General features: G+C 72.2%; 46 protein-coding genes (2 of these 46 running past the window's edge). 18 read left to right on the top strand and 28 right to left on the bottom strand.

Annotated features, from left to right (window positions below; all coding sequences use genetic code 11):
* The 4 genes in view from ACIO3R_RS18665 to ACIO3R_RS18650 are tightly spaced (at most 37 nt apart) and all read left to right on the top strand, a layout consistent with a single transcriptional unit that may run on beyond the window.
* Positions 1-835, top strand: partial view of an FAD-binding oxidoreductase gene (locus ACIO3R_RS18665; protein WP_385036387.1) — the 3' portion only. The gene continues 719 nt to the left of window position 1, outside the view; 835 of the gene's 1,554 nt are visible here — the last part of the coding sequence; the start codon falls outside the window, past its left edge; its stop codon occupies positions 833-835.
* Positions 836-872: 37 nt separating this feature from the next.
* Positions 873-1,532 carry a glycerol-3-phosphate responsive antiterminator gene (locus ACIO3R_RS18660; protein WP_385036388.1) on the top strand — a complete coding sequence of 220 codons (660 nt, stop codon included), beginning with the start codon at positions 873-875 and terminating at the stop codon, positions 1,530-1,532.
* 4 nt (positions 1,533-1,536) lie between these two features.
* Positions 1,537-1,839 carry an antibiotic biosynthesis monooxygenase family protein gene (locus tag ACIO3R_RS18655; protein ID WP_363020902.1) on the top strand — a complete coding sequence of 101 codons (303 nt, stop codon included), beginning with the start codon at positions 1,537-1,539 and terminating at the stop codon, positions 1,837-1,839.
* Positions 1,836-2,996 carry a zinc-binding dehydrogenase gene (locus tag ACIO3R_RS18650; RefSeq protein ID WP_402106826.1) on the top strand — a complete coding sequence of 387 codons (1,161 nt, stop codon included), beginning with the start codon at positions 1,836-1,838 and terminating at the stop codon, positions 2,994-2,996. The genes ACIO3R_RS18655 and ACIO3R_RS18650 overlap by 4 nt, the downstream gene beginning before the upstream one ends.
* 9 nt (positions 2,997-3,005) lie before the next feature.
* Here the strand turns inward: ACIO3R_RS18650 and ACIO3R_RS18645 are convergent, their stop codons facing one another.
* Positions 3,006-3,173, bottom strand: coding sequence for a type I-E CRISPR-associated protein Cas6/Cse3/CasE (locus tag ACIO3R_RS18645; protein WP_402106824.1), 168 nt, complete (start codon positions 3,171-3,173; stop codon positions 3,006-3,008).
* A 125-nt stretch (positions 3,174-3,298) separates the two neighbouring features.
* Here ACIO3R_RS18645 and ACIO3R_RS18640 point away from each other — a divergent pair, with 125 nt between their 5' ends.
* Together ACIO3R_RS18640 and ACIO3R_RS18635 are read left to right on the top strand one after the other, a co-directional pair.
* Entirely contained in the window at positions 3,299-4,378 is a 1,080-nt protein-coding gene (locus ACIO3R_RS18640; protein WP_402106823.1) for a hypothetical protein, read from the top strand.
* Positions 4,379-4,510: 132 nt separating this feature from the next.
* Complete coding sequence (locus ACIO3R_RS18635) at positions 4,511-5,776, top strand: MFS transporter (RefSeq protein ID WP_402106820.1); 1,266 nt, start codon at positions 4,511-4,513, stop codon at positions 5,774-5,776.
* Here ACIO3R_RS18635 and ACIO3R_RS18630 read toward each other — a convergent pair.
* The 13 genes from ACIO3R_RS18630 to ACIO3R_RS18570 form a co-directional block, all read right to left on the bottom strand.
* Positions 5,763-6,506, bottom strand: a complete 744-nt coding sequence (locus ACIO3R_RS18630; RefSeq protein WP_385041367.1) for an SDR family NAD(P)-dependent oxidoreductase — start codon at positions 6,504-6,506, stop codon at positions 5,763-5,765. The genes ACIO3R_RS18635 and ACIO3R_RS18630 overlap by 14 nt on opposite strands.
* A gap of 90 nt (positions 6,507-6,596) precedes the next feature.
* Positions 6,597-7,313, bottom strand: a complete 717-nt coding sequence (locus ACIO3R_RS18625; RefSeq protein ID WP_385041364.1) for an urease accessory protein UreD — start codon at positions 7,311-7,313, stop codon at positions 6,597-6,599.
* Positions 7,310-7,984 (bottom strand): urease accessory protein UreG, encoded by a 675-nt coding sequence (gene ureG, locus ACIO3R_RS18620; protein WP_385041373.1) that lies wholly within the window; start codon positions 7,982-7,984, stop codon positions 7,310-7,312. The genes ACIO3R_RS18625 and ureG overlap by 4 nt, the downstream gene beginning before the upstream one ends.
* Positions 7,985-8,033: 49 nt before the next feature.
* Positions 8,034-8,699, bottom strand: coding sequence for an urease accessory UreF family protein (locus ACIO3R_RS18615; protein ID WP_363020908.1), 666 nt, complete (start codon positions 8,697-8,699; stop codon positions 8,034-8,036).
* Positions 8,699-10,402: an urease subunit alpha gene (locus ACIO3R_RS18610; protein ID WP_385041360.1), complete on the bottom strand. Its 1,704-nt coding sequence runs from the start codon at positions 10,400-10,402 to the stop codon at positions 8,699-8,701. Before ACIO3R_RS18610 ends, ACIO3R_RS18615 begins: the two co-directional genes overlap by 1 nt.
* Before the next feature lies 1 nt (position 10,403).
* Entirely contained in the window at positions 10,404-10,742 is a 339-nt protein-coding gene (locus ACIO3R_RS18605) for an urease subunit beta (protein WP_385041356.1), read from the bottom strand.
* Positions 10,739-11,041 (bottom strand): urease subunit gamma, encoded by a 303-nt coding sequence (locus ACIO3R_RS18600; protein ID WP_363020911.1) that lies wholly within the window; start codon positions 11,039-11,041, stop codon positions 10,739-10,741. Before ACIO3R_RS18600 ends, ACIO3R_RS18605 begins: the two co-directional genes overlap by 4 nt.
* 242 nt (positions 11,042-11,283) lie before the next feature.
* Entirely contained in the window at positions 11,284-15,039 is a 3,756-nt protein-coding gene (locus ACIO3R_RS18595; RefSeq protein WP_402106816.1) for a S8 family serine peptidase, read from the bottom strand.
* 107 nt (positions 15,040-15,146) lie between these two features.
* On the bottom strand, positions 15,147-16,298 hold the full coding sequence (locus tag ACIO3R_RS18590; protein WP_402106813.1) for an XdhC family protein: 1,152 nt from the start codon (positions 16,296-16,298) through the stop codon (positions 15,147-15,149).
* Positions 16,299-16,334: 36 nt separating this feature from the next.
* Positions 16,335-17,792: an NCS2 family permease gene (locus tag ACIO3R_RS18585; protein WP_385035253.1), complete on the bottom strand. Its 1,458-nt coding sequence runs from the start codon at positions 17,790-17,792 to the stop codon at positions 16,335-16,337.
* Between the two features lie 314 nt (positions 17,793-18,106).
* A complete protein-coding gene (locus tag ACIO3R_RS18580) occupies positions 18,107-20,491 on the bottom strand; it encodes a xanthine dehydrogenase family protein molybdopterin-binding subunit (protein ID WP_385035255.1) in 2,385 nt (794 codons plus the stop codon).
* Between the two features lie 3 nt (positions 20,492-20,494).
* Positions 20,495-21,088: a (2Fe-2S)-binding protein gene (locus ACIO3R_RS18575; protein WP_385035257.1), complete on the bottom strand. Its 594-nt coding sequence runs from the start codon at positions 21,086-21,088 to the stop codon at positions 20,495-20,497.
* Between the two features lie 2 nt (positions 21,089-21,090).
* A complete protein-coding gene (locus ACIO3R_RS18570; RefSeq protein WP_363020917.1) occupies positions 21,091-21,981 on the bottom strand; it encodes a xanthine dehydrogenase family protein subunit M in 891 nt (296 codons plus the stop codon).
* A gap of 260 nt (positions 21,982-22,241) precedes the next feature.
* Between ACIO3R_RS18570 and ACIO3R_RS18565 the strand changes: the two genes are divergently transcribed.
* Entirely contained in the window at positions 22,242-23,972 is a 1,731-nt protein-coding gene (locus tag ACIO3R_RS18565; RefSeq protein WP_402106810.1) for a PucR family transcriptional regulator, read from the top strand.
* Between the two features lie 320 nt (positions 23,973-24,292).
* Positions 24,293-25,078, top strand: coding sequence for a hypothetical protein (locus ACIO3R_RS18560; protein ID WP_363020919.1), 786 nt, complete (start codon positions 24,293-24,295; stop codon positions 25,076-25,078).
* A gap of 35 nt (positions 25,079-25,113) precedes the next feature.
* Here the strand turns inward: ACIO3R_RS18560 and ACIO3R_RS18555 are convergent, their stop codons facing one another.
* Positions 25,114-25,875: a GntR family transcriptional regulator gene (locus tag ACIO3R_RS18555; RefSeq protein ID WP_385035263.1), complete on the bottom strand. Its 762-nt coding sequence runs from the start codon at positions 25,873-25,875 to the stop codon at positions 25,114-25,116.
* Between the two features lie 145 nt (positions 25,876-26,020).
* On the opposite strand from ACIO3R_RS18555, the gene ACIO3R_RS18550 reads away from it, so the two are divergent.
* Both ACIO3R_RS18550 and ACIO3R_RS18545 read left to right on the top strand, forming a co-directional pair.
* Positions 26,021-26,869 (top strand): (2Fe-2S)-binding protein, encoded by an 849-nt coding sequence (locus ACIO3R_RS18550; protein ID WP_402106808.1) that lies wholly within the window; start codon positions 26,021-26,023, stop codon positions 26,867-26,869.
* A 191-nt stretch (positions 26,870-27,060) separates the two neighbouring features.
* A complete protein-coding gene (locus ACIO3R_RS18545; protein WP_385346961.1) occupies positions 27,061-28,140 on the top strand; it encodes a DUF2637 domain-containing protein in 1,080 nt (359 codons plus the stop codon).
* A gap of 69 nt (positions 28,141-28,209) precedes the next feature.
* Here the strand turns inward: ACIO3R_RS18545 and ACIO3R_RS18540 are convergent, their stop codons facing one another.
* The gene (locus ACIO3R_RS18540) at positions 28,210-28,572 is read right to left on the bottom strand and encodes an ATP-binding protein (protein ID WP_385035290.1); all 363 of its coding nucleotides are present in this window, start codon (positions 28,570-28,572) and stop codon (positions 28,210-28,212) included.
* Between the two features lie 274 nt (positions 28,573-28,846).
* On the opposite strand from ACIO3R_RS18540, the gene ACIO3R_RS18535 reads away from it, so the two are divergent.
* Together ACIO3R_RS18535 and ACIO3R_RS18530 are read left to right on the top strand one after the other, a co-directional pair.
* Positions 28,847-29,239: a ribonuclease domain-containing protein gene (locus ACIO3R_RS18535; RefSeq protein WP_385035269.1), complete on the top strand. Its 393-nt coding sequence runs from the start codon at positions 28,847-28,849 to the stop codon at positions 29,237-29,239.
* Positions 29,240-29,319: 80 nt separating this feature from the next.
* On the top strand, positions 29,320-29,709 hold the full coding sequence (locus ACIO3R_RS18530) for a barstar family protein (protein WP_402106804.1): 390 nt from the start codon (positions 29,320-29,322) through the stop codon (positions 29,707-29,709).
* A 44-nt stretch (positions 29,710-29,753) separates the two neighbouring features.
* Here the strand turns inward: ACIO3R_RS18530 and ACIO3R_RS18525 are convergent, their stop codons facing one another.
* Positions 29,754-32,141, bottom strand: coding sequence for a M9 family metallopeptidase (locus ACIO3R_RS18525; protein WP_402106802.1), 2,388 nt, complete (start codon positions 32,139-32,141; stop codon positions 29,754-29,756).
* A gap of 243 nt (positions 32,142-32,384) precedes the next feature.
* On the opposite strand from ACIO3R_RS18525, the gene ACIO3R_RS18520 reads away from it, so the two are divergent.
* A complete protein-coding gene (locus ACIO3R_RS18520; RefSeq protein ID WP_402106799.1) occupies positions 32,385-33,851 on the top strand; it encodes an aminopeptidase P family protein in 1,467 nt (488 codons plus the stop codon).
* A gap of 147 nt (positions 33,852-33,998) precedes the next feature.
* Here the strand turns inward: ACIO3R_RS18520 and ACIO3R_RS18515 are convergent, their stop codons facing one another.
* The 6 genes from ACIO3R_RS18515 to ACIO3R_RS18490 all read right to left on the bottom strand — a co-directional run bounded on the left by ACIO3R_RS18515 (position 33,999) and on the right by ACIO3R_RS18490 (position 40,039).
* Positions 33,999-34,721, bottom strand: coding sequence for a GntR family transcriptional regulator (locus ACIO3R_RS18515; protein WP_385035277.1), 723 nt, complete (start codon positions 34,719-34,721; stop codon positions 33,999-34,001).
* Between the two features lie 117 nt (positions 34,722-34,838).
* Positions 34,839-35,840, bottom strand: a complete 1,002-nt coding sequence (locus ACIO3R_RS18510; RefSeq protein WP_385035279.1) for a proline racemase family protein — start codon at positions 35,838-35,840, stop codon at positions 34,839-34,841.
* 115 nt (positions 35,841-35,955) lie between these two features.
* On the bottom strand, positions 35,956-36,864 hold the full coding sequence (locus ACIO3R_RS18505; protein ID WP_385035281.1) for a dihydrodipicolinate synthase family protein: 909 nt from the start codon (positions 36,862-36,864) through the stop codon (positions 35,956-35,958).
* A gap of 97 nt (positions 36,865-36,961) precedes the next feature.
* Positions 36,962-38,428 (bottom strand): FAD-dependent oxidoreductase, encoded by a 1,467-nt coding sequence (locus tag ACIO3R_RS18500; protein ID WP_402106795.1) that lies wholly within the window; start codon positions 38,426-38,428, stop codon positions 36,962-36,964.
* Positions 38,409-38,747, bottom strand: a complete 339-nt coding sequence (locus ACIO3R_RS18495) for a (2Fe-2S)-binding protein (RefSeq protein WP_402106793.1) — start codon at positions 38,745-38,747, stop codon at positions 38,409-38,411. The genes ACIO3R_RS18500 and ACIO3R_RS18495 overlap by 20 nt, the downstream gene beginning before the upstream one ends.
* A gap of 122 nt (positions 38,748-38,869) precedes the next feature.
* Complete coding sequence (locus ACIO3R_RS18490) at positions 38,870-40,039, bottom strand: NAD(P)/FAD-dependent oxidoreductase (protein WP_402106790.1); 1,170 nt, start codon at positions 40,037-40,039, stop codon at positions 38,870-38,872.
* Positions 40,040-40,230: 191 nt separating this feature from the next.
* On the opposite strand from ACIO3R_RS18490, the gene ACIO3R_RS18485 reads away from it, so the two are divergent.
* Together ACIO3R_RS18485 and ACIO3R_RS18480 are read left to right on the top strand one after the other, a co-directional pair.
* Positions 40,231-43,344 (top strand): alpha-mannosidase, encoded by a 3,114-nt coding sequence (locus ACIO3R_RS18485; RefSeq protein ID WP_402106787.1) that lies wholly within the window; start codon positions 40,231-40,233, stop codon positions 43,342-43,344.
* Between the two features lie 188 nt (positions 43,345-43,532).
* On the top strand, positions 43,533-44,135 hold the full coding sequence (locus ACIO3R_RS18480; RefSeq protein WP_402106784.1) for an ALF repeat-containing protein: 603 nt from the start codon (positions 43,533-43,535) through the stop codon (positions 44,133-44,135).
* A 55-nt stretch (positions 44,136-44,190) separates the two neighbouring features.
* Here ACIO3R_RS18480 and ACIO3R_RS18475 read toward each other — a convergent pair whose 3' ends face one another.
* The 3 genes from ACIO3R_RS18475 to ACIO3R_RS18465 form a co-directional block, all read right to left on the bottom strand.
* A complete protein-coding gene (locus ACIO3R_RS18475; RefSeq protein WP_385037527.1) occupies positions 44,191-45,933 on the bottom strand; it encodes a pyruvate dehydrogenase in 1,743 nt (580 codons plus the stop codon).
* Between the two features lie 113 nt (positions 45,934-46,046).
* On the bottom strand, positions 46,047-47,615 hold the full coding sequence (locus tag ACIO3R_RS18470; protein ID WP_402106781.1) for a protein phosphatase 2C domain-containing protein: 1,569 nt from the start codon (positions 47,613-47,615) through the stop codon (positions 46,047-46,049).
* Between the two features lie 141 nt (positions 47,616-47,756).
* Positions 47,757-51,521 carry a S8 family serine peptidase gene (locus ACIO3R_RS18465; protein WP_402106778.1) on the bottom strand — a complete coding sequence of 1,255 codons (3,765 nt, stop codon included), beginning with the start codon at positions 51,519-51,521 and terminating at the stop codon, positions 47,757-47,759.
* A gap of 210 nt (positions 51,522-51,731) precedes the next feature.
* Here ACIO3R_RS18465 and ACIO3R_RS18460 point away from each other — a divergent pair, with 210 nt between their 5' ends.
* From ACIO3R_RS18460 to ACIO3R_RS18450, 3 genes are all read left to right on the top strand, one after another.
* Positions 51,732-52,721: a helix-turn-helix domain-containing protein gene (locus tag ACIO3R_RS18460; RefSeq protein WP_385037519.1), complete on the top strand. Its 990-nt coding sequence runs from the start codon at positions 51,732-51,734 to the stop codon at positions 52,719-52,721.
* 110 nt (positions 52,722-52,831) lie between these two features.
* Positions 52,832-53,314, top strand: a complete 483-nt coding sequence (locus ACIO3R_RS18455; RefSeq protein ID WP_402106776.1) for a DUF456 domain-containing protein — start codon at positions 52,832-52,834, stop codon at positions 53,312-53,314.
* Between the two features lie 178 nt (positions 53,315-53,492).
* Positions 53,493-55,874, top strand: coding sequence for a glycosyl hydrolase family 95 catalytic domain-containing protein (locus ACIO3R_RS18450; RefSeq protein WP_402106773.1), 2,382 nt, complete (start codon positions 53,493-53,495; stop codon positions 55,872-55,874).
* A 6-nt stretch (positions 55,875-55,880) separates the two neighbouring features.
* Here the strand turns inward: ACIO3R_RS18450 and ACIO3R_RS18445 are convergent, their stop codons facing one another.
* Together ACIO3R_RS18445 and rsgA are read right to left on the bottom strand one after the other, a co-directional pair.
* On the bottom strand, positions 55,881-57,248 hold the full coding sequence (locus ACIO3R_RS18445) for a DNA-3-methyladenine glycosylase 2 family protein (protein WP_385347165.1): 1,368 nt from the start codon (positions 57,246-57,248) through the stop codon (positions 55,881-55,883).
* A 71-nt stretch (positions 57,249-57,319) separates the two neighbouring features.
* A protein-coding gene (gene rsgA / locus ACIO3R_RS18440; protein WP_402106770.1) for a ribosome small subunit-dependent GTPase A crosses the window boundary here: on the bottom strand, positions 57,320-57,671 show its 3' end. The gene runs 836 nt beyond the window's last position; the window shows 352 of its 1,188 coding nt (coding positions 837-1,188); its start codon lies beyond the right edge, outside the window; the stop codon is at positions 57,320-57,322.

Raw genomic sequence — 57,671 nt, 5'->3', positions numbered from 1 at the left:
CCCCGACCTGCGCCAGCTGTTCATCGGTTCCGAGGGCACCCTCGGGGTCATCGTCTCGGCCCGGCTGCGCGTCCACCCGCTGCCTACGTTCGCGAACGCCGTCGCGTTCGGCTTCAAGACCTTCGCGGAGGGCCTGGACGCCTGCCGCGAGATCATGCAGCGCGGTGCGACCCCGGCCGTGCTGCGGCTGTACGACACCCTGGAGTCGGGTACGCACTTCGGCCACCCGGAGACCAACCTCCTGCTGATCGCCGACGAGGGCGACCCGGCGATCGTGGACGCCTCGATCAAGGTGGCGGCCGAGGTCTGCTCCGCGTACGGGCCCGAGCTGGACTCCAAGGCGGTCTTCGAGCGCTGGCTGGACGAGCGGATGATCGTCGGCAAGTCCGCGGACGGCTTCACGCCGGGTCCGGGCTTCGTCGCCGACACGCTGGAGATGGCCGCTTCCTGGACCGACCTCCCGGTGATCTACGACGAGGTGGTCGCCGCGATCCAGTCGGTGCCCGGCACCCTGGCCGCCTCCGCGCACCAGTCGCACGCCTACACCGACGGCGCCTGCGTCTACTTCTCGCTCCGCGGTGACGTGGCTCCCGAGTCGCGGCGCGACTGGTACCGCTCGGTGTGGGACGCCGCCAACGCCGTCCTCATCCGCCATGCGGCGGCCCTCAGCCACCACCACGGCTGCGGACTGCTGCGCGGCCCCTACCTGGAGGAATCCCTGGGCGCGGGCTTCGCGACGTTCGTCGCGGTGAAGGCGGCCCTGGACCCGGCCGGCATTCTCAACCCTGGCAAACTGGGCCTTCCCAGCCGATTCGGTACGTCTCCGCTGAACTGACCCAGCAGTCGCGAACCCTTCCCAGTCAGGCCCTGCCATGACCCCCTCCCCGTCCCGGTCCGGCGCCCCGCTCGACCCCCGGCTCACCGCGGCGTTCGCCGAGGTGCCGGTCGTCGCGTCGGTCGTCGGCACCCAGCCGCTGCGGCAGTTCCTCACCGCGCCGGCCAAGGTGTGCATCCTCGCCTCGTTCGCGGTGGGGCAGCTGCCCCAGGTCGTACCGGCGCTGGGCCGGGCGGGGAAGACCGTGTTCGTGAACGTCGACAGCAGCCCCGGTCTGGCACAGGACCGGGGCGCGCTGGAGTTCATCAAGAACATGGGCGCGCACGGCGTGGTCAGCACCCGGCTCTCACTCATAGAGAAGGGCCGCCCGCTGGGCCTGCTGACGATGATGAAGGTCTTCGTCACCGACCGGTCCAATCTTCGCCGCTCCACCGACGCGATCTCGCGCGGGGCGCCGGACCTGGTCGAGATCATGCCCGCCCCGATCGTCGCCCGGATGACCGCGCAGGCCCAGCGCGCGATGTCCCCGTCGGTGGCCGCGGGCTTCGTGGAATCCGCCGCCGACGTGGCGCTCGCCCTGGCCCTCGGGTCCGCCGCGGCCGCCACGTCCGACCCCCGCCTCTGGCACCTGCGCCGCGACCAGCTGCCGCCGGTCCCGCCCGCCGCCCTCAAGAGGCCCGCACCACCTCAGGAGTAACCCCGTGACGTACGTAGTAGTGGCCAGGTACCGCACCAGGCCCGGCGAGCAGGACACCGTCCTCCCGCTCCTCGACACCATGGCCGCCGCCTCCCGCCGGGAGCCCGGAAACCTCGGCTACCGGGTCCACCAGGGCACCGAGGACCCGCGGGCGATCGTGCTCTACGAGGAGTACGCGACCGAGGCCGACTTCACCGCGCACTGCGCGACCCCGCACTTCCGGGAGATCGTGCTCGGCAAGGTCGTCCCGCTGCTGGAGAGCCGCGACGTGCTGCGCTGCGCGCCCCGTGACGAGGTGGGCGCGTGAAGACCCGGGCCGTGGTCCTGCGCGGGATATCGACGGCCAGGCCCTACGCGGACACCCGGCCGGCCGAGGTGGAGGAACTGGACCTCGGCGCCCCGCGCGAGGGCGAGGTGCTGGTCCGGGTCGCCGCCGCGTCCCTGTGCCACTCGGACCTGTCTGTCGTCAACGGCGACCGGGTCCGGCCGCTCCCGATGGCCCTCGGGCACGAGGCGGTGGGAGTGGTCGAGGAGACCGGCCCCGGCGTCCACCGGATCGCGCCCGGCGACCATGTCGCCCTGGTCTTCGTGCCGAGCTGCGGGTTCTGCGCCGACTGCGCGGCGGGCCGCCCGGCCCTGTGCGCGCAGGCCGCCGCCGCGAACGGCTCGGGCGCCCTGCTGCACGGCCCGTCCCTGCTGACGGACGCCTCCGGCGCCACGGTCCACCACCAGCTGGGCGTCTCCGCGTTCTCCAGTCACGCGGTGGTGGCCCAGGAGTCCGTGGTGCCGATCGACCGGGACATCCCGTTCACCGTGGCCTCGATGTTCGGCTGCGCGGTCCTGACGGGCGCCGGCGCGGTCATCAACACGGCGGCCCTGCGCCCCGGCCAGTCGGCGGTGGTCTACGGGCTGGGCGGGGTGGGCCTGTCGGCGGTGCTGGGTGCGCGGGCGGCCGGCGCGTACCCGATCGTCGCCGTGGACCCGGTGGCGGAGAAGCGCGCACTGGCGCTGCGCCTGGGCGCGACCCACACGTACGCGCCGGGCGAGGCGCTCGAAGCGATCCGCGATCTGACGTCCGGCGGCGCGGAGGTCGCGGTGGAGGCCGTGGGCAGCCCGAAGGTGATGGCCGAGTGCCTCGCCGCCGTGGCCCGGGGCGGCAAGGTCGTCTCGGTGGGCCTGCCCGCCCCCGACCGGGTGCTTGAGGTCCCGGCCCTGGCCTTCGCGGGCGAGGGCAAGTCCCTGCTGGGCTCGTACATGGGTGACGCGGTCCCCCGCCGCGACATCCCGCGCTTCCTGGGCCTGTGGCGGGCCGGGCTGATGCCGGTGGAGGAGATGCACACCGGGACCCTCCCGCTGGACGAGGTCAACCACGCGATGGAGGAGCTGGCGTCGGGCCGGGCGATCCGTCAGGTGCTGGACACCTCGGGGCTGCTGGCGGTCGCCGCCGGCCGTCCGAACGGCTGAGAGCGGTATTCACCGTACGAGCATCAGACCGCAGCTGTACGCCCGCGCGTGGCCGACTCCCTGGGTGAGTGCGGTGACGAAGGTCCTGGGATCGGTCAGGGTGAGCGTGCCCTTGATCTCCGCGCGGGCGAGGCACGAGCCGGCCGCACTCCCGGAGTCCGGCCGGCTCGTCCTCAAGGCCGCCGCCGGACTCGGCGGCACGCGGACCGGCCCCGGAGGCACCACTTGACGCACGGTGGGCACACCCCGTAGGAGTCGGGGGAGGATACGGCACCCGCCCCCGCCCCCGAGGAGTCGCGCACGTGAGAGTCGGAGCGGCACGCGCCGCCGCGGTCCGCTGGGTGGCCGCACACGCCCGCCCCGCCCCCGGCTACGGCGGGGCGTACTTCAGCGGGTCGACCGTGGGCCGGGCGGACGACGCCGAGTTGGCGCCCTCGTCCGACGTCGACGTCGTGGTCGTCACGGAGGAGGACGACCCACCCGCCAAGCCCGGCAAACTCCTTTACGAAGACGCCCTGTTGGAGATCACGTACGTCCCGTGGGCCGAGCTGCGCGACCCCGCTTCGGTACTGTCCTCCTACCACTTGGCGGGCAGCTTCCGCACGGACACGGTCATCGACGATCCCACCGGCCGGCTGCGCGCCCTGCACGCGGAGGTCTCGCCCCGCTTCGCCGAGCGGAGCTGGGTGCGCCGCCGGTGTCTGGACGCCCGGCACCGGGTCGAGAGCCGCCTCGCCGCGTTCGACGCCTCCGCGCCCTTCCACGAGCAGGTGCCGGCCTGGATGTTCCCCACCGGGGTCACCACGCATGTCCTGCTGGTCGCCGCCCTGCGCAACCCCACGGTCCGGCTGCGCTATCCGGCCGCGCGCGACGTCCTGACCGCGTACGGGCGGCCGGAGCTCTACCCGGAACTGCTGGGGCTCCTCGGCTGCGCGGACGTCTCCGAGCGGCGGGTGCGGCACCATGTGGCCGAGCTGACCCGGACGTTCGACGCCACGGTCCCGGTCGCGCGCACACCGTTCTTCTTCAGCAGCGACCTCACCGCACAGGCGCGTCCCATCGCCGTCGACGGCAGTCTGGAGCTTCTGGGCCGGGGCGACCACCGCGAGGCGGTCTTCTGGATCGTCGCGACGCTCGCCCGCTGCCACGCGGTGCTGACCGTGGACGCCCCCGCGCTGCACGCCGCACGGCTGCCCGCGTTCGAGGCGGCCGTCGCCGAGCTGACCGGGATCACCGGCACCACGGACATCCTGGCCCGCCGGGAGGAGGTCACCCGGTTCCTGCCCCGGCTGTGGGCGGCCGCCGAAGACATCATGGCGGCCGGCCCGGACACCGGCGGGAAGTCCGGCGGCCCTCTGCCGGAGCGCCGCCCGCTCTGCTAATTTGCCCGTATGACTCCTCCTCGTGCGTAGGACCCCGCACTGACCGCACCCGTCACCCCGGGTGCGGCACTCCGGTGTCCCCGCACGCCCGCGGCGCCCTGTCCCCGCGCCGCCCTCACGAGGAATGTCACCGTGCTCACCTCTTCTTCCGCGCCCTCGCGCGCGCCTTCGTACGCCACTGTCCTGCGCACCCCCCATGCCGTACGCACCTTCGGCGCCGCGCTGCTCGGGCGGCTCTCGTACGGGGTGGTCCCGCTCGCCCTGCTGCTGGCGATCAAGGACGCCACCGGTTCGTACTCCGTCGCGGGCGGCGCCATGGCCCTGTTCGGGGCCGCCAGTGTCTTCCTCTCCCCCGCCCGTGCCGCGCTGATCGACCGGTACGGGCCGCGCCGCGTCCTGCCGCCGATGGCGGGGCTGTACGCGGCGGTGCTCGGGGCACTCGCCCTGGCCACCTGGCGGCCGGGCGCCCCACCCCTCGCCCTGGGGGCGCTCGCCGTGGCGGCGGGTGTCTGCACTCCGCCGCTGGGTCCGGTCATGCGGACCCTGTGGAGCGCGCTCGTCCCGGACCGGGAGCTGTTGCAGCGCGCGTACAGCCTGGACGGTGTCGCCGAGGAACTGCTCTACGTGTCCGGCCCGTTGCTGGTGGGCCTGATCGTGCGGGCCGGCCGGCCCGCGGCCGGTGTGCTGGCCGGCGCCCTGCTGGTGTTCGTGGGGGCGCTGGCGCTGGTGTCGTCACCGGCGGTGCCCCGTGAGCACGCGAGCCCCGGACCGCCCGCCGCCGGCTCCCCCGACGCTCCCCGGCTTCGGCTGCACGGCATCCCCGCGCTGCGTCATACCGTGCTGGTGACGGCCGCCGTGGGGCTCTGCCTCGGGGCTCTCGAACTGCTGGTCGTGGCGTTCACCGAGCAGCGCGGCCAGGCGGCCGCGGTGTCCTGGGTGCTGGCCGCCCTCTCCGCCGGGAGCGCCGTCGGCGGTCTGGCGTACGGGGCGGTCCGGTGGAAGCTGTCGAGCCGGGTGCGGCTGGTGGCCGCGGCAGCGGGGATGGGTGCGGCTCTGGTGGCGGCCGGGCTCTCGCCGCGGCTGTACGTGCTGGTCGCCGTCGTCGCGGTCGCCGGGCTGTTCGTCGCCCCGGTCCTCACGACCGCGTATCTGATCGCGGACGAGTCCGTGGACGCCGCCCGGCGGACCCAGGCGGGCGCCTGGGTCAACACCGCGTTCAACGCCGGGGCCTCGGGCGGCACCGCGGCGGTCGGGCTGCTCGTCGGGCGGCTGCCGCTCGCCCTGTGCTTCGCCCTGGCGGCAGCGCCCGCGCTGCTGTGCGCGGCGGCGTTGGCGCGCCCCCGCTCCCGGCGCACGGGAGCGGGGGCGGAGGCGGAGGGCCGGGTCAGCGGAGCTTGATCGCGCCGCCGTCGGCCATCAGGGTCTGACCGGTGATGTAACGGGCGTCGTCGCTCGCCAGGAACGCGATGACGGGGGCGACGTCCGTGCGCGGGTCGCCGAAGCGGCCGAGCGGGACCTTGGCGGCGGAGAGGGCGTACTGCTCGGGGTTGGCCTCGGCCCAGGCGGCGACGCCCGCGGTCCTCGCCATCGGCGCGACGACGTTGACCCGGATCTGGTCGGCGGCCCACTCGTTGGCGACGACCCGGCTCAGTCCGCGGATGGCCTCCTTGCCCGCGGCGTACGACGCCTGGTTCGGCTGGCCGTCGATGCCCGCGCCCGAGGCGAAGTTGATCACCGCGCCCTGGCTCCTGCGGAGCTCGGGGTACGCGGCGAGCATGAAGTTGCGGGTGGCGAAGAGGCCGGTGTCCAGGGCGAGCTTCCAGTCGTCCTCGGTCTGTTCGGTGAAGGGGCGCACCCGTGAGGCGCTGGCGTTGTTCACCAGGGTGTCCAGGGCGCCGAAGCGCTCGACGGCCGTGGCCACCGCCAGGTCGGCGACCGCGCGGTCGGAGACGTCGCCGCGGATGAACACCACCGCGTCCCCGAGGTCGGCGACGAGGGCGTCCCCGGCCTCCTGCTGGAGGTCGACGACCACGACCCGCGCGCCCCGCTCGACGAAGACCCGGGTGACGGCCTCGCCGATGCCCGAGGCTCCTCCGGTGACGACGGCGACCTTGTTCTCCAGTGTCATTGCGCTGTTCCTCCCACTCGCTGTGCCCGGCACGGCGCCCCCGCCCCGTACCCTATATATGCACCATACATCTCGTATGTATAGTGCATATCAACGGGTGAGCCAGGACTCCCAGACCGCGGTCAGCTCGGCGTCCACGGCCGGTGCCACCGTGTCCAGCAGCCGTACCTGCGCCCCCGGCCCGGCCAGGTCCATGCGGTAGGGGTGCGGTGGTCCCGGCGGCGCCGCGCCGAATGCGGCGACCGAGCCGATGACGCGGTTCGGGCCCAGGATGCCGGGCAGCTCGCGCAGGTCCGGATCGGTGAGGTCGAGGTCCTCGACCAGGAGGTCCCGGCCCTCGTACGTCACCCGGGTCATGGCACGGACCCGTCCGCCGCGCTCCCCGGAGCGGCCGAGGACCAGGGTGTCGCGCCACAGCATCCGGCCCCCGGACCCGAGCCGGGCGTCCATGACGCGTTCGACGTCCGCCCCGGTGGACACCACGAACGGCAGGCCGTGCCAGGTGAGTTCGCCGCCCTCGGCGATATCGACGCGGGCCCGCCAGCGGGCCGAGCCGCCCCGGTGGTCGTAGGCGACGAGTCCGGCCGGCTCGACCAGTTCCAGATGTGCGCCCGGACCGACCGAGATCCTCAGGTTCAGCTCGTCACCGGCGAGCAGTCCGGCCCGGGTGCCGACCAGGGCGACCCGGGTCCGGCCGGGGCACGGCAGCAGCGGGCGGGGGGCGAGAAAGGCGCCGGGGCGCAGTTCGCGGACGAGATGGCGGCCCGAGCCGTCGCGCTCCGCGGCGACGACGGTCGGATCGGTCACGGGTGGGTGTGGCTGTGCGGCGCCATCGGGCCGGGGTCGGTGGGGATGTGGGTGCCCGAGCGGTGGCGCACCAGCAGGGACCGTACCCAGTCCGCGAGCGCGGCGATGGAGTCCGGGTCCTGCTTGGAGAGGGCGAGGACGGGGAGTCCGCCGCGGGCCTCCTCCGCGTCCGCGACCATCGCGGGCACGTCGACCTCCACGTAGGGGGCCAGATCGGTCTTGTTGACGATCAGGAGGTCGGCGCCGGTGATGCCGGGGCCGCCCTTGCGGGCGACGTCGCCGCCGCCCGCCACGTCGATGCAGAAGAGCTGTGCGTCGGCGAGGGCCGGGCTGAAGGTGGCGGTGAGGTTGTCGCCGCCGCTCTCGATGAGCACCAGGTCCAGCGGGCCGTACGCCTCCTCCAGGTCCTCGACGGCGTCGAGGTTGGCGCTGACGTCGTCGCGGATCGCGGTGTGCGGGCAGGCGCCGGTCTCGACCGCGCGGATGCGTTCGGTGGGCAGCACGCCCGCCGAGCGCAGGAAGCGGGCGTCCTCGTCGGTGTAGATGTCGTTGGTGACCACCGCCATGGACAGCTCGCCGGCGAGCTCACGGCACAGGGTGGCCAGGATCGAGCTCTTTCCGGTGCCGACCGGTCCCGCGACGCCCAGGCGCAGGGCCCGGGGCTGGTTCAGCGGCTCGTGGAAGTGGGGGTTGGGCTGCTGCTCGGGGGTGGTGTCGTTGTCAGGCAAGGAAGAGTCTCCGTTCGCGTCGTGCGTGTTCGAGCGCCCACTGTTCGGTGAGCGCGGCGGTACGGGCGGGCAGCCCGTCCGGGGTCCGTACGGCGAGGGCGGAGGCCACCGCCGCCGCCGCGTCGGGTTCGGCGGCGAGGATCCAGGCGACCGAGTCGAGCGGGTCGCCGGGCAGGAGTTTCAGCGCGGCGGACGCGACGGTCTGCAACTCGTCGTAGACGACGGCGTGCGCCAGCTCCTCCTCGGAGACGTTCAGTACGGCTCCCAGCGCGCCGAACGCGACGGGCCGCAGGGGCCGGGGGCGCATGGCGGCCAGCGCGGTGACGGCCGGGTGGTCCGGGGCGAGGCGCCGGGCCAGCCGGTGCACGCCCCGGCCGAGCGCCGCCGACGTCTCGCGCTGGGGTGCGGCCGGGGTCCGTGCCGCGAGGGCCTGCTGTACGGGTCCGTAGTCGACCGGGTCGCGCCCCGCGGCGCGCAGCGCGAGGACGGCCGCGGCCGCCTCCGTGAGGGCGGTGGTGTGCAGCCGGGCCTTCAGCAGGGCGGGGATCCGGTCCCGGGTGAGGCCCGCGACGACGGCCGGTTCGAGCCCGGCGCTGTAGGTGTACGCGCCGACGGGGAGCCGTCCGTCGCCGAGCAGGAGGGGTGCCAGTGCGCCCATCAGAACATGGAGTACCGCTGGGCCAGCGGCAGTTCGGTGGCGGGTGACGGTTCGACCAGCTCCCCGTCGATATGGATGGCGAAGGTCTCCGGGTCCACCTCGATGTCCGGGAGCGCGGTGTTGTTCGGCAGGTCCGCCTTGGTGAGGTGGCGGGTGGGGCGTACGGCGACGAGTTCGCGTTCGAGTCCGAGGCGTTCGGCGAGGCCGTCGGCCAGGGCGGCCGGGGCGACGAAGCTGACCGAGAGGTGCGGGGCGGCCCCGGCGGCGGCGGTGGGGCGCAGCAGGACCGGCTGGGTGGTGGGGATCGCCGCGTTGGCGTCGCCGAGGGGGGCGTAGACCACCATGCCGCCCTTGATCACGGCGGCGGGGCGGATGCCGAAGAACGCGGGGTCCCAGAGCACCAGGTCGGCGAGCTTGCCGGGTTCGACGGAGCCGATGACGTGGTCGATGCCGTGGGCGACGGCCGGGCAGATCGTGTACTTGGCGACGTAGCGGCGGGCCCGTTCGTTGTCGGCGGGCAGCTCGCTGCCCCGGTCGCCGAAGCGCTGCTTCATCACGTGGGCGACCTGCCAGGTGCGGCAGATGACCTCACCGATGCGGCCCATGGCCTGGGCGTCGGAGGAGGTGATGGAGAGGGCGCCTATGTCGTGCAGGATGTCCTCCGCCGCGATGGTGGAGGCGCGGATGCGGGACTCGGCGAAGGCGAGGTCCTCGGGGACGCGCGGGTTGAGGTGGTGGCAGACCATCAGCATGTCGAGGTGTTCGTCGACGGTGTTGACGGTGTGCGGGAGCGTCGGGTTGGTGGACGCCGGGAGGATGTTGGGGTGCGAGGCGACCGTGATGATGTCGGGCGCGTGGCCGCCGCCGGCGCCCTCGGCGTGGAAGACGTGGATGCCGCGCCCCGCGATGGCGTCGAGTGTCCCCTCGACGTAGCCGGCCTCGTTGAGGCTGTCTCCGTGCAGGGCGACCTGGAGGCCGTAGGCGTCGGCGGCCTTGAGGGCGGCGTCGATGGCCGCGGGGGTGGCGCCCCAGTCCTCATGGACCTTGTAGCCGCCCGCGCCGCCGAGCGCGGCCTCGCGCAGGGCCTCCTCGCCGACGGTGGATCCCTTGCCGAACAGCATGATGTTGAGCGGGACGCGGTCCAGGGAGCGGTGCATCATCGCGAGGTTCCAGGCGCCGGGGGTGACCGTGGTGGCCTTGGACCCCTCGGTGGCTCCGGTGCCGCCGCCGATGACGGTCGTGGTGCCGGTGGCGAGAGCCTCGTGGAGGGTCTCCGGCATCAGGAAGTGGACGTGGGTGTCGACGGCTCCGGCGGTCAGGATGCGCCCCTCGCCGGAGACCACGTCGGTGCCGGGGCCGATCACCAGCTCGGGGTGGATGCCGTCGCCGATGTCGGGGTTGCCGGAGCGGCCGAGGGCGACGATCCGGCCGGCCCGGATGCCGATGTCGGTCTTGACGATGCCCCAGTGGTCCAGGACCACGACGTTGGTGATGACGAGGTCGAGGGCGCCGTCGGCGCGTGACGTGGTGGCCTGGCCCATCGATTCGCGGATGGACTTGCCGCCGCCGAAGACCGCCTCGTCGCCGCCGAAGCAGCGGTCCTCCTCGACCTCGATCCAGAGGTCGGTGTCGGCGAGCCGGATGCGGTCGCCGGTGGTGGGGCCGTAGAACGCCGCGTAGGCGGCGCGGGTCAGCTGTGCCATGTCACACGCCCTCCGTTGCGGTGTCTTGCGCGCCCCTGGACCAGGGCGCGGTGCGGACGACGATGCCGGGCACCGTTCCGCGTCCGCCGAGCTCGACGAGGGTGGTCTCCGCGCCGACGCCGGGCTCGAAGCGCAGCGAGGTGCCGGACGGGATATCGAGCCGGAATCCCTCGGCCTGCGACCGGTCGAAGGAAAGCGCGGGATTCACGTCGAAGAAATGGAAATGCGATCCGACCTGAATGGGGCGGTCGCCGTCGTTCACCACGGTGAGCCGCAATTTACGGCGGTCGGAATTTACGTGGACCACGCCGGCCCCGGTACGGATCTCGCCGGGGATCACGGGATCGGCGAGGTGATCGTGACGAGCTTGCGCCCGTCGGGGAAGGTCGCCTCGACCTGGACGTCGTGCAGCATCTCCGGAACACCTTCGAGCACGTCAGCGCGGGTGAGCACGGACCGCCCCAGGGTCATGAGGTCGGCGACCCCGGCCCCTTCCCGGGCTCGTTCCATCGCCCAGCAGGCGAGCAGGGCAACGGCCTCCGGGTAGTTGAGGAGTACGCCCCGCTCACGCCGGTCACGGGCGACCATTCCGGCAACACTCAGCAGCAATTTCTCCGTGTCGGACGGAGTGAGAAACATGGGAAACCTCCATGGCGGCAGTTCCCGGAATTCCCGGAATCGCCTTGGCCACCTTCCTCTTATAAGCCTCCGGGCGGGGCCGTGGCAACTTGCGCCACACCGCAAAAAGTCCCTTTCTTGCATCATGACCCACTATATACGGGCAAAGCAGACAAATTTTGGTCATCGTCTGACCATGCGAGAGGCGGCCGCGCCCCCCCCGCCGAGGGTGCGCGGCCGCCTCAAGAGAGGAGCTCAGCAGGTCACTTCAGGCCGAAGGCCCGGATGATCTCCTGGTCCACGCTGAAACCGCTGCCGGCCTCGGCGTGCGCCTTGAGCGAAACCGCGGTGGCGCCCTTCTTCGGGGTCTTGAACCGGGCGGTCCAGGAACCGGCCGAGTCCTTCTTCAGCTGCACCGCGCTCCAGGTCTCGCCGTCGTCGTAGCTGACCGACAGCGAGGCCTTCGTCGCCTTGACGGCGCCGTCCAGCCACTCCTGCGTGGTGGACGAGAGACCGATCTCGGTCGTCTTCCCGGCCTTCACCTCACCGGCCAGGTCGGTCGCGATGTCGTAGTCCAGCTGGAGCAGCGGGATGTCGGCCTGGCTCGGTCCGGACGGGTCGAGCGCGCCCGAGAGGAAGTTCCACTCGGTGTGCGTGCGGACCGAGGTCTTCCAGACCCCCTCGTCGCGCGAGGCGTCGAGCGCCAGCCGGTACGGAAGCTTCTCGGGCGAGAGGTCCCAGGCGTAGCCCGCACGGCCGGCCGACTTGGTGAGCTGCTTGTCGCCCTGGAAGAAGGCGATGGTGCCGCTGTCGTACTCCTTGTCGGGCATGGAGCCGGAGTGGCCGGCGCCGGAGTCCGTCCACGGCGTGATGTTGAACTGGATGTCGTTGTACGAGGAGCGGAAGGGGCCCCAGTAGCCGGTGCCGAGCCTCGGGTGGCTGACCGGTGCGAACCACGAGTCCCGGTAGCTGCGGCCGCTCCGGTAGTCCATGGTGCCGCTGCGCTCCTCCAGCGCGGTGTCCGTGCCCTCGTCGTTGAAGACCGCGTGGTCCTCGTACCAGAACGAGTCGCCGGGCAGCGGGGTGACCCACTCCGTGCGGGTGCCGGGGAACTTCTCGTACTCCTGGAAGCCGACGCCGGGGCCGTAGTCCGGGATGTCGTAGCGGAAACCGCCGCCGACGACGTCGCGGTTGCCGTAGAAGGTGTTCTCCACCTTGGCCAGCTGACGGGTGGTCGGGGCGAAGGCCAGCGAGCGGTCCGGGACGGTGCCGTCGTGGCGGTCGACCAGGTCGTAGACGTAGCGCGCGAACCTGCGCTGTTCGACGGTCACCTTCTTGCCGCGCTGGGCGGCCTTGATCAGTCGGTCACCGGCCAGGCGCTGCACCGAGGCGACCGGGATGGCCGCCGTGGTGCCGTAGCCGGTGTACGCCTCCATCAGCACGCCGTCGCCCTGGTTGACGACGAAGAGCGCCTTGGCCCCGGCTGCTTCCGCGGCCGCGAGCCGGTCGGCAGGGGCCACCGTGGTGCTGCTGCGGATCACGACGGCCTTGCCCCTGGCGTCGATCCCCCGGTAGTCGGCGGCGGCGCCGTCGCCCGCGAAGACACTGCTGAGCTTCTTGTCGCTGTCCTCCGCGACGGGCGATCCGCCCTGCACGGCCACCGGCACATCACGGCCGTCGGCCGTCAGGTCGATCAGCTTCTCGCCCTGCCGCCAGCGGGTCAGGAAGGAGAAGCTGCCCTTGGTGACCTTCTTGGTCGGGCTCGCCCACAGCTGGTCGTACGTCAGCGGGATCTGGTACGCGTCGCGCTGGACGGTGCCGTCCGGTGCGGTGCGCGCCATGTCGTAGCGCAGCTGGCGGGTCTCGCTCTCCTTCGGCGTCTTCACGGCGATCTTGTGGGCCTTCGAGGCGTCGAGGGAGACCGTCCTCGACTTGTCGAGAATGATCTCGGGGGCCGCCAGGAAGGCGAGGGCCTGCGAGTCGGCGGTGTCGCCCTTGATGTCGGCGGCGGTCCAGGCGGTGTAGTTGCCCGGCGGCAGTCGGAGCGTGGTGTCACCCGCCACCCCGACGACGCCGATGTTCTCGTCACCGAGGGCGGCGAAGACGACCTGCCCGTCCATAGGCTTGCCCGCGCGGTCGCGCAGCTCGATCTTCAGGTCGTAGAGCTCCTGCTCCTTGTTGAGCGCGAAGCCGGTGTGCGCGACGGTGGCGCCCGTGGCGTCCTTCGCGATCACCTGTCCGGAGAAGGTGGTGTTGTTCTCGACCTTCGACGGGTCGAGCGAGAGCACGGCCTCGGCGGTCGAACCGGCGGGCACGGTGAGCTGCTTCGCCGACAGCGTGTAGGCGTCGGCGTCCGTGTCGGTCGCCAGGTCCAGCGTGACGTCCGCCTTCCCGGTGTTGCGGTAGGTGATGGTGCGCTCGGAGACCGGTTCGGAGTCGGAGTGCGGCCAGTTGTAGGACGCGACCGCGACGGAGCCGGTGGCCTCGATCGTGGTGTCGATCGCCGCCTTCACGTCGAGCCGGCCGGTGCCCTGCTCGTACGGCGTGTAGTCCGGCAGCTCCTTCGACGAGGTCATCAGCGCGTCCTTGATGCGCTGACCGGACCAGTCGGGGTGACGCTGCTTCACGATGGCGGCCGCGCCCGCGACATGCGGCGTCGCCATCGACGTACCGGACAGCGACTGGTACATGCCCTCGATGCCGGGGACCGACTGGGAGGCGGCGGCGTTGATGTCGACGCCCGGCGCGGAGAGGTCGGGCTTCAGACCGTAGCTGCGGGTCAGCGGGCCCATGGAGGAGAAGTCCGCGCGGTTGTCCTGCTTGTCGACGGCGGCGATGGTGAGCGCCTTGTCCGCCGAGCCGGGCGAGCCGATGGTGCCCGCGCCGTAGGAGTTGCCCGCCGCGATCACGAAGAGCGGACCGCCGTCGGCCGAGAGGGAGTCGACGGCCTGCGACATCGGGTCGGAACCGTCGTCCGGGATGCTGGAGCCCAGGCTCATGGAGACGACGTCGGCGCCCTCCGCCTTGGCCCACTCCATCGCCTCGATGATGCCGGAGTCCGCTCCGGAGCCCTCGTTGCTCAGCACCTTGCCGATGATCAGGTCCGCGGCGGGCGCGACGCCCTTGTTGACGCCGTCGGACGCGGCGCCGGAACCCGCGATCGTGGAGGCGACGTGCGTACCGTGGCCGTTCCTGTCGTCGACCTCCTCACCGGGCACGAAGCTCTTGGACTCCAGGACGCGGTCCTTGACGTCCGGGTGGTCGGCGTCGATACCGGTGTCCAGGACGGCGACCTTGGAGCCCTTGCCGTCGTAGCCGGCGGCCCAGGCCTGCGGGGCGTTGACCTGCGGGACGGAGTCCTTCAGCGCGGCCTCGGCCCGGCCGTCGAGCCAGAGCTTCGCGATGCCGTTGTCCAGCGATCGGGCCTTGGGCGTGGCGGCGATGTCGTCCCAGAAGGCGCGGGTGGTGGCCTTCGCCGCCTTCAGCGCCGCGCCGTGGATGCTCTCCAGCCTGCGGACCGTCTTGCTGCCCCGGGGTGCGGCGGGCAGCGAACGGGCCTTGCTCGGCGGGTAGGTGGCGATCAGCGGGATGCCGCCGGACTTCTTGTCGTCGTACCCCATCTTCGCGAGCGCGGTGACGTTGAAGAGCCGGCGGTCCAGCTTGCCGGCGGCGATCAGGCCCGCCGCCTCGTCGGGCAGGACGTAGATGTCGGCACCCGCCTGCTGGACGTGCACTCCGCCGGCCGCGCCGTCGGGGCGGTCCACGGTGACGGTGTCCTGCTTTCCGGCCCCGTCGGCGTAGTGGACGACGTCACCGGTGAGCAGGGTGATGTCGTACTGCTTGACGGGGGCGGCCTGGGGGCCGGTGGGCGGGAGTTGACCGGTGGCCGCGGAGGCGGAGCCCGCGGCGGGGAGCAGTGCGCCGCTCACCAGGGCGACCGAGGTCGCTATGAGGAGGGCCCTGCGCCCCGCGCGAGCGGGTCTCGCCCGGCCGGAGACAGTGGAGGCGGTGAATGTCATGCAGCTGATCTACCGGTAAATCAGCGGCTGCGGTGAGGTTCACCCCTGGCGTGAATGCGCCGTGGCGGCAACCCGCCGATCGGCGCGGGTCCGGGCGAGGGGCCTGTTCAGGCCACGGAGATCATGCGCCCGGCGGGCGGCACGGCGGCGCTGTGGTGGATCGGGGTGTGCGCGCCGGTCAGCGGAGCACCGCTGCCGCCGCGCCGGTCCGCGACGATCTCGGCGGCTATCGACAGGGCCGTCTCCTCGGGCGTACGGGCGCCCAGGTCGAGGCCGATCGGCGAGCGGAGCCGGGCCAGTTCGCGTTCGGAGACCCCGGCCTCGCGCAGCCGGTCGTTGCGCTGGAGATGTGTGCGGCGCGAGCCCATCGCGCCGACGTACGCGACCGGCAGCCTCAACGCGGTCTCCAGCAGCGGGACATCGAACTTGGCGTCATGGGTGAGCACGCACAGAACGGTGCGGGCGTCGACACTGGTCCCGGCCAGATAGCGGTGCGGCCAGTCGACGACCAGTTCGTCCGCGTCAGGGAACCTGGCCTTCGTGGCGAAGACCGGGCGGGCGTCGCACACCGTGACGTGGTAGCCGAGGAACTTCCCGGCCCGCACCAGCGCGGCGGCGAAGTCGATGGCCCCGAACACGATCATCCGGGGCGGCGGGACGCTGGACTCGACGAGCAGGGTGAGGGGCTGCCCGCAGAGCGAGCCCTCCGCGCCGATGGTGAGGGTGCCGGTGCGGCCCGCGTCCAGCATCGCGCGGGCCTCGGCGGCGGCGGTGCGGTCGAGCTCCGGGTGTCCCCCGAGCCCGCCCTCGTGACCGCCGTCCGGCCGGACCAGCAGGGGCCGGCCGAGGAGTTCGGCGGGCCCGTCGGTGATCCGGGCGACCGCCGCCGCCTCCCCCCGGGCGGCGACGGCGAGCGCGGCGGCGTACACCGTGCGGGCGGGGTCGTCCGCCCGGACCGGTGTCACCAGGATGTCGATGACGCCGCCGCAGGTCAGACCGACCGCGAAGGCGTCCTCGTCGCTGTAGCCGAACCGCTCCCGTACGGTGATTCCGTCATCGAGGGCCTGTTGGCACAGGGCGTACACCGCGCCCTCCACACACCCGCCGGAGACCGATCCGATCACCGTGCCGTCGCGGTCGACGGCCAGTGCGGCGCCCGGCTGCCGGGGGGCGCTTCCCCCGACGGCCACCACCGTGGCCACCGCGAATTCGCGTCCCTGCCCGACCCATCGGTCGAGCTCCTCGGCGATGTCCAGCATCTCGGTCTCCTTGACGGATGTGTGGAGGGGAGGGCGTCAGCTGACGCCCAGCCAGCTCTCCAGCGGGTGGAGCGCGAAGTAGACGACGAAGATCACCGTCAGCCCCCACATGAAGGCCCCGACCTCGCGGGCCCGGCCCTGGGCGACCTTGATCGCGACCCAGGAGATGACACCCGCCGCCACACCGGTGGTGATGGTGTACGTGAACGGCATCAGGACCACGGTGAGGAAGACCGGGATGGCGACGGCACGGTCGCTCCAGTCCACGTGGCGGGCGTTCTGCATCATCATGGCGCCGATGACGACCAGGGCGGCGGACGCCACCTCGGCCGGCACGATCGCCGTGAGCGGGGTGAAGAAGAGACAGGCCGCGAAGAAGAGGCCGGTGACGACGGAGGCGAGTCCGGTACGGGCTCCCTCACCGACCCCGGTCGCCGACTCCACGAAGACCGTCTGCCCGGAGCCGCCGGCGACGCCGCCGATCGCACCGCCGGCGCCGTCGATGAACAGTGCCTTGGACAGGCCGGGCATCCGCCCCTTGTCGTCGGCGAGCTTGGCCTCCGTACCGACACCGATGATGGTGGCCATCGCGTCGAAGAAGCCGGCCAGCACGAGGGTGAAGACGATGAAGCCGACGGTCATCGCGCCGACGTCGCCCCAGCCGCCGAACTGGACGTCCCCGAAGAGCGAGAAGTCCGGCGAGGAGACCGCGGAACCCTTGAGCTCGGGCGGGCCGCTGCTCCAGGTCTTCGGGTCGACATCGGCGAGCTTGTTGATCACGATGGCGACCACGGTGCCGACGACGATGCCGATCAGGATCGCGCCGGGGATGTTGCGGGCCTGGAGCATGAAGATGAGCAGCAGCGTCACCGCGAAGATGAGGACGGGCCAGCCGGCGAGTTCACCGGCCGGGCCGAGGGTCACCGGGGTTCCGGTGCCCTTGCCCACGAATCCGGCCTTGTAGAGGCCGATGAGCGCGATGAACAGCCCGATGCCCATGGTGATGCCGTGCTTCAGCGCGAGCGGGATCGCGTTCATGATCAGCTCACGGAGACCGGTGACCACCAGGAGGCAGATCACCAGGCCGTACATCACGCACATGCCCATGGCCTGCGGCCAGGTCATTTCGGGGGCGACCTGCGAGGACAGGACGCCGGAGACGCTGAGCCCCGCGGCGAGCGCGAGGGGAACCTTGCCGACGAACCCCATCAGCAGGGTGGTCGCCGCCGCCGCGAACGCGGTGGCGGTGATCAGGCCCGGCTGGCTGAGGAGGTTGCCGTCCACATCCTTGCCGCCGAGGATGAGTGGATTGAGCAGCAGGATGTAGGCCATGGCCATGAAGGTCGTGACACCGCCGCGCACTTCGCGTGCGACGGTCGATCCGCGCTCGGATATGTGAAAGTACCGGTCGAGCCACGATCTGCCGGCGGGGACGCGCGAGCCGGGGCCCGCTTCCTCCGCGGTGGTCGTGGGCTCCACTGACTGCTGGGTCATGATGCCTGACTCCCAAGGTTCACAGGGGCACCCGCGATGGAGAATCGAGATGCGGGATTTGGGATGACTGCGCGGGCGGCACGACCCGGGGGACGGCCCGAGGCGAACTGTTCATGCAGAGTGGATGTACGGGTACTGCTTCTTCTGTGGTTCCGGTTCTTCTGTGTTCCGGTGCTTCTGTGTCCGGTTCTTCTGTGGTTCCGGTCAAGAGCCGCGAGCGGTGCGGAGCCCGGTTTCTCCGGGCGGTGCGGGCGGAGGAAGTGTGACGTTCCCTGGAGGCGCGCGCCGCCCGGAGAGCTGTGGAGGAGCCCGGATCAGCAGCCGGTGAGGTGTTCGGGTCGCACCGGCGTCCGGTTGAGCTCCAGTCCCGTCGCGTTCCGGATCGCCGCGAGGACGGCCGGGGTGGACGAGAGGGTGGGGGCCTCGCCGATGCCGCGCAGCCCGTACGGGGCGTGGTCGTCGGCGAGTTCGAGCACGTCGACCGGGATGGTCGGCGTGTCGAGGATGGTGGGCAGGAGGTAGTCCGTGAAGGACGGGTTGCGCACCTTCGCGGTCTTCGGGTCGACGATGATCTCCTCCATGACGGCGATGCCCATGCCCTGGAGGGTGCCGCCCTGGATCTGCCCGAGGACCGACAGCGGGTTGAGCGCCTTGCCGACGTCCTGGGCGCAGGCCAGTTCGATGACCTTGACCAGGCCGAGTTCGGTGTCGACCTCGACGACCGCGCGGTGGGCGGCGAAGGAGTACTGGACGTGGCCGTTGCCCTGTCCGGTGCGCAGGTCGAAGGCCTCGGTGGGCCGGTGGCGCCACTCCAGCTCGACGTCGACCGCCTCGTCCTCCAGCACATCGGCCAGCTCGGCCAGCACCTCGCCGCCGTCGGTGACGACCTTGCCGCCCTCCAGGAGGAGTTCGGCGGTGGCCCAGGCGGGGTGGTACGTGCCGAACTTGCGGCGGCCGATCTCCAGGACCTGTTCCCGGACGGCCTCGCAGGAGTTCTTCACGGCGCCGCCGGTGACGTAGGTCTGGCGGGACGCGGAGGTGGAGCCGGCCGAACCGACCCGGGTGTCGGCCGGGTGGATGGTGACCTGCGAGACGCCCAGTTCGGTCCGGGCGATCTGGGCGTGCACGGTGACGCCGCCCTGGCCGACCTCCGCCATGGCGGTGTGCACGGTCGCGACGGGTACGCCGCCGACGACCTCCATGCGCACCCTCGCGGTGGAGTAGTCGTCGAAGCCCTCGGAGAAGCCGACGTTCTTCAGCCCGACCGCGTAGCCGATGCCGCGTACGACGCCTTCGCCGTGGGTGGTGTTGGACAGTCCGCCGGGCAGCGCCCGTACGTCCGGGTGCTCGCCGGCGCTCTCCCACTGCCGCTCGGGCGGCAGCGGCCTGGCCTTGACCCGGCGCAGCAGCTCGGCGACGGGCGCGGGCGAGTCGACCCGCTGCCCGGTGGGCAGCAGGGTGCCCTGCTCCATGGCGTTCAGCTGCCTGAACTCGACCGGGTCCATGCCGAGTTCGGCGGCGACCTTGTCCATCTGTGCCTCGTAGGCGAAGCAGGCCTGGACGGCACCGAAGCCGCGCATCGCGCCGCACGGCGGGTTGTTGGTGTAGAGGGCCAGCGCCTCGATGTCGACGTCCTCGATGACGTACGGGCCGACGGCCAGCGAGGAGGCGTTGCCGACGACGGCCGGGGAGGCGGAGGCGTAGGCGCCGCCGTCCAGCACGATGCGGCACTTCATGTGGGTGAGCTTGCCGTCACGGGTCGCGCCGTGCTCGTACCAGAGCTTGGCGGGGTGGCGGTGGACGTGTCCGAAGAAGGACTCGAAGCGGTTGTAGACGATCTTCACCGGCTTGCCGGTGCGCAGCGCCAGCAGGCAGGCGTGGATCTGCATCGACAGGTCCTCGCGGCCGCCGAAGGCGCCGCCGACACCGGAGAGCGTCATGCGGACCTTGTCCTCGGGCAGGCCGAGGACGGGGGCGATCTGGCGGAGGTCGGAGTGCAGCCACTGGGTGGCGACGTAGAGGTCGACACCGCCGTCCTCCGACGGTACGGCCAGGCCGGACTCGGGGCCGAGGAAGGCCTGGTCCTGCATGCCGAAGACGTACTCGCCGCTGACCACCACGTCGGCGCGGGCCCTGGCCGCCTCCGCGTCGCCGCGGACGATCGGCTGCCGGTGGACGATGTTGGGGTGCGGTACGTGCCCGGCGTGGTGGTCGTCGCGGCCCTCGTGGATGAGGATCGCGTCGGGGGCGGTCGCGGAGGCCTCGTCGGTGATGACCGGGAGCTCGCGGTAGTCGATCCTGATTTTCGCGGCGGCGCGGCGGGCCGTCTCGGGGTGGTCGGCGGCGACGAGCGCGACGGGTTCACCGTGGTGGCGCACCCTGCCGTGGGCGAGAACGGGGGTGTCCTGGAACTCCAGGCCGTAGTTCTTGACGTCGGTCGGCAGGTCGTCGTAGGTGAGCACGGCGTAGACGCCCGAGGTGGCGAGGGCCTCCGAGGTGTCGATGGAGACGATCTCGGCGTGCGCGACGGTGGAGCGCAGCGTGTGGCCCCAGAGCATGTCCTCGTGCCACATGTCGGAGGAGTACGCGAACTCGCCGGTGACCTTCAGGATCCCGTCGGGGCGCAGCGTGGACTCGCCGATGCCGCCCTTGGTGCGGGTGGCCTGGTTGATGCTGGAGGGGGAACCGGTAACGCCCATCGTCTAGACCGTCTCTTCCGCTCGGGCGGCCGCCAGGCGGACCGCGTCGAGGATCTTCTCGTAGCCGGTGCAGCGGCAGAGGTTGCCGGAGAGCGCCTCGCGGATGTCCGCGTCGGACGGGTCCGGGGTGCGCTCCAGGAGTTCGTCGGCCGCGACCAGCAGGCCGGGGGTGCAGAAGCCGCACTGGACGGCTCCGGCGTCGATGAACGCCTGCTGGATCGGCGAGAGTTCGCCGGTGTCGCGGGTCTCCTCGCCGGACGGCTTGGCCTCCCAGCGGCGGGCCTTGTCGACCGTGGTGCCGCAGGCGCCGGAGGCGCAGCCGGTGCCGGGGTGGGCCTCTGAGCGGTGGGCGGCGAAGTCGGCGAGGCCTTCTACGGTGACGACCTCGCGGCCCTCGACCTGGCCGGCGGCGACCAGACAGGAGCAGACGGGAACGCCGTCGAGGCGGACCGTGCAGGAACCGCACTCGCCCTGCTCGCAGGCGTTCTTGGAACCGGGCAGGCCCATCCGCTCACGCAGCACGTAGAGGAGGGACTCGCCCTCCCAGACGTCGTCGGCCTCGTGCCTGCGGCCGTTGACCGTGAAATTGACGCGCATGATCAGGCAGCTCCTTCGGTGCCGCGGCCGTTGCCGCGGTACGACTCCCAGGTCCAGCCGAGGGTCCGGCGGGCCATGATCCCGACCGCGTGCCTGCGATAGCTCGCGGTGCCGCGCACGTCGTCGATCGGGTTGCAGGCGGCCGCGGCGAGCGTGGCGAACTGCTTGGCGACGGACGGTGTGATGATCGTGCGGCTTTCCCAGAACCCGCCCTCTTCGAGGGCCGCGTTCAGGAACGCCTCGGCCTCCTTGGCCCGTACGGGTGTCGGGGCGGCGGATCCGATGCCGGTGCGGACCGTGCGGGTCTCGGGGTGCAGGGCCAGGCCGAAGGCGCAGACGGCGATGACCATCGCGTTGCGGGTGCCGACCTTGGAGTACTGCTGCGGCCCGTCGGCCTTGTTGATGTGCACGGCCCGGATCAGTTCGTCCGGTGCGAGTGCGTTGCGCTTGACGCCGGTGTAGAAGGCGTCGATGGGGATCAGCCGCGTTCCGCGGACGGACTCGGCCTCCACCTCCGCGCCCGCGGCGAGCAGCGCCGGGTGCGCGTCCCCGGCGGGCGAGGCGGTGCCCAGGTTGCCGCCGACGCCGCCGCGGTTGCGGATCTGCGGCGAGGCGACGGTGTGCGAGGCGAGCGCCAGACCGGGCAGCTCGGCCCGCAGGTGCTCCATGATGGCGCTGTACGGGACCGAGGCGCCGAGCCGTACGCTCTCCTGGCCCACCTCCCACTCGGACAGCTCGCCGATGCGGTTCAGGTCCAGGAGGTACTCGGGCCGCCGGTGATCGAAGTTGATCTCGACCATCACATCGGTGCCGCCCGCGATGGGAACAGCCGTGGGGTGCTCGGCCTTGGCGGCGAGCGCCTCCTCCCAGCTGGCGGGGCGAAGGAAGTCCATGAGTGGCTCTCTTCTTCTCAAATCGGGTCGTTCGCTGGGGCTGGGGACGGCCGGCCCGGGAAGGGTCGTTCATACGTTGTTAACGCGTTGTGTGGCCCAGTACACAAGCCCTGCTCCACCTGGTGCAGTCACCGAAACCATGAAGGAGTTGGCTGCTCTTCGGCCTCGTCTTGTAGATTCGAACGAATGACGGGTCCCTGTGACCTCACCGCAACACCCAGTTTTCACCCGCACCAACGAAAGAGATCGGCGGCGACGAGATGCGGCTGCGCGCACTGCTGGAGACCGACGCGCTGGGCCTGCGGCTGCTCGGCGGCGACGACGAGCTGGACCGGTCGGTCCGCGGCGTGATGACCACCGACCTGCGGGACCCCAGCCGCTATCTGACGGGCGGCGAGCTGGTCCTGACCGGACTGGCCTGGCGCCGGGACGAGAAGGACTCCGAACCCTTCGTACGGATCCTCGCGGGGGCCGGCGTCGCCGGCCTCGCGGCGGGCGAGGCGGAGCTCGGCGACATCCCGGCCGATCTGGTCGAGGCGTGCCACCGGCACCGGCTGCCGCTCTTCGCCGTCAACGAGACCGTCGCGTTCGCAACGATCACCGAGCATGTGGTCCGCCAGGTGTCCGGTGAGCGCGCCGGCGATCTGGCGGCGGTCGTCGACCGGCACCGCCGGCTGATGACCTCGGGGCCGGCGGGCGGCGGGCCGGAGGTGGTCCTCGATCTCCTCGGCTCCGACCTGGACCTCCAGGCCTGGGTGCTCTCGCCCACCGGCCGGCAGATCGCGGGCGCCGGTGCGGCGCTGCCCGGACCGGTCGGCGCCGAGCTGGCCGGTCTGCATCTGGCCGCGGTCCGCTCCGGCCGCCGTGCCCCGTACCGGGCGACGATCGGCGGGGTGGCGTATTCGCTCTTCCCGATCCGGAACAACGGCCGGGTCGCCGGGCCGGCCTCCCGTGATGTGCGCGAGTCGGTGCTCTCGGACTGGCTGCTCGCCGTCGAGGCCGACGCGAGCGACTGGCCGGCCGCCCGGCTCGACCTGCTCCAGGGCGTCACCCAGCTGATCGCGGTCGAACGGGACCGCCGGGACGCGGCCCGTACGGTGCGCCGCAGGCTCGCCCAGGAGGTTCTCGAACTGGTCCAGGCGGGCGCCCCGCCCGCCGAGATCGCGGCCAGGCTGCGAGTGGCCGCGCCGGTGCTGCTGCCCGGCCTCGGGACCGCGCCGCACTGGCAGGTGGTGGTGGCCCGGGTCGACTGGGACGAGCAGGGCGCGCCCGGCTCCACCGGATCCGGTGTCGCGGGCGGCCCGGCCGCCCAGGCGCTGCTGGAGGAGATCCTGGTCGACCCGGCCGTCACCGGCCCCGACTCCGCGGACCGGATCGCGGTCGCGCACTCCGGCGACGAGGCCGTCGCGCTGGTGCCGCTGCCCGCCGCCGCACCGGCCGGGGACACGGACGACGCCGCGGACCCGGACGGCGCGGACCCGTCCGGGGAGGATCCCGCGCTGCACGCCGATGTCCTGCTGGCCGCCGTGCGCGCCCCGCTCTCCGCGGGTCTGGCCGACGACGGCCGCCTGACTCTGGGCGTCAGCGCCTCCGTGCACTCGCCCGAGGGGCTGCGCGGCGCGCTGGAGGAGGCCCGGCACGCCCGCCGGGTGGCGGCGGCCCGTCCGGGGCGGGTCTGCGCGGCCGGCCATCACGAGCTGGCCTCGCACGTGCTGCTGCTGCCGTTCGTCCCGGACGATGTGCGCCGCGCGTTCACCGCACGTCTGCTCGACCCGTTGCGGGACTACGACCGGCGGCACCGCGCGGAGCTGATCCCGACCCTGGAGTCGTTCCTGGACTGCGACGGTTCATGGACCCGCTGCGCGGCCCGGCTGCATCTGCACGTCAACACGCTGCGCTACCGGATCGGGCGAATCGAGCAGTTGACGGGGCGTGATCTTTCGCGGCTGGAGGACAAGCTCGATTTCTTCCTCGCCCTGCGTATGAGCTGATTCCCGGGGGCCGCGCGGCCCCCGGCGGTTTCCGGCGATTGTGAAAACTTTCACCTGACATTGTCTCCACCCCTTGGCCCGGCGTGCCATTCCGTGCTGTGATGCGGCCAGACTCAGAGCGTCCGGCCATGGGGGTGGGTGAAGGACCGGAGCCGGGTGCGCGCAGTTGCAAGGCGGAGGAGTGAGCCATGGCGCAGCCATGGTGAGTGACGACAACGCCGCAGACGCGCGTGACCGGCCCCGCGACGCCGCCCCCGATGGCCGGACACTCTCCACAGCTCAATGGTGCGCTCGGGGAGGGCAATGTGGCGTATACCGCCATGTCTGGTTCCGGAACGACAGCAGATGACGATCCGCCGCTCCAGACAGCGGTATGGCGGTTGCGGTCACGCGCCTGTTGGACGGACGCCGCGGCACTGCTGGAACACGACGCCGCCACCGATCCGGCCGCGGCGCTCCAGCGGACGGCCCTGCTGACCGAGCGGTGCCTGTACACGGGACAGGGCTGGACCGATGCCGAGGACGCGCTGCGCACCGCGGAGGCCCTGGCCCACGACGACGCCGAGCGCGGGGCCGCCGCCTGCGAGCGCGGACATCTCGCGTACGCCTCGACGCTGCTCGGGGTGCGCGACCGGGCCGACGAGGCCCGGGTGGCGCTGAGCCGGGCCGCCGCACTGCTCGCCCCGGCCGCCGCGGGCCGGCCGCTGCTCGACTTCCGGCGCGGCCTCATCGCCCAGAACATCGCGGACTCGCCGCAGGCCGCACGCGCCGCCTACCGCAGGGCCCATGCGGGTGCCACCGCCCAGGGCGACGAACTGCTGCTCTCCTCCACCTGGCGCCATCTCGCCCTGATCGCCCTGCGCGAGGGGGAACTCGCCGAGGCCCGGCACGGTTTCGCGGAGTCCCTGCGGATAAGGGAGGAGCTGGGTTACCTGGTCGGCACGGCCCCGGCGCTCATCGCCATGGCGGACACCGAACCGGAGCCCGAGGCGGCGACCCGGCTGCGCGCGGAGGCGGGCAGGCTCTTCCGGCTGCTCGGCGGCGTACCGACCTGGCTGGCCCCGCACATCGACCCGCCGGTCCCTGGGACGGCCGAGGCGAACTGAGGCCGCGCCCGGGGGCCCTGCCGCACCTGTCGGAGTCAGCCCCCGGAGCCGGCGAAGTGCTCCCGCACGAGTGACTGCACGACCACCACGTCCTGGGCCATCAGCGCGTCCAGGAGCGCGGTGTGCTCGGAGGCGTCCGCCAGCAGGTCGGCGCGGCGGGTGACGGGGTTGGTCTCCAGGGGCCACTGGGAGCGGCGGTGCAGTTCGTCGGCCACCGCCACGAGCTGCGCGTTGCCCGAGAGCGCGAGCACCGCTCCGTGGAAGGCACGGTCGGCCTCGGCGTAACTGGCCCGGTCGCCGACGGCTGCCGCCGCCACGGTGGCGTCGGCCAGCGGGCGCAGGGCGCACCAGCCCGCCGACGGCACGGTGCGGGCGAGCCGCAGCATGACGGGGACCTCGATCAGCGCCCGCACCTCGGCCAGCTCGGCCAGCTCGCGCGGGCCGCGCTCGGCGACCCGGAAGCCGCGGTTCGGCACGACCTCGACGGCCCCCTCGACGGCCAGCTGCTGCATCGCCTCGCGCACCGGGGTGGCGGAGACCCCGAAGCGGGCGCCGAGGGCGGGGGCGGAGTAGACCTGCCCGGGGGTCAGCTCGCCGTCGACGAGGGCGGCGCGCAGGGCCTCCAGGATCTGGCCGCGCACGGAGTGCCGCTGCACCACGGCCCGGGGCGGGAACGGCTCGCTGTGGGTGTGCTCGCCGCGGACCTGTTCGGGCACCCGGACGGACGAGTGGGCGGTCACGGACGCGACGGACGCGTGCGGCGGCCGCACCTCCTCGCACGCTCTGCCCTGCTCCACGGGTCCCTCCTCGGCCGGCGCGGGCACGGCTCGCGTGCGCCGTGCCCCGTGTGCACGATAGGCGGAGGAGGCCGCAGTTCACACATCGATCAGGTCGGGTAAGGTAAGGCTTACCTCTAAACGATCGCGATACGGTGGTCCCCGCATGACCTTCCCCGCCCTGCTCCCCGCAGCGACAGCCTCGGCCGTGACCGAGGCGTACGCGCGCCTGGCCGAGGTCTTCCCCGGCCTGCGCGCCGAGGTGCTCGCGGACGACGAGTCCGCCCCGGACGGCGTCGGCTGGGTCGGCGCGCACGAGCTCGCGGCCGGCGGGGGCGCCCTGGACACCTTCCTCGCCTGGGACAACGCGCAGGTGCTCCGGGACTACGGGCAGCAGGCCCGCCCCGATGTCGTCGCCAGCTTCGGCCTGCACCGCTATGCCTGGCCGGCCTGCCTGCTCGTGACGGTGCCGTGGTTCCTGCACCGGCGGGTGCCGCGGATCCCGGTCCAGGATGTCGCGTTCCAGCGGGCACTGGGCCATCTGACCCTCCGGGTACGGGAGTTCGCCTGCCTGCCCGACGATCCCGCGGCGGCGCTGCCGGGCGCCCGGGTGGTGGCCGACGAGGCCGCGCTGCGCGCCGAGGTCCTCTCGTCCGTGGCCGAGCACCTCGGACCGGTGCTCGACGGCTTCGGACCGCGGATGCGGCGCGGCAAGCGGGCCCTGTGGGGCATGGCGACGGACGAGATCGTCGAGGGCCTCTGGTACATCGCCCACCTCCTGGGCGAGGAGCGGCGCGCGATGACCGAGCTGGAGGCGCTCCTGCCGGGCACCACGAAGCCGTACGTCGGCACGGCGGGCTTCCGCGAACTGACCGGACCCAACGGCGAGTCGCTGCCCACCCGCGACCGGGCGAGCTGCTGCCTCTTCTACACGCTGCGGCCCGAGGACACCTGTGTCACCTGCCCGCGCACCTGCGATGCCGACCGGCTGCGGAAGCTGACGCCCGCCCCCTGATCCACACCACCCGCAGGGGTGAGGTGAATCGAACACAACTGGCGCGCCACTGAGGGGCGTTCGACCAGATCGCGGAAATCAGGTGTCTCTGCCAACCCATTGGCGTTCACTTGCCCCGAAACCGTCTGGACTTGAGGGAATGTCCGCCACGATTGCGCCCGACACGCCCTACGCGACGCAAGGGACCGCGCATGAGACTGACCGACATATCGCTCGACTGGCTGCTTCCGGGCGCCGTGCTGCTCGCGGGGGTCATGGCGGCGGTGGCGGTGGTCGCACGCGGCAAGCGCGCCGCTGACACGTCCGCGGCCGACGACACCTGGGAACGCAGCGAGGACCGGCGCAGGCGCAAGGAAGCGCTCTACGCCACGGCTTCGTACGTTCTGCTGTTCTGCTGCGCGGCGGTCGCCGCCGCGCTCTCCTTCCACGGGCTCGTCGGCTTCGGCCGGCAAAACCTCAGTCTCTCCGGAGGCTGGGAGTACCTGGTGCCGTTCGGCCTCGACGGGGCGGCGATGTTCTGCTCCGTGCTCGCCGTCCGGGAGGCCAGCCACGGCGACGCGGCTCTCGGCTCCCGGCTGCTGGTGTGGACCTTCGCCGGCGCCGCCGCCTGGTTCAACTGGGTGCACGCACCGCGCGGCCTGGACCACGCGGGCGCCCCGCACTTCTTCGCGGGGATGTCGCTCTCGGCGGCCGTGCTCTTCGACCGGGCGCTGAAGCAGACCCGCGTCGCCGCGCTGCGCGAGCAGGGCCTGGTGCCCCGCCCGCTGCCGCAGATCCGGATCGTTCGGTGGCTGCGCGCGCCCCGGGAGACCTTCGGCGCCTGGTCGCTGATGCTCCTCGAAGGCGTACGCACGCTGGACGAGGCGGTCGACGAGGTACGCGAGGACCGCAGGGAGAAGGAGCAGAACCGTCTCCGCAGGAAGGACCAGGAGAAGCTGGACCGGGCGCAGATCAAGGCCCTGAACCGGCAGAACCGGGCCTGGGGCCGGGCGGGCCGGGGCGGCACCCAGGTGGATGTCCAGGCCCTCACCGCCGCGACGGGCTCCGCGCAGTCCGTCGCGGAGCCCGCCATATCCGAGCCGGGTCAGCTGCCTCTGCGACCCCGGCCATCCCTGCAAGCCGTCAACGGCTCCAGCTCCAAGAACGCCTCGGACCTGAGCACGACTGACCCGAGAGCGGTCGACCTCACTGCCGAGGACGACACCCAGGCCCTGCCCCGGCTCGACTCGCTGGAGCAGAAGCTGAAGGACCTGGAGCAGCAGTTCGGCTGACCCGTACCGGTCGGCGAGCAGGTGTGCGACACAGTTGGCGATGAACGGCTCTGACAGTCCGTCGGACGGTCAGGGCCGTTCGCCGTCCAGCTCGAACCAGACCATCTTCCCCAGCGCCTGCGGACTGATCCCCCAGGCGTCCGCGAGGCTGTCCACCAGGACCAGCCCTCTGCCGTGCGTACCGTCGTCGGCGTTCGGTACGTGCGACACGGGCATCCCGGGGACGAAATCCCTCACCTCCACCCGCAGCTTCCGCGGCGCCACGCTGACGGCGACGACCGCGCCGTCGTCCGTGTGGACCAGCGCGTTGGTCACCAGCTCGCTGAGCAGCAGCTCAGCCACCTGCGCGGGCTCCTCCTTCCAGCGATACCTCAATAATTCCCTTACCGCACACCGCACTTCGGAAATCGCGGCCAGATCCTCGCTGCCCAGTCTGCGATGCAGCCGGCCCAGTTCCTGACGCTCCATCGTCTCCCCCGCCCGCACAGTGAATCGCCCCCTTCTCGTATCGAACGTGCCTCACGCAATGCATGCCCCGCCCACGGGCTGTCACGCTTGCCGACGTGTCACGGCGTGCGGAACCACGCCATCCGGTACGGATCGGGCAGTCCGGACGTGGAGTTTTCCGCTGTTCGGGTTAACTTCCGAAAAATTCACCGGAGTTGGCGTTGACGGGAACGCATCTACGCGCGTCATCATGGTGGGTATGCGAATCCCCCCACGGATCACCACGCTCGGCGGCGTCGCCGCCCTCCTGTCCGTCCTCTTCGTCGGCGGCCCGGTCGCGACCGCAGCGACAGCCGGTACCACCTCGGTAGGCAGCATCTGCTCCTCCGCCCTCCCCTCCCAGGCTCACGACACCCTCGATCTCATCGATGCGGGCGGCCCCTTCCCGTACGACCAGGACGGCGTCGTCTTCCAGAACCGCGAAGGCGTCCTGCCCGGACAGAGCACCGGCTACTACCACGAGTACACCGTGATCACCCCTGGCGCCCCGACCCGCGGCGCGCGCCGGATCGTCACCGGTGAGGAGACCCAGGAGGACTACTACACCTCCGATCACTACGCGACGTTCGACCTCGTCGACTTCACCTGCTGAAACCTCCCCGGGAGGATCCGCGCCGCAGTCCCCCACCTGCGGCGCGGATCACCGGTGAACCGGACTTGTACGCTCCCCCCATGACCGTGACCTATGTGATCAACGGCTCCGAGGTCACCGGCCTGGAGCGCTTCTGGCAGCTGATCGGCGAGGCGGTGAACGGGCCCGGCGGCTACTTCGGCACCGGTCTCGACGCCTTCGCGGACTGTCTGAGAGGCGGGATGGGCACGCCGGACGACGGCGACTTCGTCATCGAGTGGCGGGACCACGCGCTCTCGGCACGCGCTCTGGGACACGAGGAGACCGCACGCCATCTGCGCGGCCTGCTCGGCCGCGCCCATCCGAGCAATCTGCCGCGGCTGCGGCGGGAGCTGGCGCTGGCCGAAGAGGGCCGGGGACCGACGCTCTTCGACCTGCTGCTGGAGATCATCCGGGACGAGACGGCTCCGGGCGCCCTGCGACTGCGCTGAGGGGTCACGGGTGCGGTGGGCCGCACCCGTGACCCCGGGTTGGATCAGTACTGCGTGGAGACCTTCACTCCGCCGAAGTCCTGCACGGCGTAGAGGCTGATGTAGTGGGCGCCTTCCGCCGGGTGGTCGACGGTCAGCGTGTGGGCGTTCCCGCTGCCGGTCGCCCGGGAGGTGTAGGCACCCGTGGTGGCCCAGCCGTTGGCGTTGTAGTAGAGATCGGCGTCACCCGTGCCGCCGCTCGTGGTGATCTTCAGCCGGGCGGTGCCGGCGGGCACGTAGACGTAGAGGTAGGAGTAGTTGCCCTTGGTGGCCTGCTGCCCGCTGCGGGCGCAGTTCTGGCCGAGTTCACGGCTGTCGGCGGTGGCGCACTCGTTGCCGGGCTCGGTGGGCGGATTGGTGGTGGTGCCGCAGCTGCCGGCCGCGCAGGACGTCAGCCAGGTGTTCCAGTCGGCGTCGTAGCGGCTGCCGATGGTGGAGGTGAGCAGGGTGCGGGCGCCGTTCCAGTCACCGCTGCGGTAGAGGCCCAGCAGCTTGTCCACATCGGCGCGGTGCGACTGGAGCATGTAACGGACGGCCAGGTAGCCCCAGTTGTAGATGCGGGTCTGGTCGGCGTTGTCGTACGTGGTGTCGAACAGGCTGCGCAGGGTGTAGGTGTGCGCGGCGGCCTGGGTGACGGCGTCGTCGTAGACGACGTCGCGGTAGCTGTAGGAGACGTACTCCGCGAAGCCCTCGATCCACCAGATGGTCGGCGTCGTGATGCCGGCGTCGAAGTCGCCGGCCATGTCGAACCGGCCGTCGAGGTAGTGCGTGTACTCGTGGTTGAGGTTCCAGATCTGGAACTCGGGCCGGACCCACTCGGCCTCGTAGGCGATGAACCGCGGCTGGTTGCCGGCCGCGGCCGGGTCGCCCTCCAGGTACATGCCGCCGTTGTTGGTGTCGATGCCGTAGATGGCGCCGGCGTAGGTCTGGTAGTCGGTGCTCGAATCGAAGACCACCACCTCGATGGTGCTGTTGCGGTCATTGGCGACGGGGCCGTTGTCGCGCACCACGTCGTGGAAGTAGGCGTCCTGGTTGCGCAGACTGGTGCAGGCGGTCGCGAGATCGGTCGAGGACATCTGCTGGGCCAGGATGCGAATGCTGGTGCTGCACGTGTAGTTGACCGGGAGCACGGCGCTCTTGAGGCGTGCCGAGAGGTCGCAGGTGTTGTAGGCGGAGCAGTTGGCCGCGTCGTAGTAGTCGGTCATCTCCGCGAGTCCGACCCAGAGTGGCGCGGTGGGTCCGGTCAGGGAGCTCCGGCCGAGCAGGTCGGTGACGAGCGGGCGGACCTTGGGCAGCAGCGGCGCCTCCTGGAGGAAGCGGGCCAGCTCGCGTCCCGCGTTGGACGTCAGGTACGACTGGTCCGTGCCCAGCAGGCTCAGGTGGTCACGGGCGAAGCCGGCGAGCGAGTCGAGCAGGCTCGGGTCGGCCACGACGGCGCTGACGAACTCCGGTACCTGGTGGCCGCGGAAGGTCACGGTGTAGACGTTGTTGACCGCGTTGAGCATGTACCAGGAGCTGTTGTACGAGGAGTTGTAGTCGGCGAGCAGCCGCTTGACGACGTACAGGTAGCGGGCGTTCTGCTCCGCGCTGTCGATGAGGGTGACGGCCTCGGCCAGGGTCTCGCCGTTGGCGTCCGTGACGTCGCGGGAGTGCGAGGAGGCGAAGAAGCCGTCCAGGCCGCCCTGGATGGCGGTGCGCAGCGGGGCGCCGTAGCTGCCGACGGTGCCGGGGTCGTAGTACTGCACGTAGTAGCCGGCCCGGAGGAAGAGCACCAGCTGCGGCATGCCGGTGCTGCTGTTACCCGGGTAGGCGGCGGACGCGTCGCGCATCGCGTTGGCGACGCTGACCATCTGGGCCTCGCGGAAGGCGAGGTAGCCGTCGTTGCCCTTGACGCCGAACAGGGTGTTGACACAGTCGGTCGTCGATGACTTGACCTGCTGGACCAGGGCGCTCCCGGTGCGGCTGGTGAAGTCGGCGACCGAACAGGCGGCGGCCGCGCCGGTTCCGGCCGACTTGGCGGCGGAGCGGGCCTTCGCCTTCATCGAGGGGGCGGGGTGGCTCGGCGTGGAGGCGCCCTGGTCGTCGTAGTCGCGTCGCAGCGCGTCCTTGGAAGCGGTCTGCGGCGCCCGGTCCGCGGGCTTCAGCGCCTTGTCACCTATGTGAGCGGCGTCCTGGAGGGGTGCGGTGAGGGACTGCGCGGCGGGGCCGCCCGGGTCGGGTGCGGCCGGGTCGGCGGCCTTGTGCGCGGCGGCCGTCGCGCTTGCGGCGGCCGGGGTGGAGGGACGGACCTCGGCGGCCCGGCTCGGTGCCGCGAGCATGCCGACGCCCAGGCAGGCCGCCAGGGCCACGGTGGATAGCCCGGTGAATCTCTGACGAACCGTTCGGTTCTTCACGTGCCGCCTCCCAGCGGAGTGGTGGCCGCGCGACGGTGCGCGGCCGTGGGGGATGGTGCGCGGTCGAGGCCGGACGGGGATGAATGTCTGACATGAGCACGACCTCAATCGCGACCGACTGTACAATGGCACATGTCACATGTTCTTTGGAAGGCGTTGCGCGCACATTCATCGGCGCGCCAACTCCCGCCCGCAGCAACCTGCTTGCTGGCGGTGTCGACACAGCCCGAGGAGTTCCGCCCCGTGACCGAGCCCCGACTCCCCCTGCACACCAGCGGCCACGACCTGCCGGTGTCGCCGGCCCTGGACACCTTCATGCGCGCCGCCTGGGCCGACACCCCGCTCCCGGCGGGTGACCGCGTCCCGGCCCACGACCTGACACCGGCCCGCCGTGCTCGGGTGGCCGCCCGTTTTCCGGGCGAGCGGCTGGTCATCCCGGCGGGCGCCCTCGCCGTCCGGTCCAACGACACCGACCACCGCTTCAGACCGCACACCGGTTACGCCTGGCTCACCGGTCTCACCGGGGAGGACCAGGCCGGCCATGTGCTGGTCCTGGAGCCCGACGGGGACGCCCGCCACGAGGCGGTGCTCTACCTGAGACCCCGGTCGTCGCGCAGCGGCGGCGAGTTCTACCGGGACCGCAGGTACGGGGAGTTCTGGGTCGGCCGCAGACCCGGGCTCGCGGAGGCCGCCGGGCTCACCGGCATCCGCTGCGAGCACCTGGACGCGTGGGAGAAGCTGATGACCGGTGCCCAGCCCCCGACCCGGGTCGTCGCAGGCGTCGACCCGGCGGTAGACGCCTGGCTGGCTGACGCGCGCCGGTTCCCCGCGCCACGGCCCGCCCCGGCCGGCCTCGGTACCGTCCTGAGCGAGCTGAGGCTCGTCAAGGACCCTTGGGAGCAGCGCGAGTTGCAGCGCGCTGTCGATGCGACGACCGCCGGCTTCGAGGACGTCGTACGGTCATTGCCGCAGGCCCTGGTCCATCCGCGCGGCGAACGCGTGGTCGAGGGCGTGTTCGGGCTCAGGGCCCGGCTCGACGGCAACGGTCCCGGCTACGCGACCATCGCCGCTGCCGGGGCGCACGCCTGCGTGCTGCACTGGACCCGCAACGACGGCCCCTTGGAGCGCGGGCAGTTGATGCTGCTGGACGCGGGCGTGGAGACCGATTCGCTCTACACGGCCGACCTCACCCGCACCCTCCCGCTGTCCGGCACCTTCACCCCCCTCCAGCGCACCGCGTACGACTTGGTGCTGGCCGCCCAGGACGCGGGCATCGCGGCCCTGCGTCCCGGCGCCCGGTTCCGCGACTTCCACCGGGCCGCGATGCGGGTCATCGCCGACGGCCTGCACGACTGGGGCGTGCTGCCGATGCCGGCCGACGAGGCGCTGGCCCCCGAGAACGGATTCCACCGCCGCTACACCCTGTGCAGCAGCGGCCACATGCTCGGCATGGACGTGCACGACTGCGCGCAGGCACGCGCCGGGGCTTACCTGGACGGGGTCCTGGAGCCGGGGCAGGTCCTCACCGTGGAGCCGGGCCTGTACCTCCAGCCGGACGACGAGACGCTCCCCCGGGAGCTCCGGGGCATCGGCATCCGGATCGAGGACGATCTCGTGATCACCGCGGACGGCGCCCGGCTGATGTCGTCCGCGCTGCCGAGGACGCCGGACGGCATCGAGGCCTGGATGGCGGGGCTGCTGGAGAGCTGAGCACGCCACCGCTGCGGGGCTGCCCGGCCGGGGAGGCAGGGGCAGGGGGGCAAGGGGGGGCAGGGGAGAACCCACGAGAAGCCGGACCGGGGCTGAACGGCCCGCATCGCCCCGTTCGGCTCCGCGGTGACGGCCGGTGCGGCGGTCTCAGGCCTTGGCGGCCGGTACGCCCTCGGGCTCCCCGTCCGCCCGCTCCTGGTCCGCGCGCCTGCCGTCCGCCCACAGGGACCGGACGTGGGACATATGGGCGAGCATGCAGGCCTCGGCGCCCGGGGCGTCACCGGCGACCACCAGATCCAGCAGCTGTACGTGTTCCTCGGCCGAGGCCGTCAACTGCCCTGATTCGGCGAGCCGGTTCAGCCCGTAGAGGCGGGAGCGCTTGCGCAGTTCGCCGACCTCCTCGACGAGCCGGCGGTTCCCCGCCAGCCCGAGCAGGGCGAGGTGGAAGCGGCGGTCCGCCTCCAGGTAGCCCAGGATGTCGTGCCGGCGTGCGGCCTCGACGATCTCCCGCGCGACGGGGCGCAGTTCCTCCAGCTCCCGCGTCAGGCCCATGCGCGCGATCCGGCCGACGGTGGGGACCTCGATCATGGCGCGGAGTTCGGTGAAGTCGTCGAGGTCCTGGTCGGTCAGCTCGGTGATCCGGAAGCCCTTGTTGCGGACGGCCTCGACGAGTCCCTCCCGGGCCAGATCGAGCATCGCCTCGCGGACGGGCGTCGCGGAGACGCCGAACTCCGAGGCGAGCGCGGGCGCGGAGTAGATCGTCCCCGGCCTCAGCTCCCCGGAGATCAGCGCCGCCCGCAGCGCGTGCGCCACCTGGTCGCGCAGATGTTCCTGCGCCGAGATCACGTTGAGCGACGTGAGGCGGGCCATGTCTGTCCTCCAGCACCGTGCGGAGCACCAGAATACAATGTCACGTTGTCTTGCCACCCGGCCCCGTGGTGCGGGGAGTACGGGGCCGGGGCAACGGGCGTCCGCGGGGTCACGGATTCACAGCAGGAACCCTTCGGGGAAGGGGTCGGCCGGATCGAGGAAGTACTGCGCGGTTCCGGTGATCCAGGCCCGGCCCGTGACGGTGGGGACCACGGCGGGGAGCGTTCCGACGGTGGTCTCCGCGACCAGCCGGCCGGTGAACGACGTACCGATGAAGGACTCGTTGACGAAGTCGGTGTCCAGGGGGAGTTCGCCCCGCGCGTGGAGCTGGGCCATCCGTGCGGAGGTTCCGGTGCCGCACGGTGAGCGGTCGAACCATCCGGGGTGGATGGCCATGGCGTGCCGGGAGTGGGCGGCGTCGGAGCCCGGCGCGATCAACTGGACGTGCTTGAGCCCGTGGATGTCGGGGTCGAGCGGGTGGACGGGTCGGTCGGTGTCGTTGACCGCGTCCATCAGGGCGAGCCCTGCCTCCAGCAGTTCGTCCTTGCGTGAGCGGTCGAAGGGCAGCCCGATGTCGGCCAGTTGCACCATCGCGTAGAAGTTGCCGCCGTAGGCGAGGTCGTAGGAGACGGTGCCGAGGCCGGGCACCTTCGCCGTGAGCCCCAGTCCGGCGGAGAAGGCGGGGACGTTGGTGAGCGTGACGGAGGTGGCGGCTCCGTCCTCGACGTGCACGTCGACGGAGACCAGTCCGGCGGGGGTGTCCAGCCGGACGGTGGTGACCGGTTCCGTGACCTCCACCATGCCGGTCTCCACCAGCACGGTGGCCACCCCGATGGTGCCGTGTCCGCACATCGGCAGACAGCCGGAGACCTCCATGAACAGGACCCCGAAGTCGGCGTCGGGGCGGGTCGGCGGCTGGAGCACGGCACCGCTCATGGCGGCGTGGCCGCGCGGCTCGTACATCAGCAGGGTGCGCACCGCGTCGCGGTGCGCCATGAAGTGATTGCGTCGTTCGGCCATGGTGGCGCCGGGGATGGTGCCGATCCCGCCGGTGATGACGCGGGTGGGCATGCCCTCGGTGTGCGAGTCGACGGCGTGGAATATGTGACGCGTGCGCAAGTCTCCCCCTCGGTCGTCCTGCCGGTCCGTTCGCGGTGTGCGGTGTGCCGTCCGCGGTGTGCGGTGTGCGGTGTGCGGTGTGCGTTCTTCGCTCGTTCCGGGTTCCGGGGCGCGGTCAGTCCAGCCCCTCGGCGAGCGCCTTCTCGGTGGCGGCGCGTACGGCGGCCACGGACTCGGCGTCCAGCGGCAGCCTCGGCGGCCGGGTGGGACCGCCGTGCCGCCCGACGATGTCCATCGACGCCTTGATCGCCTGGACGAACTCCGGCTTCGAGTCCCACCGCAGCAGCGGATGGAGCCGCCGGTAGAGCGGCAGGGCCGTCTCCAGGTCACCGGAGACGGCGGCGCGGTACAGCGCGACGCAGCCGGCGGGCAGCATGTTGGGGCACCCCGCGATCCAGCCGACGGCACCGGCCAGGGCGAGTTCCAGCAGGACGTCGTCGGCGCCGACCAGCAGATCGAGACCGGGAGCCTCCTCGGCGATCTCGTAGGCCCTGCGGACATCCCCGCTGAACTCCTTGACGGCCACGATGGACCCGTCCGCGTGGAGCTGTGCGAGCAGCCTCGGGGTCAGATCGACCTTGGTGTCGTACGGGTTGTTGTACGCGACGACCGGCACGCCCGCCGCCGCGACCTCGGCGTAGTGAGCGCGGACCGCGGCGTCCTCGCACGGGTAGCCGTTGGGCGGCAGCAGCAGGACGGAACCGGCACCCGCCTCCGCGGCCTGGTCGGCCCTGCGGCGCGACTGGGCGCTGTCGTAGGCGGAGACCCCGGGCATGACCCTGGCACCGTCCCCGGCCGCCTCGACCGCGACGCGCACCACCTGGTCGCGCTCCTGGTCCGTGAGGGTCTGGTACTCCCCCAGCGAACCGTTGGGCACCACCCCGTCGCAGCCGGCGTCCACGAGGTCGCGGACGTGGGCCGCGTACGCGTCGAAGTCGATCGACCGGTCCTCGCGCAGGGTGAGCGGGGTGGCGACCATGACGCCTCGCCAGGGACTGTTGCGTGCAGCGGAGTTCGTCGACATCTGGGCTCCTTCAAAGGGTGGCATGACATGAACCGGCGAGGGGGAAGAGAGGTCCTGGCCCGGGGCGGGGCCCGGGAGACGGGCCCGCCGCGGGGCTTCACCTGTCCTCGGGGCGGGCCGCGCGGGCGAGCACGGAGAGCGGGACGGGGCAGGCGAGCGGTCGGCGGTCGGGCGCTCCGGCCTCCGTGGCGCAGCCGGCCATTCCCCGGACCGCGAATCCGCACATCCGGCCCTGGCACCAGCCCATCCCGGCCCGGGTGAGGAGTTTGACCGTACGGCTGTCCCCGGCACCGAGGTCGTCGACCGCCGTGCGGATCGCGCCGGCGGTGACCTCCTCGCAGCGGCAGACCTCCGTGTCGGCGGCGAGCCACTCGGTCCAGCCGGGGCCGGGGCGGTGCACGGCGCCCATCAGATCGGCGAAGGCGCGCATCCGCCGCCGGGCCCGGCGCAGCGCCGCCATCCGGTACGCGTCCCGGCCCCGTGTCCCCTCCCGTGCGTCCCCGATCAGGGAGAGTGCGGCCAACTCACCTTCGGCCAGCGCGAGGTGGACCCCTCCGATGCCGCCGGTCTCCCCCGCGGCCCAGACGCCGGGCACGGTGGTGCGGAGGTCGTCGTCGAGCGCCAGGGCGGCCGCCCCGTCCGCACCGCACCGGGTCGCGCACCCCAGCCCGACGGCGAGGTCCAGTTGCGGTACGAGGCCGTGGCCCACGGCCAGGGTGTCGCAGTCGATGCGCCGCCCGGTCCCGGGCAGCGGACGCCAGTCGCGGTCCAGGCGGCTGACGGTGACCCCTTCCACCCGGTCGGTGCCGTGCACGGCGGTGACCGCACGGTGCGTCAGCACCCGTACCCGGTCGCGGGCCAGTGCCGCGCCGTGCCGTACCGCCTCCCGGAGCCGGCCGGGGTCGGCGGCCAGCACGCGGGGTGCGCGTCCGTACTCCACGTATCCGGCGGCCTCCACCAGTGCGGGCACTCGGGCGCCCGCCCGCGTCAGGGACACCGCGACGGCCTGCAGCAGCGGCCCGCTGCCCGCGACGACGATGCGCCGCCCCGGCAGCACCAGCCCAGACTTGAGCATGGCCTGCGCCCCGGCCGCGCCCACCACACCCGGCAGGGTCCAGCCGGGGAAGGGGAGTTGGCGCTCGTGGGAGCCGGTCGCGATGAGCAGCCGGCGGGCGCGCAGCGTGGCCGAGCCCTCGCTGTCGGGGCCGGTGACCGCGTGCAGGGTCCAGTCCGCCCCGGTTCTCTCGACGGCCCACACCTGATGCCCGGCGAGGTGGCGGATCCGCCCCGCCTCGCGGTGCCGGTCGAAGCGGGACCTCAGTGCGGCGAACCGTGCCCAGCCGTGGTGCAGTGCCTCGGGCCGGGTGGCTCCGAGCCCGGGGGCCGGGGCGCGGTAGTACTGGCCGCCGGGTGCGTCCGCCGCGTCGAGCAGGACCACGTCGAGTCCGCCGTCGGCCGCGGTGACCGCCGCTGCCAGTCCGGCCGGTCCGGCGCCCACCACCGCGAGTTCGGTGTGGGGCGGGGCGGCCGCGGAGCCGGGGGTTTCAGCGGAGGAGACCGGCATGTCCGTCTCCTTCCTGGGTCGTGACCGCGTCGCCGGGGCGGGCGGGCAGCAGGCAGGCCCGCCGGCCGGGGATGCCGTTGACGGTGACCAGGCAGTCGAAGCAGGAGCCGATCCCGCAGAAGGCACCCCGTGGCCGTCCGTTCACCCTGGTGGTGCGCCAGGTGAGGACGGAGGCCGCCCAGAGGGCTGCCGCGACGCTCTGGCCCGGCTGGGCACGGACCGGGCGGCCGTCGAAGGTGATCTCGAACCCCGGCCCGGACTCGGCACCGGCCACGCCGGCCGGGGTGCGGGCTGCGGTGCGCTTGCGGATACGTATCACCAGGGCTCCTGTCTCGGTGACCGGGCGGTCGGTCCGGCAGCGGGAGTTGACGGGACCCGCGTGGCCGTGACCGGGCCGGCAGCGGGCTTGTCGGGGGGTGTACGGGGTCACGGGTCGGCGGTTCACTGCCTGGGTCCGGGCGTCACGTCGAACCGGTCGGGCCGGAACGGCTCGGGGTCCAGGGCGGGTTCCTCTCCCCGGATCGCCGCGATGACGAGCGCCGCCGTCGCCGGGGCCAGGCCGATGCCCGCGCCCTCGTGGCCGCAGGCGTGGAAGAGGCCCGGGACCCGGCGGTCGGGTCCGATCGCCGGGAGGTGGTCGGGCAGGTACGGGCGGAACCCGTGGTAGGCGCGGAGCACGCGGGCCGTCCCCAGTACGGGGAAGAGCGCGGCCGCCGCCGCGGCCAGCCGGCTGATGACCGGAACGGACAACGTGCGGTCGAAGCCGACGCGTTCGCGGCTGGCGCCGATCAGGACCGGCCCCGACGGCGTGCCCTCCACGACGGGTGACGTCTGGAGTGCGGCCGACCCGCTGGACACGTCGGCCACGTACTCCGCCGCGTACACCTTGTGCCTGATCAGGCGGGGCAGTGGCTCGGTGACCAGGACGAAGCCGCGCCGGGGCAGTACGGGCAGTTCCACCCCCGCCAGTGCGGCCAGCTCGCCGCCCCGGACGCCCGTGGCGTTGACCACCGCGGGAGCGAGCAGGTCGCCGCGGCCGGTCCGTACACCGCGTACCGCACCGGTCGGCCCGGTCAGCACGGCTGTGACCGCTTCTCCCAGGTGCACGTCGGCCCCGGCGTCGCGTGCCGCCCGTATCAAGTGAGCTGCCGTCAGAGCGGGTTGCACCTGTGCGTCCTGCGGGTAGAGGACTCCGCCCGCGAGGCCGGGCGCGAGGTGCGGTTCCAGTTCCGGCAGCTCGTGCGGGGCGATCACGGAGGTCCGCACTCCCGCCTCGGCCTGTCCGGACGCCGTCGCGGTCAGGGTGGCCAGCGACGACGCGTCGGCCGCGACCACGAGACCCCCCTTGTGCTCGAACTCGATGGCCGGTGGCAGCACTTGGGAGAGTTCGTGCCAGAGGGACGCGGAGAGCAGCGCGAGGTCCAGCTCCGGGCCCGGCGGCTTGTCGGAAACCAGGAGATTCCCCTCGCCGGCCCCGGTGGTGCCACCGGCGACCGGTCCGCGGTCCACCACCGCGACCGCGAGTCCGGACCGGGCCGCGTAGTAGGCGCAGGCGGCGCCGACCACTCCGGCCCCGACAACGACGACGTCCAAAGGCTGTCTCGTGAACACGTCAGTAATATGTCACATTGCTCAGGGGGTGCCAAGAGGGCGTCATCGCACTCCGCATGACACCCAGTCAGCTCATGCGCGCCCACTTCACGACCATCGGTACCGGTGGCCGTCCGCCGGTGAGGGGTGGATGTCCGCCACCGGGGAATGCAAGCCTCGACCACGCGCGGGTGCCGACAACGAGGAGCAGCATGCACGACGACAGCACACTGGTGGAGGGTCGGCTGGAGCGGGCTCTGCGCCAGTTCATCCGCCCCGCCGAGTACGCGGCGCGGACCCCGCTCACGCTGGCGGTGTGGCATACGCCGGGCGAGCCGGTTCCGGTGGCGGAGGCTCTCACGGCGCGCTACGAACCGTTCACGGCCGGGACGGTGTGGGGCAGCCCGTGGACCACCAGCTGGTTCCGGCTGGATGGTGCGGTGCCGCAGGAGTGGGCCGGCCGCCGGGTCGAGGTGGTGGTCGATCCGGGATTCTCCGGCCAGGCCCCCGGCTTCCAGGCCGAGGGAATGCTCTACGACACCGAGGGCGTCCCGCTGAAGGGTGTCCACCCGCGCAACCGGCATCTGACCGTCGGCGCACCCGCCGACGGTGGTGAGCGGGTCTCCCTGCTGCTGGAGGCGGCGGCCAACCCGGCGGTGCTGGAACACGGCTTCGAGCCGACGCCGCTCGGGGACGTACTCACGGCGGGCGACGATCCGCTCTACCGGTTCGCGTCGGCGGACCTCGCCGTGCTGGACGAGGACGTCTGGCACCTCGTACTGGACATCGAGGTGCTGTCCGAGCTGATGCGGGAGCTGTCCACCGAGCGGTCGCGGCGGCACGAGATCCTGCGGGCGCTGGAGCGGATGCTCGACGCGCTCGATCTGCACGACGTGTCCGCCACCGCGGCGGCAGGACGGGCCGAGCTCGCCGAGGTCCTGTCCAGGCCCGCGTCGGCGAGCGCGCACCGGATCTCGGCCACCGGGCACGCGCACATCGACTCGGCATGGCTGTGGCCGCTGCGCGAGACGGTACGGAAGGCCTCCCGTACCTTCGCCAACGTCACCGCGCTCGCCAAGGACTACCCGGAGCTGGTCTTCTCCTGCTCGCAGGCCCAGCAGTACGCCTGGGTCAAGGAGCACCAGCCGCACATCTGGGAGCGGATCGTCCGGGCGGTGGCGGACGGGCAGTGGGAGCCCGTCGGTTCGATGTGGGTGGAGTCCGACGCCAATCTGCCCGGCGGCGAGGCGCTGGCCCGGCAGATCGTGCACGGGAAGCGGTTCTTCGAGCAGGAGCTGGGGGTGGAGACCGAGGAGATCTGGCTGCCGGACTCCTTCGGCTGCACCGGCGCGTTCCCGCAACTGGCCCGACTCGCCGGAATCCGTTGGTTCCTGACGCAGAAGCTGTCGTGGAACCAGACCAACAAGATGCCGCACCACACCTTCTGGTGGGAGGGCATCGACGGCACCAGGGTCTTCACGCACTTCCCGCCCGTCGACACCTACAACGCCCACTTCCACGGCCTCGAACTCGCCCACGCCGAGAAGAACTTCACGGACAAGGGACGGGCCACCCGCTCCCTCATGCCGTTCGGCTGGGGTGACGGCGGCGGCGGCCCCACCCGGGAGATGATGGAGAAGGCCCGCAGGCTCAGCGATCTGGAGGGCTCTCCCCGGGTCGAGATCGAGAAGCCCTCGGCGTTCTTCGCCGCGGCCGAGGAGGAGTACGGGGCGCAGGCGCCGGTCTGGTCGGGTGAGCTGTACCTGGAGCTGCACCGGGCGACGTACACCACTCAGGCGAAGACCAAGCAGGGCAACCGCCGCAGCGAACACCTGTTGCGCGAGGCTGAGTTGTGGGCGACCGCGGCGGCCCTGCGGGCACCCGCGTACGCCTACCCGTACGAGGCACTGGACCGGATCTGGAAGACGGTCCTGCTCCATCAGTTCCACGACATCCTGCCGGGCTCTTCGATCGCCTGGGTCCACCGCGAGGCCCGTGCCACCTATGAGCAGGTGCGCGTGGAGCTGGCGGACCTGGTGGCGGAGGCGGTGACGGCGCTCGGTACGGCGCAGGGGCTGGTGGCGCTCAACTCCTCCCCGTACCCGCGCGGTCAGGTCGTCGAGCTGGACGCAGAGGCGAGTGCGGTGCTGCCGTCCGGGGCTCATGTGCAGTCGCTGGGCGACGGGCGCACCGCGGTGCTCGCGGAGGTGCCGGGCCTCGGCTCGGCGCTGCTGGACGGCGCGGCGGTCCCGGAGCAGGCGGTCTCGGCCGGTGTCCACGCGGATGACGGGACCGTCCTGGACAACGGGCTGCTGCGCGTCACCGTCGACCGGGACGGGCTGATCACCTCCGTCCTCGACCTGACGGCGGGCCGCGAGGTCCTGGCCCCCGGCCACCGGGCCAACCTCCTCCAGTTGCACCCGGACCACCCGAACAACTGGGACGCCTGGGACATCGACGCCCACTACCGCCGCTCACGCACCGATCTCACCGACGCCGAGCTGGTCGAGCTGGTGGAGGAGGGGCCGCTGCGGGCGGCCGTGCGGGTGGTGCGCGCGTTCGGCGCCTCCCGGATCGTGCAGGAGATCCGGCTCGCGGCGGGGAGCCGGCAGGTCGACATCGAGACCGAGGTGGACTGGCAGGAGTCGGAGAAGGTCCTCAAGGCCGCGTTCCCGCTCGATGTGCACGCCGAACGGTCCGCGGCCGAGATCCAGTTCGGTCATGTCCACCGGCCCACGCACGCCAACACCGGCTGGGACGCGGCCCGTTTCGAGATCTGCGCCCATCGCTGGCTGCGGGTCGCCGAGCCGGGGTACGGCATCGCGCTGCTCAACGACTCCACGTACGGGCACGAGGTGACCCGCACCCCGCACGCGGCGGGCCTCGGCACGACCGTGCGGCTGACGCTGCTGCGCGCCCCGCACAGCCCCGACCCGGAGACCGACCTCGGCACGCACCGGTTCCGGTACGCGCTGGCGCCCGGTGTGGAGATCACCGACGCGGTACGGGAGGGGCTGGCGCTCAATCTGCCGCTGCGCGCCGCGGTCGCCCCGGCGGTGCCGTCGGTGCTCTGGACCGGCCATCCGGCGGTGACCGTGGAGTCGGTGAAGCTCGCCGAGGACCGCAGCGGCGATGTCGTCGTCCGGCTCTACGAGTCGGCCGGGGGCCGGGCGGACGCGACGCTGCGGGTCTCGTTCCCCGTCCTCGCGGCGCAGATCACCGACCTGCTGGAACGGCCGCTGCACGCGGCGACGACCGACGCGCACGGCCTCTCGCTGGCGCTGCGGCCGTTCCAGATCCTGACGGTGCGGCTGACCCCGGCCTGAGCGGCGGCCCCGGACCGTACGGGGCGACGCGACGCGAGGCATGCGCATGGAAGCGTCAGGAGTACGACAACTGCCGGAACAAGGCAGTGATCCGGGGCGCCGTCACGGGTCATGATCGGGGCGCCGGTGGGCGTGCGCGTCCACCGGCGCCCCGATCATCACCGCGTCCCGAAGGCAGGTCCACCCGTATGAGACTGACCCGTGCCGCTCTTGCCGTCGCCGCCGGCGCCCTGGCCCCGGCCCTTCTGCTGACCACGCCGGCGTTCGCCGCCGGTGCCCCCTCCGCGTCCACCACCGTGGCGGCGCCGACGGGCCCGGACGGCTCCGGTACACCGGCGGGCGACATGTCGGAGGACGACCTCCGTGTCGCGATCCTCCGCATCCTGGCGGACGAGGACAGCGGCAAGCGGGTCATCCGGGAGGCGAACGAGGCCCTCGACGGCACGGTGGAGGACATGCGCGCGTTCCTGGAGACCGGGTACCGCCTGGCCCAGGCCGAGGACGACCGGGTAGCCATCACCCGTCTCCTCGCCGACCCGGACAGCGGCAAACGCGTCATCCGCGAGGTCAGCGCGCTTCTCGACAGCGGCACCCCGGAAGAACTCCGCACCTTCCTGGAAACCGGCTACCGCCTCGCCCAGGCCGAGGACGACCGGGTCGCCGTCGCCCGTATCCTCGCCGATCCGGGCATCAGCGGCGCGCTCCGGGCGGCGGCCGAGCGCGCGATCGACGGCACCCCGGAGGAGCTGCGGTACTTCCTGGAGTACGGCCGGTTCGAGGTGGACGCGTAGGACTCCACCACAGCGGCCGGGGTCTCGCGGGCCCGGCCGCTGCGGTCGTGGTGCCTCAGGGACGGGGCACGTTCCGGAGGTTGGAGCGGGCCATCTGGACCATCCGGCCCACTCCGCCGTCCAGCACGATCTTGCTGGCGGAGAGTGCGAATCCGGTCACCATGTCCGCGCTGATCTTCGGCGGGATGGAGAGCGCGTTGGGGTCGGTGACGACGTCGACGAGGGCCGGGCCCTTGTGCCTGAAGGCGTCCTTGAGGGCGCTTTCGAGCTGCTTGGGCTTCTCGACACGTACGCCGTACGCGCCCGAGGCTCGGGCGATGGCCGCGAAGTCCGGGTTCTTGTTGGTCGTCCCGAACGACGGGAGTCCCGCCACCAGCATCTCCAGTTCGACCATGCCCAGCGCGGAGTTGTTGAACAGTACGACCTTCACCGGCAGGTCGTACTGGACGAGGGTCAGGAAGTCCCCCATCAGCATGGTGAATCCGCCGTCCCCGGACATCGAGACGACCTGCCGGTTCCGGTCCGTGAACTGCGCGCCGATGGCCTGCGGCAGCGCGTTGGCCATCGAGCCGTGGGTGAAGGATCCAATGACCCGGCGTTTCCCGTTGGGTGACAGGTAGCGGGCCGCCCAGACGTTGCACATGCCGGTGTCGACGGTGAACACCGCGTCCTCGTCGGCGAGTTCGTCCAGCACCGAGGCCACGTACTCCGGGTGGATCGGCACGTGCTTGTCGACCTTGCGGGTGTACGCCTTGATCACGCCCTCCAGGGCGTCGGCGTGCTTCTTGAGCATCCGGTCGAGGAACTTGCGGTCGGTCTTCGCCTTCACCCGCGGGGTCAGACAGCGCAGCGTCTCGCGGACGTCGCCCCAGACCGCCAGATCGAGCTTGGAGCGGCGGCCCAGGTGCTCGGGCCGCACATCGACCTGGACGATCTTCACATCGGTGGGGAGGAAGGCGTTGTACGGGAAGTCCGTGCCGAGCAGGATCAGCAGATCGCACTCGTTGGTGGCCTCGTAGGCGGCGCCGTAGCCGAGCAGGCCGCTCATGCCGACGTCGTACGGGTTGTCGTACTGGATCCACTCCTTGCCGCGCAGCGCGTGCCCGACGGGGGACTTCACCCGCTCGGCGAACTCCATCACCTCGGCGTGTGCGCCCGCCGTCCCGCTGCCGCAGAACAGCGTCACCCGTTTGGCCTCGTCGACCATCCGGCAGAGCTTCTCGATCTCGGCGTCGCCCGGCCGCACGGTGGGCCGTGAGGTGACCATGGCGTGTTCGATCGACTTCTCGGGTGCGGCCTGCGAGGCGATGTCGCCCGGCATCGAGACGACGCTGACGCCGCCCCGGCCGATCGCGTGCTGGATGGCCGTCTGGAGGAGCCTCGGCATCTGCTGCGGGTTGGAGATCATCTCGTTGTAGTGGCTGCACTCCTGGAAGAGCAGCTCCGGATGGGTCTCCTGGAAGTACCCGAGGCCGATCTCGCTCGACGGGATGTGCGAGGCGAGCGCGAGCACGGGTGCCATGGAGCGGTGTGCGTCGTAGAGGCCGTTGATGAGGTGGAGATTGCCGGGTCCGCACGATCCGGCGCAGGCCGCCAGCGTGCCGGTGATCTGCGCCTCCGCACCGGCGGCGAAGGCTGCCGTCTCCTCGTGTCTGACCTGGATCCAGTCCATGCCCGAGTGCCGGCGGATGGCGTCGACGACCGGGTTGAGGCTGTCGCCGACGACCCCGTACAGGCGCTTGACGCCCGCGCGGGCGAGGATGTCGACGAACTGCTCCGACACGTTCTGCTTGGCCATGGGTGCGTACTCCCTCTGCCTGGGCTCCGTGCACGTTCGGCTGTCCGGACTCCGGGGCACGAAACCTCGGCCGGACCGGTTCTCCGGAGTCCATCAACCCACGGCGCGCGCGGTTACGCCTCCCAGACGCCGACCGCCGTCCGGTCGTCGGCGTACCCCTTGACCCTGAGCCGGGTGTCCGCGAGGAACTCCGTGAGGCCCGGTGCCGGGCCGGGTGACCAGCGGTCGGCGAGCTCGTCGGCCAGCGCCGGTTCGTCGCGCAGCGGGTCCGCCAGACCGTTGCTGCACAGCAGCAGGGTGTCGCCCGGCCGGGCGACGGAGGCCCGGAACCGGAACGGTTCGGCGGGCGGCGGGACCGGGCTCTCGATGTACGGGGGCGGGGCGGTGGTGATCCCCAGGTCCATGGTCAGCCGCTCGCCGTCGGGCCCGCTCTCGGGGGACGCGGAGCCGAAGCCGACCACGCCCTCCCCGGTGAGTTCGCCGGGGTGCGGAACCTCGGGTTCGAGGTCCTGCCAGCTGCCGTCCCGCAGCCGGAAGAGCCCTCCGCCGCCGACGCCGAAGAAGACCCGGGTGCGGCAGTCGGGGTCGGCGGACAGCAGGAGGCAGCGCAGACCCGAGGTGTACTCGTGGGGTTCGAGCCCGAGTTCGGCGGCGCGGGCGCGGAGCTTGCCGTAGCTGCGGTCGGCGAGCCGGTGCAGACCCGATTTGAGTTCGCCGCGGCGGCCCGCCCGTATGTCCTCGGAGAGCCGGAGATGGCTGCGTCCGACGGCCTCGCCGATCCAGCGGCACGCATCGGCGGCGGCCGGGTGCACACCTTCGGCGGTGCGGGCGCCGCCCGCGACGGCGACCAGGACGAGGGCGCTCTCTGCGGTGCCGAAGCGCACGGTGAGCAGCGCGTCGCGCCGGGGCTCGCCGCGGAACCGTGCGGAGTCGCCGCGCACGGAGGCGGCCCGCAGGGTGTACGTCCCGTAGGTGGCGCCGTCGAGCACGGTGTCGGCGACGAGTGCGTGGATCTCGCGCGGGTCGGTGGCGGGCAGCGCGGTGGGCTCCGCGTCGTACGTGGGCGGCCTGGCACCCACGTAGGACGCGGGGCGCGATGCCGGGGTCCCGGCGGCGGGGGCGGTGTGGTCCGGGGCGGTGGGCGCGGGGAGCTCCGCGTCCGGCCGCTCGTTCTCGTCCGGCCGCTCGATCCCGTTCCGCTCGACGACCGGCCGTGTGGGCAGCGGCGGGGCGATGCGGGGATCGGCGGGTGGGGGTTCGGGTGCGGCAGGGGGCTCGGGCGCCACGGCCTCGGGCGCCGGGACGGGTATGGGTGCCGGGGCCGGCACGGGCACCGGCGCGGCGAAGGTGCGGGGCCCGGGTGGGCCGGCCGGGGGCTCCCAGGGAGCGCGTACGGGCTCCTCGCGCGACGGTGGCGGCGAGGGCGGTGGCGTCGGAGGCGGCACGGGTGGGGCCTGCGCTGTCCGGCCGGCCTCCGGTGGCGCGGCCCGTGGCTCGGGCACCGGCGCGGCGGCCCGGTGCGCGTCACGGCCGTCGGGCCCCACGGCGTCCGACGCCGAGTCGAAGCGGTCGTCGAGACTGTCGGCCGCCTGGCTCGCCCCGGTGTCCGGGGCGGATTCGTCGTACAGCCTGCGCCACCAGTCGTCCTCGTGGGCGGCGGGCCTCTCCCCCTGCTGACTCATGCCCATATTGTCCACCGCGGGGGCCGTCGCAAAACGGATCATCCCGAAAATGTGGTGAGAGCACCCCACGGAAAAGGGTCCGCCGGGCGGCCCCACCCCCCACGGGAAGGACGCCCGGCGGACCGGTCGGGTGACCGTGCGTCAGCGCACGGCGTACGCGTTGGTCACGGTCTGGACGACGGAGTTGCCGTTGGCGTCCGTCAGTTCGGTCCGCAGGGTGACCGGCTTTCCGGCCGCGTCCGCGTGGTTCACGGTCGCGGTCCAACTGCCGCCCCGCTGGGCGGTGGTGGCCGAGATCCAGGTCTTCCCGGCGTCGTACGAGTACGACACCTCGGCGGCCGTGAGCTTGCCGGGCCTGTAACCGGCGTGGCCCGTGACGCTGAGCCCGATCTGCTGACCGTCCTCGGCGGCCAGGGTCTTCATGCCGTCCGACGGCAGGTCGTAGCCGGGGAAGAGCAGCGGGATGCCCTGCGAGTAGACGTTCTCGTCCCGGTGCGAACGGAACTTCCAGGTGGTCTCGGTGGCGGTGGAACGCTTCCACACGGCGGCGGGCGAGCCCGATTTCAAGGTCGTCATGGTGAGCTCGTACGCGGCGTCCTGCGCCGGGACGGTGAACACCCCGTACGGCCAGGCGGACTGGCCGATCACCGTGGAGCCACTGGTCAGCCGTATGCCGCCCAGGTCACCGAAGGAGCCCTGGAGGCCGAGGTGCTCACTGTCGCTCCAGAAGCCCGGGGCCACCCCGATCCGGTTGTCCTGGCGTTCGGCGGCGAGCTGCTCCACGCCCTGGTCGTCGCGGGGCGCGGACGGGACGAGGACGCCCCGGTACCAGTCCTCCGTGCGCTTCGAACCGGCCTTGTAGGTACGGAGCTTGTCCATCATCGTCTCGCCCCACGGGAAACTGGAGGAAAGCGAGTGCTGCCAGGCGGTGTCACCTGCCGAGTAGTACTCGGTGCGCTTCCCGGGAGAGAGAACGGTGTCGACGCCCCCGAGCAGGTACGCGGCGCCGTACGGCCTGGAGGCGACCATCGAGTCGAGGTAGTCGGCCCGGACGCCCATCGATTCGTATGTGGCGTCGGTCCTGCCGAGCTTCGAGTCCTTGACCTTGTAGGTGCGGTCCGATGTGAGGGTGGTCTCCGGGAAGGAGAGGGTGTAGATGAACGGGCTGACCGCGGTGGCCTTCCAGTCCAGCTTCACCGGGCCCGAGGCGATCCGGGCGGCGAGGGAGGCCGCCTCGTCGGCCCGCAGGCCGAGCGTGGGCAGCGGGGCCGTGCCGTAGCCGACGGACGGCAGCCAGGAACCGGCGGACGGCCGGTGGGCGACGAGCGCCACGGCTCCGGCCGCCTTGGCGTTCCGTGCCTGCGTGAGGACGGCGCCGGTGTCGGGCACCCGGACGAGGGCGATCTTGCCGGACACCCCGGCGGCCGCCAGCTCGGCGGGCGTTCCGGTGCCCGCGTCGACGACCTCGGCCCGGCCCGTGCCATCGAGGTTGACGGAGCCGGTGGAGGCGGACACCGGGTGGAGCACTCCGCCACCGGTCACCGAGAGCTTCTCGATGAGCGGGGCGTACGCCCGCCAGAAGCTGTCGAACTCGAAGGTGCCGTCCTTGGCCTTGCCCTGGACGTCGACCAGGTAGTCCTGGATGATCCGGCCGCCGGAGATGGAGCCGGAGTGCAGCCAGTCGCCCTCCCAGGTGCGGCCGAAGGCCAGGGTCGCGCTGCGGGTCTCCGTGGCCCGGTCCTCGGTCTTCAGCTTGAGCCGGTGCGCCTTGCGGGCGTCGAGCACCAGCGTGGTGTCCTTGGTGACGTTCAGCTGCGGCCTGGCGAGGTAGCCGACCGACTTGGCGAGGGTGCCGGTGGCGTCCTCGGGGTCGGCCGAGACGACGAAGCTGGAGACGAAGTAGGCGCCGGGGCGCACCTGGTACACCTGGTCGGCCGAGCCGTTGTTGAACCGTCGGGTGCCGGTGGAGGTGTCGGTGCCGACCACATCGAGCGACGAGGAACCGGCGGCGGGCTCGCCGTTCGCGTCGATCAGCTTGACGCGCAGGGTGACGGTCTCGGCCTGGACGTACAGCGAGAACGGGGTGGAGACCTTCACCCCGCCGGGCGCGGTGGCCAGCACCCGGCCGGTGACGTCGCCGTACTGCGCGGCCTGGAGCTTCGCGGCCGGATCGAGCTTCAGCGGCACCTGGACGGTCCCGCCGGCGGGCACGGTGACGCTCTTCGAGCCGAGTTCGGCGACGGACGAGCGGACGGCCGAGCCGTTGTTGCCCGTGACGCCCCGCACCGTGAGCGCCAGCTTCACCGGCTTGGTGCCCGTGTTGGTGTACGGCACCTGGACGGTGGTGCGGTCGCTCTTGTCCTGGGGCCAGTTGAAGGTGCCGCCCTGGACGGCGGGCGCGCCGGTCACGGTCGTGTCGATGGCCGCCTTGACGTCGAGCCGGCCGCCGCCGGTCTCGCGTACGTCACCGGGGATGTCGCTCTTCGCGGACGACACGAGGGCCGCCTTGACCTGCTGTGCGGTCCACTCCGGGTGGCGTTCCTTGACGATGGCGGCGGCGCCCGCGACATGCGGGGTGGCCATCGAGGTACCGGACATCGTCTGGTACGCGTAGACACCGCGTCCGCCCGCGGCGGCCGCGGAGATACCGACGCCCGGGGCGGTGATCTCGGGCTTGAGGGTGTGCGAGCCGATCGTCGGCCCGCGGCTGGAGAACTGGGCGGTGGAGTCGTCCCGGTCGACCGCGCCGACGGTCAGGACGCTGGGCGCGCAGCCGGGCGAGGAGACGGTGTTGAGGGTGGGGCCCGCGTTGCCCGCCGCGATGACGAACAGGGTGTCCTCGCTCTTGCCGAACTCCTCGGCGGCCAGGCTCATCGGGTCGGTGCAGTCGGTCGGGGCGGAGCTGCCCAGGCTCATGGAGACGACGTCGGCCTTCTGGTCGACGGCCCACTGCATGCCCGCGATGATCCAGGAGGAGTCGCCGGAGCCGCTGTCGTTGAGCACCTTGCCGACGAGCAGGTCGGCGCCGGGGGCGACGCCCTTCTGCTTGCCGTCGCTGGCCGCGCCGGAGCCGCCCACGGTGGACAGGGTGTGGGTGCCGTGGCCCTGGCGGTCGTCGGTGCTGCCGGAGTCGGTGAAGTTCTCCGACGCGGTGATCCGGCCCTTGAGGTCGGGGTGTTCGGCGTCGGCGCCGGTGTCCAGGACGGCGACCTTGGTGCCCTTGCCGTCGTAGCCGGCCGCCCAGGCGAGGTCGGCGCGGATCTGCTTGGTGGACCGGTCGAGGCTCGCCTCGACCTTGCGGTCCAGCCAGAGCTTCTTCATCCCGGCGGCGGAGCGCGAACGGCTGCTGGTGACGTCCGCCCAGAAACCGGCGGCCTTCTCCTTGTCCGCCTTGAGCGCCACCCCGTCGATGACCGGGAGGGCGAGTCCGCGCTCGGCACCGCGCGGGGTGGCGGGCGTGGACCGGGAGGTGTCCTTGGCGTAGGTGGCGATGAGCGGTACGGAGTCCGTGTGCGCGTCGTCGTAGCCCTGCCGGATCAGCCCGGTGACGTTGAAGAGTTCCTCGTCCACGGTGCCGGCGGCGAGCGCCTTGGCCGCGGAGTCCGGGTAGACGTAGAGCTCCTTGCCGGAGCGGCGGGTCTGCACGAGCGGGAGGGTGCCGTCCTCGCGGGCCAGCGCGGTGGCCGAGGGGTTCCCCGAACTGTCCGTGTTCACCAGCACCTTGTCACCCGTGACCAGTGTCACGGTGACCGGCTTTCCCTGTGCGGCGGCAGCCGTCGCACTGCCGGTCAGCGGTCTCTTCGTGGCCGTGTCGCCCTGTGGCGCTGCCACGGACGGCGCGATCACCGTGACGGCCAGGACGGCGGCGGTGGCCGCTCCCAGTGCCGTACGCGATATCGGACGCATCGCTCTCCCCAAGTGAAACCGGAACGGGCAGCACAAAGCACCACGTTCCGGAGGTTGTCGGTGCTGCGGTGGCGCCACATTGGCAGAGGGGCGGGCAGTGCAGCGATGATGTGCCGAGGCGGGTTTACGCCGTGGCCGCTTTCCGCCACGGCTGGTCGGCCGAGAAGCACGACATGACACGGAAGCACTGCGTCCGGGAGGGGTCCGGGGATGCTGGGAGCCATAGGTCTCGACGAGAGACAGGAATCGGCCTATCGCGCGCTCGTGGCGCTGGGGGCCGCGGAGCTCTCCGATCTCGCGCACCGGCTGGCGCTTCCTGAGCCGGAGACCGAGCGGGCGCTGCGGCGGCTGGAGCAGCACGGTCTGGCCGCCCAGTCGTCGGCCCGTACGGGGCGGTGGGTGGCGGCGCCGCCGGGGGTCGCGCTGGGTGCGCTGCTGACGCAGCAGCGCCATGAGCTGGAGCAGGCGGAGCTGGCGGCGGTACTGCTGGCCGAGGAGTACCGGGTGGACGCCGCGGAACCCGCCGTCCACGACCTGGTCGAGGTGGTCACCGGCGCGAGCGCGGTGGCGCACCGGTTCCATCAGCTCCAGCTCGGCGCGACGAGCGAGGTGTGCGCCCTGGTCACCGGGAAGCCGATCGCGGTCAGCGGTCTCGACAACGAGTCCGAGGAGCAGGCCGCCACGCGTGGGGTGACGTTCCGGGTGGTGGTCGAGCGCGAGGTGCTCGCGCTGCCGTCGGGGATCCTGGAGCTGTCGGCGGCGCTGAGCCGTGACGAGCGGTGCCGGGTCGTGGACCGGGTGCCGACGAAGCTGGTCGTCGCCGATGCGTCGCTGGCGATGGTTCCGCTGACGGGCCGCGGCGCGGAGCCGGCGGCTCTGGTCGTGCACGCGTCCGGGCTGCTGGAGTCGCTGATGGGGCTCTTCGAGGCGGTGTGGCGCGAGGCGATGCCGCTGCGGCTCGGCGAGAGCGGGCTGCTGCGGGAGGACGTGAGCGGTCCCGATCCGACGGATCTGGAGGTTCTTTCGCTGCTGCTGGCCGGGCTGACCGATGCCAGTGTGGCGAAACAGCTGGAACTGGGGCTGCGGACCGTGCAGCGCCGGGTCAAGGGCCTGATGGAGCTGACCGGGGTGTCGACCCGGCTGCAGCTGGGGTGGCACGCCTACGAGCGGGGCTGGGTGTCCCGCGAGCCGCGCGCCTGAGGATTCCCCGGCGGTACGCCCTCTGAGCTGCGCCGACGGGCGCGGCTCCGGTATCGGTGTCCGGGTGTCGACGACGGGCGGGACCGGCGGGATTCCGGCACGCTGGTCAGATGAGTGTGTGGCAGCTCGTCGCCGTCGGCCTGGTCATCCTGCTCGGCCTGATCGGTGTGCTGGTGCCCGGTGTGCCGGGTCAGGCGATCGTGTGGGCCGCCGTGCTGTGGTGGGCGCTGGCGGACAACACCCCGGCCGCCTGGGCCGTGCTGATCGGCGCCACGGCCCTCCTGCTGCTGAACCAGGCGCTGAAGCCGCTCCTCGCACCGCGCCGCCCGCGTGAGTCGGGCGTGCCGCGCAGGACGCTGACGCTCGGCGGGCTCGGTGCGATCGCCGGCTTCTTCGTCGTCCCGGTGGTCGGCGCGATCGCCGGGTACGTGGGCGTGATCTACGGGGCGGAGCGGCTGCGGCTGGGCAGCCGGGGGGCGGGGTGGGCCTCGGTCCGCTCGGTGATGCGGGCCACCGGCTACTCCGTGCTGGTCGAACTGTTCGCCTGCCTGCTCGTGACAGGGGCATGGCTGGGCGTGCTGCTCCTGCGCTGACGCGGGGCGCACCGCTCCGGCACGTGACTTCACGTAGACGGAGTCCGATCACATGGAGAGAAACACATCGGATCTCTCGCACCCTATTGACGCTCGGATAACGCAAGTCTACCTTCCGTGAGGACATAGCTCGGATGAATTGCTGCGCCCGACTGCGTACGAGCCGCCAGGAGATGCCTTGCCCACAGCACCGGACCCCGCCTCCTCCCCCCGGACCGATCCCCCCTCGCCCGCCCCCTCCCGCAGAACCGTCCTCGCCACCGGGACCGCGCTCGGCGGCGCCCTCGTGGTGGGCGGCGCGGCCGTCCCCGCCCAGGCGGCCGCCCCGGCAGCGGCCGCGACGGCCCCGGTCGCGGTGCACTCCCCCGCCGACAGCTGGAACACCGTCCTCGACGACGCCGATCTGCACTGGCAGAAGCTGCCGAAGACCTGGTACGAGGGCCCGTACCTGGGCAACGGCCGGCTCGGCTCCGGCATCTACGCGGAGCCCGGCGCCGAGACCACGGCGATCCGGTTCAACGTCCAGCACTCCGAGGTCCAGGACCACCGCCCCGAGTACGGCTCGCTCTTCGGCCTCGCCCGCCTCCCGATCGGCCACTTCACCCTGGAGCCGGCCGGCACCATCACGGGCATCGACTGGCGGATGCGGCTGCGCACGGCCGAACTCCAGGGCACGGTCACCACCTCCGCCGGCACCCTCACGCTCCGCGCCTTCATCCAGTCCACCGGCGACGTCCTGGCCGTCGAGGTGACCCCGAGCGCGGGTGAGAAGGGCTTCCGCTGGGTCTTCCACCCGGCCGAGGCGATCAGCCCCCGGGCCGCCTTCAAGCCGCTGCCCGACGGCTACACCGGCCATCCCCCGGCCGTCGTCGAGCAGCACGGCGGCACCTCCGCGGCCGTGCAGTCGCTGCTCGGCGGCGGACAGCACGTCACCGCCTGGCGCGAGCGGGCGCGCGGCGCCGGCCGCACCCTGTACGCGACCGTCGCGCACTCCCACCCGAGGAACACCGCCCGCGACCGCGCCCTGCGGACCGTCACGGTCGCCTCGGCCCTCCCGTACACGCTGCTGGCCGCCCCGCACCGCCTCTGGTGGGACCGCTTCTACCGGAAGAGCTTCCTGTCCCTGCCCGATGCCCGGCTCCAGCGGTTCTACTGGATCCAGCTCTACAAAACGGCGTCGGCCGCGCGCAAGGACGCACCCGTGATGGCCACCTCGGGCCCCTGGCTGGAGCCCACACCCTGGCCCAACACCTGGTGGAACCTCAACGTCCAGCTGGAGTACTGGCTGATCCACGGCTCCAACCACCTGGAGCTGGACGCCGTCACCCGGGCCCTGAGCGAGTTCCGCGACCAGCTCTCCCGCGAGGTCGCCGCCCCCTACCGGGCGGACTCGGCGGGCATCCCCCGGACCACCGACCCGCAGCTGGTCAACGGCGCGGCCGTCGCCGACGGCGGATACGGGGTCGGCATCCCCGGCCAGGACCCGCCCACGCCCGAGGTCGGCAACCTGACCTGGGCCCTGCACAACGTCTGGCTCTCCTACCGGCACACCATGGACCGGTCGATCCTGCGCGACACGCTGTTCCCGCTGCTGCGCAAGGCCGTCAACTACTACCTGCACTTCCTCGCCCCGGGCGCGGACGGCAAGCTGCACCTCCCGGCGACCTTCTCCCCTGAGTACGGCGTCAACGCCCCCGACTGCAACTACGACCTGATGCTGCTGCGCTGGGGCTGCCGCACCCTGCTCGACTCGGCCCGGGAACTGGGCGTCCGCGACCCGCTGACCGCCCGCTGGGAAGAGGTCCTGGCCAGGCTCGCCCCGTACCCGGTGAACGAGAACGGCTTCATGATCGGCGCCGGGGTGCCGTTCGCGATGTCCCACCGCCACTACTCGCACATGCTCGCGGTCTACCCGCTGTACGAGATCAACGGCTCCACCGACGCCGAGCGCGCCCTGATCGAGAAGTCCCTCGCCCACTGGGTCGGCTTCGAGGGCGCGCTCCAGGGCTACACCTTCACCGGCGCGGCCTCCATGTCGGCGCTGCTCGGCAAGGGCGAGGACGCGCTCAAGTACCTCGGCCAGCTGATGAGCCGGTTCATCCAGGCCAACACCATGTACAAGGAGTCCGGCCCGGTCATCGAGACCCCGCTGTCGGCGGCCCAGTCGCTGCACGACATGGTCTGCCAGTCCTGGGGCGGCACCATCAGGGTCTTCCCCGCGCTGCCGGCCGCCTGGCGCGAGCTGACCGTCCATGACTTCCGCACACAGGGCGCCTTCCTGCTCAGCGCGGTACGGGAAGGGGGCCGGACCCGCTGGGTGCGTCTGACGAGCGAGGCGGGCGCGCCCTGCGTCGTGCGGCACGGCATCGAGGGCGCGATCGAGGTCCGCGACCGGCACGGCCGCCCCCTGGGCCATGAGGAACTGGCCGACGGTTCGGTCCGCGTCCCGCTCCGCAAGGGCGACTCGGCCCTGATCACCGCGGCGGGCGACCGCCCGGACCTGACCGTCCGCCCGGTCACCGCGAACGAGCCGGCACCCAGCTGGGGCCTGCCGGCCTGACCGCCGCTAACCGGACGCCCGGTCCGCGCCCTCCGCGTGGCGTACGCCGTAGGAACGCCACGGCCGCCACCGGTGCGAGCCGGGCGTCCCGTACGGGTCGACATCGGGGTCACCCAGCGCGCGCATCCGGATCAGCGCCGCGGTCGCCGGGCCGATCCCCGGCAGCCGCAGCAGCGCCTGTTCCGCCTCGTCCCGGTCGGCGCCCGCGTCGAGCCGTACACGCCCGTCGGCGAGCGCCGCCGCCAGCGCGCGCAGCCGTGGGTCGGCCGCCGAGCCTGCCAGCACGCCCGGTTCGGGAAACACATGGGTGAGCCCGCCGCAGGGCACGTCCAGGCGCTTCCCGTACGCCTCCACGAGCTCCTCGGCCGCCGCCGGACCGACCAGGGCCCGCACGGCGAACTCCTCGGGGTCCGCCGCACCCGGCGAGCGCAGCCCGGGGCGGGCGGCCACCCGTGGGGCGAGCTGCGGATCGGCGGCGAGCAGTTCACCGACGGCGTACGGATCGGCGTCCAGGTCGAAGAGCCGGCGCAGCCGCTGCACCGCCGTGGTCAGGTCGCGCAGGTCGGTGAGGTGGATCCGGGCCTCCAGCCAGTTCCCGGCGGACCGCTCGTCCACGGCGGCGAGGGCGGTGCCGTACGGAAGGCGCAGGGTGCGCCGGTAGGTGCGGCTGCCGGGTCCGCCGCTGACCTCCTCGACCCGGGCGACCGTCCCGGCGGCGAGCAGGTCGAAGACCTCACGGGCGGCGTACGGTCCCCGGTGCGCGAGCCGGAGCGGGATTCCGGTGGTGCGCGCCTCCTTGACCGCCGCACCGAGTCCGGTGCCCGCCTCGGTCCGCAGCTCGCTCGGGGTGCGGGCGTAGATCTGCCGGATCGTGTCGTTGAACTGGCGCACGCTCGCGAAGCCGGCGGCGAAGGCGATCTCGGTGACGGGCAGCGCCGTGGTCTGGAGCAGCACCCGTGCGGTGTGCGCGCGCTGGGCGCGCGCCAGGGCGACGGGACCGGCGCCCAGCTCCGCGTTGAGCTGCCGCTGCACCTGCCGTGAGCTGTAACCGAGCCGGCCGGCGAGACCGGGGACGCCCTCCCGGTCCACCACACCGTCGCCGATCATCCGCATGGCACGGCCGACCACATCGGCCCGGACGTTCCACTCCGCGGAGCCGGGGACGGCGTCCGGGCGGCAGCGCCTGCACGCCCGGAAGCCGTTGCCCTGAGCGGCGGCCGCGGTCGGGTAGAAGCGGACGTTCTTCCGCTTGGGGGTGACGGCGGGGCAGCTCGGCCGGCAGTAGATACCGGTCGTCTCGACGGCGAAGAAGAACTCCCCGTCGAAACGCGCGTCGCGGCTGCTCACCGCCTCGTACCTGGTCTCTTCGTCCATCACACCGTCCAGTGTGCGACATCGCGCACCACCGCACTCGCGGTTTTCGGACGCCGACCAGGGTGCCCCGGCTACCGGACCCGGCCGCGCTTCGCCTCCATGGCGGCCCGGCCCTCGGCGCCCTTGCGCTTCCAGTCGCGCCGGAGCTCGTTACGGACCCGGGCATCGGTCTTGGCGACGATGCGCTGGTTCTCGCGGAGCAGCTTGCGGTAGCTGTCCATGCGCCGTTCGGGCAGCGATCCGTCCCGGAGCGCCGCCAGCACCGCGCAGCCCGGCTCGGACTCGTGGGCGCAGTCCTGGAACCGGCATCGCTCTGCCAGCGCCTCGATCTCGGAGAAGACCTGGCCGACGCCGGTCTCCGCGTCCCACAGGCCGACCCCGCGCAGCCCCGGGGTGTCGATCAGGACCCCGCCGGAGGGCAGC

The organism is Streptomyces sp. NPDC087428 (genome assembly GCF_044744085.1).
Lineage (GTDB): Bacteria > Actinomycetota > Actinomycetes > Streptomycetales > Streptomycetaceae > Streptomyces.
Note: the sequence above shows the minus strand (reverse complement) of the source record. Positions and strands in the feature narration are given on the sequence as shown.

Excerpts from the sequence above, each read along its gene's own strand:
- ACIO3R_RS18580 (WP_385035255.1), bottom strand. The coding sequence starts at position 20,491 with ATGGGCGTTACCGGTTCCCCCTCCAGCATCAACCAGGCCACCCGCACC.
- ACIO3R_RS18630 (WP_385041367.1), bottom strand. The coding sequence starts at position 6,506 with ATGACACTGGAGAACAAGGTCGCCGTCGTCACCGGAGGAGCCTCGGGC.
- ACIO3R_RS18615 (WP_363020908.1), bottom strand. The coding sequence starts at position 8,699 with ATGGGCGCACTGGCACCCCTCCTGCTCGGCGACGGACGGCTCCCCGTC.
- ACIO3R_RS18445 (WP_385347165.1), bottom strand. The coding sequence starts at position 57,248 with ATGGACGAAGAGACCAGGTACGAGGCGGTGAGCAGCCGCGACGCGCGT.
- ACIO3R_RS18570 (WP_363020917.1), bottom strand. The coding sequence starts at position 21,981 with ATGGACTTCCTTCGCCCCGCCAGCTGGGAGGAGGCGCTCGCCGCCAAG.
- ACIO3R_RS18460 (WP_385037519.1), top strand. The coding sequence starts at position 51,732 with ATGCTGGGAGCCATAGGTCTCGACGAGAGACAGGAATCGGCCTATCGC.
- ACIO3R_RS18500 (WP_402106795.1), bottom strand. The coding sequence starts at position 38,428 with ATGCCGGTCTCCTCCGCTGAAACCCCCGGCTCCGCGGCCGCCCCGCCC.
- ACIO3R_RS18545 (WP_385346961.1), top strand. The coding sequence starts at position 27,061 with ATGAGACTGACCGACATATCGCTCGACTGGCTGCTTCCGGGCGCCGTG.
- ACIO3R_RS18660 (WP_385036388.1), top strand. The coding sequence starts at position 873 with ATGACCCCCTCCCCGTCCCGGTCCGGCGCCCCGCTCGACCCCCGGCTC.
- ACIO3R_RS18595 (WP_402106816.1), bottom strand. The coding sequence starts at position 15,039 with ATGACATTCACCGCCTCCACTGTCTCCGGCCGGGCGAGACCCGCTCGC.
- ACIO3R_RS18455 (WP_402106776.1), top strand. The coding sequence starts at position 52,832 with ATGAGTGTGTGGCAGCTCGTCGCCGTCGGCCTGGTCATCCTGCTCGGC.
- ACIO3R_RS18600 (WP_363020911.1), bottom strand. The coding sequence starts at position 11,041 with ATGTTTCTCACTCCGTCCGACACGGAGAAATTGCTGCTGAGTGTTGCC.
- ACIO3R_RS18475 (WP_385037527.1), bottom strand. The coding sequence starts at position 45,933 with ATGGCCAAGCAGAACGTGTCGGAGCAGTTCGTCGACATCCTCGCCCGC.
- ACIO3R_RS18585 (WP_385035253.1), bottom strand. The coding sequence starts at position 17,792 with ATGACCCAGCAGTCAGTGGAGCCCACGACCACCGCGGAGGAAGCGGGC.
- ACIO3R_RS18515 (WP_385035277.1), bottom strand. The coding sequence starts at position 34,721 with ATGGCCCGCCTCACGTCGCTCAACGTGATCTCGGCGCAGGAACATCTG.
- ACIO3R_RS18470 (WP_402106781.1), bottom strand. The coding sequence starts at position 47,615 with ATGAGTCAGCAGGGGGAGAGGCCCGCCGCCCACGAGGACGACTGGTGG.
- ACIO3R_RS18530 (WP_402106804.1), top strand. The coding sequence starts at position 29,320 with ATGACCGTGACCTATGTGATCAACGGCTCCGAGGTCACCGGCCTGGAG.
- ACIO3R_RS18610 (WP_385041360.1), bottom strand. The coding sequence starts at position 10,402 with ATGGCACAGCTGACCCGCGCCGCCTACGCGGCGTTCTACGGCCCCACC.
- ACIO3R_RS18590 (WP_402106813.1), bottom strand. The coding sequence starts at position 16,298 with ATGCTGGACATCGCCGAGGAGCTCGACCGATGGGTCGGGCAGGGACGC.
- ACIO3R_RS18485 (WP_402106787.1), top strand. The coding sequence starts at position 40,231 with ATGCACGACGACAGCACACTGGTGGAGGGTCGGCTGGAGCGGGCTCTG.
- ACIO3R_RS18575 (WP_385035257.1), bottom strand. The coding sequence starts at position 21,088 with ATGCGCGTCAATTTCACGGTCAACGGCCGCAGGCACGAGGCCGACGAC.
- ACIO3R_RS18535 (WP_385035269.1), top strand. The coding sequence starts at position 28,847 with ATGCGAATCCCCCCACGGATCACCACGCTCGGCGGCGTCGCCGCCCTC.
- ACIO3R_RS18480 (WP_402106784.1), top strand. The coding sequence starts at position 43,533 with ATGAGACTGACCCGTGCCGCTCTTGCCGTCGCCGCCGGCGCCCTGGCC.
- ACIO3R_RS18505 (WP_385035281.1), bottom strand. The coding sequence starts at position 36,864 with ATGTCGACGAACTCCGCTGCACGCAACAGTCCCTGGCGAGGCGTCATG.
- ACIO3R_RS18465 (WP_402106778.1), bottom strand. The coding sequence starts at position 51,521 with ATGCGTCCGATATCGCGTACGGCACTGGGAGCGGCCACCGCCGCCGTC.
- ACIO3R_RS18560 (WP_363020919.1), top strand. The coding sequence starts at position 24,293 with ATGTCTGGTTCCGGAACGACAGCAGATGACGATCCGCCGCTCCAGACA.
- ACIO3R_RS18550 (WP_402106808.1), top strand. The coding sequence starts at position 26,021 with ATGACCTTCCCCGCCCTGCTCCCCGCAGCGACAGCCTCGGCCGTGACC.
- ACIO3R_RS18565 (WP_402106810.1), top strand. The coding sequence starts at position 22,242 with ATGCGGCTGCGCGCACTGCTGGAGACCGACGCGCTGGGCCTGCGGCTG.